Raw genomic sequence first — 57,671 nt, 5'->3', positions numbered from 1 at the left:
CTTTCGGTCGAGCTTACCGTTTCTGCTGAGCGGCATGGCGGCCAACCGCACGAATGCCGCCGGATGCATTTGTTGCGGCAGAGCACGCGACAAGGCCTCTCGGATCGTTTGGACGGGCAAGCTTTGCCCCGGATCAGCCTCTGTATAGTAGGCGACCAACTGCGGCTGCGAGGCCGGATCATCGCATACCACAACCGCTGCCTGTCCGATTCCCGGAATCCGCGTAAGGTTCAGTTCGATTTCTGGGAGTTCGATACGAACGCCGCGAATTTTTACCTGGAAGTCGTTGCGGCCGAGAAACTCGATTGCTCCATCGAAGCGCCATCGACCCAGGTCTCCGGTCTTGTAAAGTAGGGCAGGGGCCTGATCGAATGGATCAGGCACAAATCTCTCGGTGGTCAGTGCCGCATTTCGAAAATACCCTCGACCAACACCGACGCCTCCAATGTAGATCTCGCCAACGGCCCCGATAGGTACCGGCTGCATAAATCGATCGAGAATGTAGAGCCGAAGGTTCGCGATCGGATGCCCAATTGGCAGGGTCTCTGATAGATCTGAATGACGGCATTCCCAGTGGGTAACATCGATCGCCGTCTCGGTGGGACCGTACAGATTGTAAAGCCTTGCCCGGGGAAATTCCGCGAGGCATCGTTGAGCCAAGCCGGCCGAGAGCTCCTCACCGCTGCAAATGATGCGTCGCAACGACCTGCATCCCTTGACGTCGGCGCCGTCCAGAAATGCGGCCAGCATCGATGGAACAAAATGGATCGTGGTGATGGCCGTGTCGCAGATTACGCGCTTCAGATAGTCCACATCCATATGGCCGAGGGGCTTGGCCATGACAAGCCTTGCACCTGCAATCAGAGGCCAAAAGAACTCCCACACTGACACGTCAAATCCAAAAGGCGTCTTCTGCAGCACGCAGTCATCGCGAGTGAGACGATACTCGTCTTGCATCCATTTGAGCCGATTGACGACGCCTCGATGCTCGTTCATGGCCCCTTTCGGAACCCCCGTGGAGCCGGACGTGTAGATCACATATGCTAACGAGCGTTGCGTGAGTCCAATCTCTCGCGACGCAAGATCTTCCTCGGGATACTGAGCGATGTCGTCGGCGTGAACATCGAGTAGGACAACCCTCGCTGTCGAGGTGGGAAGACGCACATGCAGATCTTCGATGGTCAGCACGATCGAAGGTGCGAGATCGTTCAGCATCAAGGCGATCCGAACTTTGGGAAGCGTGGGATCTATCGGAGCATACGCCGCTCCGCACTTCAAAATGCCGAGCAGGGCGACAACCATCTCAATCGATCGTTCGAAGCAGGCGGGAATTATCGTTTCTGGGCCTGCACCGTGTGCTCTCAGATAATGAGCCAGCCTGTTAGCAAGTGCGTTCAATTGCGCGTAGGTCAACGAAACGTCGCCGACGGACAAGGCAATGGCCGCCGGAGCCGCTTTGACCTGCTCCTCGAATAGCTCGTGTATTAGACGGTCGCCGGAATAGGGGCGCTCGAAACCATTAAACTCCCGAATGATGCGTGCGCGTTCTGAAGTCGATACGATATCGACGCGGCCGCAAATTTTGTCCGGCTCCACGGCACATCGTGTCAGCAACGCGGCCCATCGTTCGCAGTGCGCTTCCAATTCCTGTTGAGAATACTTCGCAGAATTTGCGATAACGTCGAAGCGGTGACCGGAAGGTTCGTCGCCGCCATAATAAACAAACTGAATGTCGTCGACACGCCAATTGCCAAGTGGGCGACGGCGGATTCTCTGTCCCGCGAGATCCAGGCTCTGATCGAGTGGAGTATAGTTTACAAAGGTGCTGTAGATCTCGGGAGCGCCGGGGGATAGTCCAAAGTCACGTCGCAATTCTTCGGCCCGGTAGAGCTGATGGCGAAAGGCTTCGCGCATGACACGTGCCGTCCGTCGCAGCAGGGCATCGAAACTCTCATCAAGATTGACAGACAAGCGCAGGGGAACGACGTTGGTCGCCAAGCCAACGGCGCGTCTCGGGCGTTGGCCCAGCCGGGCGCTAACTTGCATCCCCAAAACGAGATCGCATTGCCCCGTCATGCGGCAAAGGTAAAGCGCCGTTGTAGCGACGATGACACAGGCTGCACTCGAACCATACTTGCGACCCAGCATCTCGAGGTCTGTAATGCGAGGAAGCCGACCCGTGGTCTGATTGACGCTTGGGCTTGATGGGGCGCGCCGAGTCGAGAGGGTCGCAAGCCCCGGACGATCCTTCAGAATGTCGAGCCAGTATTGGCGATCTCGTACGCGCTGCGGAGAGTTTTGGTAAGCCAACTCCGTTTCCAGGAGGTCGTTGTAAGAACCGACCTTCTCGGAGGGCGTATCCCGACGATCCGCGAAAGCATTGTATAATTCGATAACTCGGCGAACGACGAGGAGCCAGCCGACGCCATCGTTCGCAATATGGTGGTTAACTGCGTACCAAAGGTAGCTTGCGATCCCAATTCGAAGTAGCGCAAAGCGAAACAACGGACCCTTGGCCAGGTCGAAAGGGCGGGCCATATCGGTTCGCATCCAAGACTCGGCCACCGCGCGAGAGTCGCTCTCCGCGCTGAAGTCGAGATGGGACAGTACCCAATCGTCATCGTGAGCGGAGTACTGCCGTGGCCCTGCATCCGTCTCGATCACGCGCAAGCATAGCGCATCCGCCTCTTTCACGGTCTGTCGCAAAGCTTGTTCGAAGATATCTTTGTCAATTGCGCCAATTTCAACGCATTCACTGATGTTGAATGCGGGGTCGCTCTGATCAAGCTTTTGAGCCAGCCAGATTCCGATCTGACCTTGCGTTAGAGGATATAGTCTTGAATTGTCTAAATTAGAATTCTCGAAGTCCAAGGGGAAATCTGCTCCGGATTGCTCGAAATTAACTGTCCTCAAACTCAGTGTTTGTTTCTAAAGTATTGCAGTACCACAGATTGCATAATAGTGAAATATCTCCTGCCGACGTCGACATCCCGATCATAGGATTAACAGGCCGCCTGACCGGGAACCGGGAGTGATTTATCTGGGGCGCAAAGACCTGACTGTCGGGTGTGTCGATTTGCCGCCGGTCTTCTTGCTGCGCGCGGTCGCCTGCCATCGCAAGAGCACCTCAGGCATGACGATGCAGCCATCGGAACCGTGTTCGCGGGTTCCACGGAGGGAGCTGGATGGGCGTGAGGAAGGCGTTTCTAAGGGCAACGGCCGGACGATATCTCGTCATGCTAATCAATCTTGCGGTGGCGATCATTGTCGCAAGGCTGATTGGGCCCGCCGCCTTTGGCGTCACCGTTCTCGGCAGCTCGGCCTTTGTCATTGCGGAGGCTCTTCGCGAGATCGGCGGAGGTGCCTATCTGATTCAGCAAAAGGAACTGACTCCGAAGCAAGTCCGTACGAGCATCACGACGAGCGGTCTTGTATCGATCGCAATATCGCTTTCCTTATATTTCTCTGCGGGGTTGATCGCGGATTTTTACAGGCTGCCGGAAGTCGGCCATTACATTCAGGTCGCCGCTATTGGGTATCTCCTCGGGCCTTTTATTTTTCCCGTCTTTGCACTCATGAGCCGCGAAATGGCCTTTGGGTCCTTTGCGTTCGTCAACACAGTGATGGCCACCGTAGGTGGGATCACTAGTATTGGGCTGGCGAAGCTGGGTTTCGGCTACATGTCGCTTGCCTGGGCAACGGTTACGTCCGCTGTTGCAGGAAGTATTCTTTGCTTTCTCCTTTACTCTGATCGCTCGATCTTTCTGCCGTCATTGAGCGAATGGCGCGGCGTGATAGGCTTTGGAGCCTTTGATAGCGCGGCAGCGCTGGTCGCCGCGGTGGGCGAGTATGCCCCTTATTTGGTAATTGGAAGAGCGCTTGATTCCGCCAGTGTGGGCATCGCGCAGCGGGCGGTTTTGCTTTCCGTGTTTCCGGAGCGAGTAATACTTGCCGGCGTCGGCGCAATTGCGCTTCCAGTCTTTGCCCGGAGCATGCGCGAAAGGTCAGATACGAAGGCGGTCTATCTTAATGCGCTTGAACTGATTTCCGGGGTGCATTGGCCCTGCCTGCTCTTGCTGAGCGCGCTTTCGACGCCCTTGGTCAGCATTGTGCTTGGCCCTCAATGGCTGGAGGTCGCTCCACTTGTGAGGGTCCTATGCCTTGCTGCGGCCTTCTCTTTCCCCTGGGCGCTTCAATACCCAGTTCTCGTTGCTGTTGGCGCCGTCAGAACGTTGCCGCTTCTGGTGGCGGGACAGGCGATACTGAATACCGCAGCCGTTACCCTTGCTGCAGGACATGGTCTCTTGACGATTGCGTGGTGTCTAGTTGGCATCGTGCCTGTAAACGCGCTGATCGCCGTGGCAGTAGTTCGTCGGTATCTGAATTTTTGCTGGAGCGATTTCTTCAACGCACTTCGCAAGAGTGTTGTGCTTTCGATTTTCAGCGGCCTCGGCCCAATTTGCTTGATCCTCACGCAAGGCGGACCCGATAGCCTCTCGATTGAAGCAGGATTGCTCGGTGTGTTGCTTTCGCTAGCGGGGTGGAGCATTGGCCTAGGCTTCACACACCATCCGCTTCGTCATGAATTGATTCCTGCGGCGAGGATATTGAAAAGGGAAGGTTGATCGGCGAATGCTTTAACCTTTGCGGAAGAGAATACGCATCAACCCATAGCCGGCTCACGTCTCCTCAAGTAGATTCTGTGGAGGACAACACTCGTTGCGATGCAACAAGAGGGGGAACCGTCTCAATCTCGCCACTTTAGAAGAACAAGGCGGATCGGGGTCGGATTTGGGGGACTTAAATGCCGACGGTATTACAAATAAACATTGCCCTATGGGGAATGATAATTTGTGCGGCGGTTAAAATTGCACAATTCGCATTTTAGGCCAGCACAGCTTAGTCAAACGCCTTTCAAGGGAGCAGGCATTGCAAGCGGAGCTTGCTCACCCTTCCTGACGGACCTGCCGGTATGCTCTGGTTCGGGACACAGATCAGCACGGAGCGCCAATCTCGCCTGAGATGCGACGCCGAGCGCGAAGCCGGGCGGCTATCAAGTGGGGTGAGCAATCCGATGCAATGAATGAGATCGCTGCGAAACAGGTTCTGAGCCGCCAGGCTCATCGCCAGACAATATTGTAACCTGGTGCTTCCGCTCAGCCGCGGGGCGGGCGATCATCGCGCTTGCGTAGATTGCGAGGGCAAGACCGGCGACCGTCAGCACACACGCACACCCAAGCAAGATCCATATGACCGACATTCGGCTCCCCTAGCATCCATGCCGCGCGACAAGGCGCGGGGCAGGTCAATCACCCGAGCGACTCGCGTCGCATACCATCCACCAACGTGAATCGTGGGGTCGAAATCGGGCGACTTCTGGGCGTGGGCAATCGCGACCTGCCTGAATGATTAGCAAAGGCGGGCTCATACACATCACTACATCCAGCCGGAACCTGCTAAGCTTTGTCGTGCCGCCTGTGGGAACCGCGGGGCCACGATATACGTTTTGTTAACATGACTGGCAATCAAACTCGCGAGCTTGAACAACTGCTACACAAAGCTAGACGCGCCTTCGGCAATGGAATTAACCATGACCTGCTGAGGGAGGCTCGGATCGAGAAAGGTTGGATTTCTCAGCGAGCGGTTGTTGAGGAGTATTATCGTCTCATGGCGGTTTGCCTCAGGGAGGATCAGCTGCAGCGCCGTTCGTCGAGGCGTCTAGACATTAAGACCTGGTTTGCTTGGTTTATTGGAAGTCGGCAGCGCGGCTGAGATTGCCACCGGCCGCGGGGCGCCAATCGGACGTCGACTGAAGGTTGCGTACCTTGTTTAACGGGACACAGTCGCGTGTGTGTCTGTGCGCTCGGTACTATTTAACTAGACACCAGCGCTCAGGAAACCCGCGTGAAACTGCGCGGTAGCCCCATGAGCCGAAAGCGGTCGGTACGACTTGATTGGAGAAGGTGCTCGTCGCTACGACGGGATAGGGGAGAGAGCCTCCCTCGACCTGGCAGCCCGCATAAAGCGGGTGGTTATAATATCGGTAGTCGGGACCCCAGGAATAAGCAAACGTCGTTCCGTAATTGCTCGGGCCGGAATTGCGACGTTCTCTCGCGTCTGCGGGAGCCGATACAGCCAGTAAGATCAGTCCCAACGTGCCGGCGACACCTAGACGGGCAACAACTCTCCTCATGTAACGTCCCTTTCATGTCGGTTTGGGCCGGGCGACGCACTGCAGGCCAATAATCTTCGGTCGCAGTTTAGCAGACTCGTCGAATTATTCTCTTGATTTCTTGTCACGGGTTGCAGACGGCGGTGCGATCGACTCAATGCTGAACATACCTGCGGGCTCAGCCTTAAGGAGGTGGCCTTCCAAGCTAGGAAGCGTCCAACTTGCGAATATTGTAATCATTGAATAATCTGCGGTATTATTACTTCTCCGGACGGTTTTTAATAGATGCATATTCTGGGGGCTTTCCTCCTGATCAGCGGGTTCCTCCTATGCATTTCAGTGGCCTGGGCAGCGATCGGCTTTGTCGCGATGGGTTTCGGCCTCATCTGCCTCCTGGTTGCCGATAAGCGGAGGAAAGCTTCGATGAGTGAGCTGAAGAGGACGTTAGCCCAGCAAGCTCACTTGGATCCGTTGCTCGACCATCTTCCAACTCCGTCGAGTCATGCGGCCGGAGTTGAGCACGAACAAAGATGGAAGTTGCTCTTGGAGTCCGACCCCGACCTTGCGAGCGTGGCCGCAATTCTAGAGCGCTTCGGACCGCGATATGTAGATCAGCTAGCTCGGACGTACACCGTATTCAACAGGAAAGACTTCCTGCCCATCATACTCGAAATGATCGTCAGCGCGGCAAGGCAGTATACGGCGTCGAGCAAGGCGGCAGCGCAGCCATCGGCGCAAGCGGGCAGCTTTGACGATCGCGCCCCGGGGGCCGCGGCGGAGCCATTGTCGGATCTTCGACCGCTTTCATCCTTGCTTCCGGCCTGCACGGACGATGCGGCGGAACGAGACGCAGCTTCGTTCTACGAACAGGCGGAAGCTCACAGCGGTTATGAGCCAGCGATAGACGTGGTCCCCAGAGCGATCCCGGCGATTGACTTTGATGACCAGGACGGCTTGAAAAAGCTGTTCGACGGGTTGGCTTCACTTGAGGACGACAGAGGATCCTTCGCGAAGCTGCGCGAACGGGCGGACGGCAAGAGCAGCATTCCGAAAGATTGATGCGGCGACCGTGCACCCCGACTAGTTCCCTCGTCGGCGCAAGCCGAGAGTGAAGCAAAACCGGGCCGAGCCTTAATCACATGGCCGTGCGACTGCTGACATGAGAGCCTCGACCGCGAAGTGCTCCTCCGCCAAGCGACGTTCGACGAATTCGCTTTCCGCTGAAGTAAGCGACGTCGCCAGCAGCTCACGGTAGCGGCAGATGTTTTTGTAGTGCGTCCGCAACCGCGTGAAATCTTCGTCCATCCCGGGATCGCTGCGTGGCATACGGTTTAACTCGTTGCCAAGTCTCGTCTTCAGATGTCTCTCAATCTGCTCAAGCAACTCTCGCGCAGGTTGATGCTCCTCGCCTCGATGCTGACGGGTGGAATTAACGCTGCAGGAAAGTGCAGCGGCGTTGTCAAAATCATTCATCTGAAAGGTCCTTAAAATAACTTCGTATGAAAGTCCGATCGATCGATTGGCGCAGCAGCATCGATGTGCAAGTATCTCAGACAAGGTCGAACATCCTCGCCTTCGGCGACGAAATGATCGAGAGCGCAAGTAGCGAGTACTCACCGCACCTCTTATTTTGCGGATGCGAGCAACCTTATTTGTTGGCGACACTCAACGAGACGCTATGCCAAAACTTTGAGAGCGCCTCGCCTCCAAAGTTCAGATCTGGCAACAAGCTGACTACGCACCGATTCTGTTGACTGTACGATGTCATGGAGAACGATCTCTGTTGGCAACCAACGCAACTTTGATTGGTCCTTGCCAGTGGAGAGATTGAGCGTGGAGAAGCCGCGCTCAATCGCCCATTTGATGATCTCTACCACAAGAGTCGTCATCGCTCCGTACTTTTTCCAGCTGGGTTCGAAACCAGAGAAGTACAGATAAATGTCTTGGCCGAGGCCAAAGGCAATCCGGGATGCAACAACCTCTCCGTTCACCTCCAACTCGAAGATACGAACCTGCCCTCGTGATCCCATTGCACCGATAACGTCATCGAGGAACCTCCGACTCTGAGCTGTGTGAAAGTTGTCGCGATGTTGCCTCATATCGGCAGCTGATGATCGAGCCTGATGAAGACGAAAGAAGCGGTGCAGGGTCTCATCATCGACGTTCGGGGACTCCGTCACGCGGAGGGCGAGCCTATGCCCATCGCGCTCAAGGAACTCATACCCTTTCCTGATGCTCTTGCGGGTGTTGTTGGAAAGAGTTGACTGGAGATCCTGCCAACGATCGGGCAGATCCACGATGTAATCAGGTAACAGACGTTCGGTTCTTAGTTTGTCATGAGGCAACTGGTCGATGGCGTCGGAGCGAACGCCGCTCCATTTGAACACATCCCAACTATTGTCGTTCTCGCTGAAGTGCCTTGCAAGCGCACACAGCGCGTCACGTTGGTGTTCGGCCTTGCAAACAAGGCCTCGGACCTCGGTCAGGCTCGGATCAGTGCCGAAAAACTGTACCTTGCACATACGAATCGGGCCGAACCCGGTTCGTAGGTCCGCATTAACGGGGCGATCGCGAGGAGTTCTCCATCTTGCTTTCGAACTTCGTGGATGAAGAACTCGTCACGCCGTAACAGTCCAGACCGGGAAAAATGCTTCCACCACAGCTCGTTCCAGATGGCCGAGGTAAATGGCGTCCGAGGTGTCAAGCTGCTGTCAAGGTCCTCCCACTCACGCCGTAGCTGCAGGAAGGCGGTCGAATGCGATAGTCTATTGACAATTAACGACATTGTTTTTGCCATACAAACTTCGGCTTATACAAACTTAAATATTGCACGTGCAAATAGCTTTAATGCGTAAAATTCAAAACTGCCCCAGGTCGACTTATACCTTGCGTTTGTTCGGCGTTGCGCTGTGCGAAGATCGTTAAGGTCGGACTGAGTGAGCTCGGGCGCATGCATAAGGGAAGGGCTTCCGATGCGATATCTAAGTCCAACCCGATCGAGAAAGCACACGTCAAATTGTCGCATCGCTCTCGCATATAGATCCACATCCTCGCGAAGACGAAGTTGTGGGTCGAATCCACCGAGCTGCTCAAGACACCGTCGGCGCAAGATCCCAGCACTGCAAACCATCAGGGCCCAATGGAACATGAGGCAGGCAACGAAGGCGCGTCGTGAGCGAAGACGCTCACAAAAGTTGGCGAGTAGGGCAGCTTTCTCGAAGTAGCGCTTTTCATGCTGCAACTGAGTAGGAGAACAATTGCCGAAGGATCTATTCGACAGAAAACGACGCCCACATTCGGGTGCTTCGCGAAGGCGTGCTTAACGGCGGCATAATGCCCAGGTGGGATGACATCATCGTCATCAAGAAAGTGCACAAAGTCCCCGCGTCCCGAGGGCCAACCTAGATTTCTCACCGCACTGGGGAAGCCACCGGATGGGTTCGGGTTTGCCAGGTAGGCGACTCGCGCGTCATTGATGCTGGCGATCACCGACTCGGCGGACCGTTCCGGGCTGTCATCAACCACAATGATTTCAATCTCAACCTCGCTTTGAGCAAGTACGCTTGAGATCGCTTCACGGAGCTCGGCTGGCCGCCGGAACGTCGGAATCACGACCGTGAAATCAATCGGTTTCACCATTCATCACCAGAATTCGAAAGGTGCGACAAAAAGCAACTTGAAATGCGTAACTATTAGCATCTTGGGAATCAAATTTGTACGTTTAAATGCGAGGGTTGGTTTACCGTCCTGCGCGACTAGCGGTTGTGTGGATTGGAAAAGAAGCAAGGTGTGCCGGGTTTGGCGGCGTTAACTCTTTACCACTCGGCGCGGCCAAGTTCCGTCCGGGGACCGGGGGCCGATTAAGGTTGCCTTCGAGGCCCGAGGGCTTTCACCAGCTGCCATCCCGGAAGGTCAAGTTCGGCATCGAGAGCCGTGCAGGGCAGGACTGGCAAGTTCTGCGCAGAAGTGTAGGGTTGTGGTTCTCACTAGGAGGTAATCATGCGGATTGTTGTTGCGGTCCTGTTGATGTGGGCATCGTCGGCCCATGCTCAGAATTGCCAGTCGTCGGCTGGGCAGGCTTCTTGTGGGTCGGATGGTTTGGGCACGCGCAACGGCAGCATCACCTATTGGAGCAATGGAGACATATCGCGGCGGTTCGGCAGTACGACCTATAACAGCGACGGAACGAGCTTCCAGACCTACGGCAATAGCACGTATTTTAGCAACGGGATGACGGCGCAGACCTACGGAAACACGACCCTTTTCAGCAATGGTCGCTCCTGCCAGCGTTACGGAAATGAGCTATTCTGCAACTAGTCCGTCCGGGTTTGGTCTGAGGGATTGAGCATGGCCGCAGGGCGCGTACTCACAGTGTGTCGCGCGTCGGGAGAGCGCAAACTGCCCCTCGAGTTGCTGGCAAAGATCTTGCTGAATGCATCGAACGACGCCGGCATTTCGTGCCGAGATCTGTATCTTGAAAGCGGAAAAGGAGTCCTTGATTGACTCTGAAATGAGAAAGAGCCGTCTCGGACACAAATTGCATACGGTTGTCGGGATACCCTCGGATTTGATTCGAAATGTTCGTCTCATGGAGAGCGATATTGCGCGCGAGAATGAGCGCGACGGAAACAGTCGCCCCTCCGATAGCGACTACTTGTTGTCTGACAATATCCCCCGTCCGCGCCGCGAGACCTTGAAGGTGGCACCGAGCGCTTTGGAAGAGCGCTTTTGCCTGATCCGAAGGGAACACGAGGTCGAGGGCATATGAACGACGGCGCTTCCTGCTCCCATTTTCCTTATATCTATCGCTGGACCAACGAGGGCCGGCAGGGGCAGCGATGCCGCGTGCTCGCAGTCGGAACCATGTACGCCTGCCTTGTCGAATTTCCTGATGGTTTTAAGATGGTGAGTACGGTCAACGCCCTGAGAGAGGACACCGCTGTGGCGAGCAACACTGGTGTCATTCGCGATCGGGAGATCGGTGCCTCGTGGCGGTCGGGAGAGATCGGCAACCAATTGGACTGCCGAGACCACGACTAGGCTGAGGTTACCATCCGTTGAGGCTCCCCTGACGCTCGAGCAAGGGACCATCGCCTAGCCGCTATGCCAACTCCTTCGGTAAGCAGCTCCCTGTCAAACCTTTTTGGCTCAGGGGTACCGGCTTTCGGAAATCTTGCTTGTCGAGATCACTGGTTGGGTCGAGCTAATTAAATATTTACCATATTTCGGTAGATTAAATTATCATATTGCGAGGCGTCGATAATGGCCAGGCACTTCGTGCTTTTGCTGGCTATGGCCTTGTCTCTCTGCGGGTGTTCCAGGGAGACGAGAAGCTTCATGCCCCCCTCCATGAATCCGGCCTTGAAGTGGGACAGCCGCGGCCGCGTGCCGGCTAAGCTTTCCTCTCTGGGTAAAGATGGCAATCGCGCGAGCGCCAGCGTTCAAGCCACGCACAAGCCGCAGATGACGTCAGACGATGTGCGGATCGACGAAGATCTTTCCAAGTTTAAGCCTTACTCCAAAGAGTGGGTAGCTGCTCTGGAGGCAATAAATCGCGCGGCAGATGAAAGGCTGAACAAAAGGCTCATCATTTGCCTTGGTTGTCTACCTCCGGGGCGAGGCGATCGAGCGGAGTCTACTGGGTCGTCTGACCTGCCGAAGGGCTCCAGCCGAGTGGTTGCCGAGCCGGCCCTGTCCAGCAGCGGTGTCGTTCCCTGAGGCAGGCGGGGCCTGCATCTTCCTGAGCAATCTATGCTCGATAAATCAACGGTATTCCTGCAAACGTGACGAGTCCAACGAGCATGTACGGCGACGATAAGTCGCCGAAACGGAATCGCGTCTTGCGATACGCCTCTCGCTCTCCAGGGATCTGTTGAGCCAGGTTGAGATTGGGTTACAGTTACTCCTTGTCTGAGTGTGCACCTGCCTCGAGAGCTGCTGGCGCATGTTCGGACCGCGCGGAGCAATTTCTCATCGTAGGATGTGTACTCGTTCGGTCTTTCTGGAGATCCGGCTGACGACCTGGAAAGGCGCAACTGAATGCCTCTGTGCCGCCGCATCGCCTAATATGCATTACGTTGCTTCAGTACTTCGGAAAACGTTTTGACTAGGATTTGGGCGTCGAGCTTCAGGCTCCAGTTGTTGATATACCAAAGGTCCAGTCGAACCCTCTCAGCGATGTGGTCCACCGATGGAGTCGCGCCCCTGGCACCGTTACATTGAGCCCAACCGGTGATGCCCGGCTTCACGTGTTGGCGAACGGAATAGTCGCTTAACATTTTCTCAAACTGATCATCGTGGGCCAATGCGTGAGGGCGAGGCCCCACCAGGGACATGTCTCCCTTCAAGACATTGAACAATTGCGGTAACTCGTCGACGCTCATGGATCGCAGTATGCGTCCGATCTCCGTCACGCGTGGATCGTCCCGCGTGGCTTGCGCAACTGCCGGACCGTTCTCCTGAACGGTCATCGTTCGGAACTTGAGTATCGTAAAACGCTTCTTGTTGAAGCCTTTCCGATCCTGCCGAAAAATGATCGGGCCGGGGCTGTCCAATTTGATGGCGATAGCCGTAATGGCCATGATCGGCGAAAAGAAAAGCAGGGCCAAGGTCGCCAGGATGATATCGGCAGTGCGCTTGATCACGCATTGGGCCTCGGTGAGCGGAGCGCTCTGGACAGGAATGGCCAGGGTACGAAGGCACTCGGACGAAGCGTTGCGCGTTAGCGAGCGAATATTGGCGTCGGGCAGAAGCCAGGCGCCCGTTGGAAGAGCTCTCAAATGACTGCGGACGAAATCGAGACGCCCGGTGTCCGTCCATGGCAAAGCAAGCAGAACTTCCCGACAATCTTGACGTCTGGCGAAGTCGCTGGCCGAACTCAGAACGCTTTCGTCCGCCAGTGCGGCAACCGGGCTGTCAGCATCGCTCAGCAGAAAGATCTTGACATCTCCTGTGCCGAACTGCGTCAGCAGCCGTTGCCTTCTCAAGGCGGCAACCTCACCCGACAAGCCTATCAGTACGATAGGACGCCATCCGACGATCCTGTGAGATACTGCTGCGGCCAGGGACGCTTTCGAGAGGCTGCGTGCCGCGAACAAAAGCAATGGCGCGAGGAGGCCAAAGGCGATGAGGGCGCCGCGAGAGTAACTCGGACCAATCTTGAGCAGGAATGCAAGAAGCGCCAACAACAGTGCCGTCACGAACCAGCAAGACATGATTGCGCTGGTCTCAAGGCGCGGTTCCATCGCGTCCGGAAATCTGTAGTGACCTCTGCCGCCCATTCGGAGAACGTAGAGCAGTCCTGCAAGGATCCCGATTGCGCAATAGGGAAGCAGGTTCGGCGTGTCGTGGCGGACCAGCAATTGATAGCCGCCGCCCGCAACTGCGCTCGAAATGAGTATGACCGCCAGATCGACCGTCGACAGTAGATACGGAATTACGCTCTCCGAAATGCGAAGGGGTATTCCGAAGGACCCGCGCCCGAGCCGATTAATCTCGCTACGAATATCCGAACCGTCCGTCAAATCAGCACCGAACTAATTGAGCGCACAAGGTAATTTAATGCATATACGTGAATTTACTGAAAATTAACTAAGTGACTATAGCCAAAAATCGACGGCGCGCAAACATTAAATAATTAAACCGAGGCTCGCCCTTCGAGACGGCCGAACGGCGTCAGGTCATCAAAGGCGACTTAGGCGCCTTTCGACGGGCCTGGCGGCTGCGCCGCCGTGATCGTTCGTCTATGGCAAATTTGAAGCGCCAAGCCTGTTGGGTGGATCTGCGGCCACGGCCTCGGTCATTGGCGGCATCGCGCGATCATTCGATGCCCAACTTAACGCAATCGCCTAGGCGGGATATACTTCGGCGCATTAACTTTCAGGACGTTGCTGGAGGTGGCCGGCTTGTTGAAGAACGTGTTCTGTCTGCTTTTCATCGCTGCCATTCCAGTGGCGGGTCGTGCGCAAGCGCTTGAGGCGCGACCTCTGTCGAGTGAGGCGGCGTCGCCGATCCCGGATACATCAAAGCGATGCCGGGCGGTCATTCGCGGAGAGAGGCATGTGACCTACAGGCTTCCGCCAAGCAGCGAGCCGCCGGGTGAGGGCATCTCTTTTGCTACGAACTGGAGCGAGCTTCGATGGGGAGGTTGGTACGGTCAACAAGCTGTGGACGATTGCCGGATACGGGTGGATGGGTTTCAGACCTGGCATGGCAAGGCCGCGGTCCGCATTGAAGTGCAGCCTAACGATGACCCGCTGGCGCTACATGCTAACAGCGAGCGCGCCGAGATGTTTTCGATGCAAGACAGCGGCGGGACAGAGATCAGGGAGGGGTCCGCGAGTGGACTTCAATACTATGCGACGAGCTACTATTTCCCAACCACCTGGGAGGGCCAACAACTCCCGTGGTCGGCATTCGCCCCTGCCGATTGCTCGGCCGACGACGGAAACGCCTGCAACAGCTGGGCCTTTGTTTGGCAATTCTACGGGTGGGGAGGATTGGTCGCTGCTCAGCGGGTCATCGGCGGGCCGCAGCGATATATGTTTAACCAAATTGAGTTTTCGGATGGTGGGCTCCTGAGATTGGGTAAATGGACGGATTTCGTATTCAGAGTAGATTGGCGAAAGGGCGCCTTCGCCATCTGGCGACGTGACGAAGGTGAGAGGCAGTTTAGATTGGCGCTTGAGGGGACTTCTCCGGTCCCGCCCGGCCGACGCGTATACGTCAAGCAGGGACTCTATCGCGGCGGAAGGGTTGGCGAACGGACGGATGTCCTCTGGATTGGTCCGACAGTTCGAGGCGCAACTTTCTCCGCAGTCGAACGGCAGGCGTTCGGCACCAACGACGGTCGCCTCGATGGTCGCGATTAGACCCACTTGTGCGACTTGAGCATCGTCGCGATGACAATCAGAATCGTTTAGGATTTCGCTGGGCGGCAGCGCGTTTCGTTGGATTCAAATTGAATCTCTTGCTAGAGTATTATTTTGGCCCGGCTTCAGGGGATATAGGGCGAAAATGATTAAGATCAGCATTATTATTAAGACCCTTAACGAGGCGGCTAACATCGCAAAAGCCATCGAGAGCGCGCTCGCTGCGGTCGCGGATTACGACGGCGAAGTCATTATTGCCGACAGCGCTTCGACGGACGGGACGGTCGCGATTGCAAAGCAGTTCCCAACGTCAGTGGTCGTGCTGGAAGATGTCTTGGAGAGACGATGCGGCGTCGGGCCCCAGCTAGGTTACCAATACTGCAGGGGCGAATATATCTACATCCTCGACGGAGACATGGAGCTCGATGCCGCGTTCATACGCAAGGCAATCGAGATCCTGGATCATCAAAATGAGGTCGCCGGCGTTGGTGGATACATCCATGAGATGCGAACTGACAATCTGGAGCTCAAGGGGCGGATCAAGCGCTTCCAGCGGGCGCGCAAGAAGGACTCGCGCGACGTTGACTGCCTCAACGGAGGCGGTCTCTATCGGCGCACCGCGATCTCGCAGGTCGGGTACCTTTCTGACCGAAATCTTCATGCGTTCGAGGAGTACGATCTTGGAGCACGCCTTCGGTCGAGGGGCTGGCGGCTCGTGCTGCTCGAGGACAAGGCCGTGGACCACTATAGCTATGCCATGGGAACGTGGCGGCTGCTTTGGCATCGCATCTTCAGTGGCCGTTTTTTAAGCTCCGGTGAGCTCTTTCGCGCAGCAATGGCTGGCCGATATGTCGGACGCGTGCTGCGGGAGGTGCGAATTGTTCCACTCTCGATAGGTGTATGGGCCTACTGGGCCTGCTCCATCTTGGCGGCTCAACTGACTTTGCCAACATTGACGCTGTTGACCGCCGCGGGGATGCCGATCGCCGTAATGGCCATCCGGACAAAGTCATTAAATCTGGGGCTCTTCAGTGTCCTGACCTGGTATCTTTCAGCCGGTGGATTTGCTGTCGGCGTCCTCAGGAGACGTTGCCCTCCAGAGGCATCAATTCGGAGCAGGGTCGTTCATTCAGCTGCTCATGCCGTCGCTCGTCCCGAAGCCACCCCCGAAAGCCTGTGGGCCGGTTAGACTGGGTGCGCGGCGGCCTGGTCGAATGGGCTGGCCTCACAAGGATTGCCTTCCCAAAAGGCTGCCGCTGCGGCCGACAGTGCTAGCGCGCATTGCTGTCCCCTCGAGATCTGGATTTCCCCCCGGGGGGTGCGCAAAGTTCGAGGGTAGGGTGATTCGATCGGACTGAACGCCCGAATGGTCGGAAGGGCGACACTAGGGGACCATTTACCCAAATGGGTTAAAAATCAATGCGGAGCGCCTTAACAGCGGGCTTCGCCCGCTGGAACGCGATCTCGATCAGGGCTCTTTACGCCCTTCTCGGTTTTGCTGTGCTTTTCAGGAAACACTCGTTTGAAAATATTAAATTGTCGGCCTCTAGCTCATCCTACTCCGGAGCTCCGACGTGTTAGAGCGGAGCTGGGACGGGGGTAAGGGCATGCATTTCCGGCTAGTATTTGTGACGGCGCTGATTTCCGCGTTAGTAGGCGGATGTGGGATCATGCCGGTTGCCGGTCCACAAAGCTGGGACATCACATCTGGTCAGAGTGACTTTCCGTACGCTCTTGTTCGGCTGCGGCCAGAGACGCTCAACGTCCTTGCAGCGCACGCCCCAAGGATCGCGGGCAGAATTGCCGATGGGCGCGGGCCCCAGCGAGTTGTGGTGGAGATCGGTGACATCCTGGGCGTGACCGTGTATGAAACGGGCGCGGGCCTCTTTGTGCAGAACGATCTGGGGGTGCGTCCGGGCAATTTCTTCACCGTCCCTCCGCAGTCGGTAGGTCCGGATGGCAACATAACGGTACCGTCGGCGGGGCCGATACCTGCCAAGGGGCGGACGACGGCGGAGATAGAACGCGAGATCGTCGCAGCCCTGAAAAAGCGGTCGCTTGAGCCCAATGCTGTCGTAACCTTGCTGGAGCAGCGTTCATCCGCCTTTACCGTGTTGGGAGACGTCCGTTCAGCGGGACGGTATGCGGCAAATGCCGGCGGAGAGCACCTCCTGGAGGCGATCGGACGCGCCGGCGGCCTCTTGGGGGCGGGCAACGAATCCTGGATCGTCCTTGAGCGAAACGGGAAGAAGGCAGTTGCCCCGTTCGGCGCTCTCATCGACGAGCCCGCAAATAACATTTATGTCCGTCCGCGAGACATGATTTATGTTTACCGCGAACCCCAGACCTTCCTCGCCTTCGGAGCATCGGGGCGCCAGGGACAGTTTCCGTTCGAAGCGTGGCGCGTTTCAATGTCTGAGGCGATCGCAAAGGCGACCGGCTTGAGTGACCTGTCGGCAGACCCAGCTTGCGTGTTCCTCTACCGCGGCGAAACGCGTGAGGTCGCGGCGCAGCTTGGAGTCGACATTTCGCGCTTCGACGGACCTGTTATCCCGATCATCTACCAGGCAGACCTGCGCGACGCCGGCGGCTACTTCCTCACCTCGAGGTTCGAAATGCGCAACAAGGACGTGATTTACGTTTCGAACGCCGCAGCCGTCGAATCGACTAAATTCCTGAACTTTGTCCGAACAATCGTGGCAACGGCTCAGGACCCGGTCACACTCGCAAACTCGGTGAAAGCGCTTGGTACGGGCTCGAGCACCACTATCGTGACGCAGCCTATAAGCGTTGGAAACTGAGCTGCGGCACTCCCGCCGCTAGATCTGGCGATCCCGGTCGTTCGACCGTTCGGAAGTGAGCGGGTCTTGCGATTTGACCTACCATGCCCGTTGGGGTGGGCTCACGAGTGATTGCGTGGTCGCCGGTCGATGTAGTGACCACGCCCTCGTCCGGCCGCGAGCTGTGCGAGCGTCGGTGCTCGGTTCGTTAGGCTGGTTCTATTTGACAGGCAACGGCGTCGCTACCCTTGAGGCAAGCTCGGACGTTCCAACTTCCATGTTAGCGAATTGAATGGCAAACGGCGTGGCGATCGGGCCATAGCCACGATAGATTCCATATTTCCAATAAGCCTGATTACCGGCCGCGCCAATCATTCCTGAGAAGTCGACAGCCTTCTTGCCATCCAGCCAGATTTCGAGTTTCCCATTGGGAACACCCTCGCGCAGATGAAATACAACGTGGTGCCACTCGTTGCGGCTTAGCATCTCGTTGTAGCGAATGCTTGTTTGCGGCCCTGAGGGCGATCCCATAGCCTCGCTGTAGACGATCAAACGACCAAGTTTGAAGTGTATGTGAAAAGGCCTGATCTTGGATCCGTGCATCTGACTGATGGCCGTCCAGTCGGACTGATACTCGGCGCCTGGCTCAATGAGAAAGGAGTAAGCGCCCCAAACGTCCGAGCCGTATTCAAAACGACGCTTGTAACCATCCAGCTCGGAACGCTCCTTGTTTTCGCCCGAGGCGCGGTCTTCGCTCCAAATATCTCCTGCGCGTACCTCGAAGCGCATTATGTCGATCGCACCGGCAGCTGCCCGGCGGATGCTCCAGTCAGTACCGGAGGATTCGGGTACGTACGGAGTGCTCCGAATGGTGATGGGCGCCCTCGAGTTCGCGACGGCTGTCCAATTCGCCAAGTTCGCGTCCTGCGCTCTGGATGAACAATTCACGGGCAGCACTATCGCAAAGAATGTCGTCGCCGCCGCGGCGACGATGTTATATGCGCTCGGCATGGTTTGGCCTCTCCTTCAAAGGGGCACGAATTCGGAAGCAGACCTCCTCATTTGGGGCTCACCAACGGAAATGTCGGTCAATCCCAGATGATGAAGATCGAACAGATGCACGGGCCCCGAGATCATGGGAGCGGCGACTGCGGCCGAATAATCGTCGTCAGACAAATCGGCCATCTGGAACGTTGACGCATCGGAGCGGCGATCGGGTCGCCATTGAACACTCCACCTTTCAAGGTCGTCCATCGGCACTTTGAACTCGTCGAGCTTCGCAAGGAGGCCTACTCCAACCGCCTTCAATAGCGCCTCCTTTCGCGTCCAGCATCGAAGAAAGGAGCGAATCCTACTTTCCCGCTCTAGCGCCATGATGGCCTCAACCTCGCGCTTACTCAGGACGCCTTCAGCCAATGTGCTAACGTCGGGGTTGCTGAAGCTGGCGATGTCTTCAACATCGATTCCGACGGTCTGGCCGACAGTGACTGCAAGCAACGCTACGGAGTGGCTATGGGTCAGGTTGAACTGCAGGCCGCGTGGCGAGATCGTTTCGTCCAATTGCGGCTTGCCGTGCTGGCCCACTATGATGGGTACCTTGCGGGGATTCCGCTCTAGATATTCGCCTAACATCCGTCGAAGCAAAAGCCTGCTCTGACAAAATCGCTCTCGGTCCCGTGCGAAGCGAAACGATTCAGCGCGCGCCCGCTCCTCGACCGTCATGACGTGCCAGCCCAGTTTGGCTAGTTCGGTGGAGGAAAAACGCAGTCGCCACACATGAATTTCGCCATGTGTCGGTCGAGCCGACAAACCAACCCGCCATTGCGCGTTGGGAAGTTGCAACGCATCGGCCTCTGCTATCGAAAGGCCCGTATCGTTCGCCAGTTCGTGCAAGTGCAATGCCGCTCCTTCTGCCGGACTCAAACCGCGTCGTGTGCACGCGCGGCCAAAACGCAAAACATTTTCAGAGTTCAAACCCCTGGAGCTTTCTTGCATCGGAGCCTACTTGTCGGCGATGCAGGGTTGATCTGCGGCATTGTCGGCAATCCATCTGCCCACGTCGATGAATTCCACCGATTCATGTGATCTGAGAAAGTCCAACATTCCATCGAGGGCGTGCCAGACCGGTTCATCGTGCTCCAGATGATGTGTCAGCAATCCAATGGGAGCATCAGGCTGCACAAGGCCCAGTCTTCTGCCGCGCAACTGCTGGACAAGGAGGTCAGAGACGACATTGGTTCTTTGGGCCGTCCTTGCTTTCCAGTCTATGACATCCAGGTGAACGTCGATCCGAAGGCCATCCTTGAACTCAGGCATCCTAACTATTCCGCGCCACTGCATCCGAGAATTCAGCTGCAAGAGTTTGCGCTCGAGATAGCTCGGCATCAGGGAAACCCCTGCAAATCCGACGCGTGGCAAGGTTTTGATTAGCGCAGGTGTGATGCGATTAAAGGGCGGAACAAATATCGGCTGCGACGAGCTAAAGCATTCCTTGAACGAGTGCAGCGCAAATTCTGTGTCCGCAATCATATTGGAGATCGGTCGGTCGGGTCCAAACTCTGCTGGTTTTTTTCCCAGGTTGTAGTTGACGTGCTTCCACCCGTGGCACATCGGATAGAATTGATGAACATTCTCGGCAAGAAACTCTTGTAAGCCTGGAGTGATCTTTCCTGGGATAATCGCCAGCCCGATCCTGGTATCGAATCGAACGGAAACATCGCGAAGGCGCTCTAGGCTTGGCGATGGTTCAAAGGCATCGTCATCCCGAATCCAGAATCGAGCCTTTAGCTTGGAAGCCGCCCAGACATCCAATTCTTGGCGTGCGTCGTCCCATAGACCTATCACTTGCAGTCTCGCACTGAGCAGTCTCGCACTGTCACCAACCAGCTCCGTCAAGGGGGGCCTGGAAACGAAATAAGGCGCCGCACGCCATGCATGCCGCTCAGCGCTTCGCCATATAAAGAAGTCTCGGAGGAGCGAGCGAGACCATAAGGGGCGGGCGCTTTGTCTTGCTTGGCTTCTGAAACCACACTTTACGCGTTCTCGGCACGAGCATACGTCGCACTCTCCTCGCCGACCCGTCGTCCAGTGGCACGGTAGGCTGCGCGTGTCGCCGCGCGAGCGGCACGCGCGCCCAAATACAGCGCCCGATCAAGAATGCTCGCGCCTTGCGAAGACGGGATGTTGATGCCGATCTCCGCCAGGCGGCCTCGAACTTTGTGGGTCAAGCTGTCACGCCGGGTGCTGTCAGTATAATAGGTAAAACTAACCGTAATGGAGGGGGCGTCCTCGACCTCGACCAGATGTGGACTGGTGGACGGCATATAGGCTCCCTGTCCGGGGCTGAGCTTGAAGCAATGAGCCAACTCGCGGAACTCTTCTCGCCAAGCAATCAATCCGCGATCATGTCGGGAATGAAAACGGTCGCGAGCCCGCTCGCTGACGACTCGCAAATCGTCCGGCTCCCAAACATAGATCGTTTTTTGCCCTTTGATCTGCAGTATGAAGTTGTGCTCCTTGTCGATATGGAAGGGCGTGACCGTCTTCGGCGAACTAACGAAGATCCAGCCGCCGCGATATCCCATGCCGGGGTCCTTGAGTTCGACATTTGAGCGGATGCTGTCCAGCACCTCGTCAACTAGTTCGCGATAGACGGGGTCAGTCTGGACGTTGAGCAAGGACATCCAGGCCTTGGCAGCCTCGATATGCTCCATTGTGTGGATCAGATTGTTCTTTACCGGATGCAGATCGGGCGCATTGGCAAATGACGTTCCGGCCTCGGCTGCATTGGTATGGGCCCTGATCCGCCCCTTGCTATCGAGACGCTTGGCGAGTTCGACCAAACTCTCGATGCGAAATCGCGGATCGTCCGATAGGCGATGCGTGACCGGCGTCACCGCCCACGGGTTGAATTTGTTCCAGTCCAGATCAATGAGGGGGGTGGGATTCGAGGGCATGACGACCACTCCGCATCTTTTGTGCATTCATAAAATATGGCAGCCTTAATAAAGCAAAAGCGGTTAAATGGTATCAGAAAATAATTACTTCTTCTATTGAGTTTAATGGCTATCTTTCCGTCTGCGGCGTACGATATAGTTTGATCTTTACGAGCGGGGCGTCGGCTGATTAACCGTTGCCCAAATTGATCGTTTGCCCTCTGTCGGATTTGCCTTGCTTCGTTTCGGGCTAAAGGCGCAAGTTTATTCGCCGCAACGAGGTATTTTAAATGGTTTTTGTTCGGCCGCTCAGGGTGTTGATTGCGACCCCTTTTGGGGAGCATCAAAGAGGGGGCATAGACCGATTAACAGATTTGATCGTAGCGAAGATCAGCGGAAGCCATTCAGCGCGCGTCCAGATTTCCAGACTGGTCACGCGCGGCCCCGGTCTGCGGATATTTGCGCCGTTCGTTTTCGGCTGGGCTTTGGCTCGATTTTGGATCGCCAAACAACGAGGCGATGTCGATCTCTTGCATATCAATGTTGCTGCCGACGGAAGCGCGATCCGAAAGGCGTTCCTGGCGCGCTTTGCGCGGAGCTTGGGGATCCCCTACGTTGTCCACCTTCATGGATCGCGGTTTCAGGAATTCTGGCCGGCTGCAAGCCCTCGCGTTCGTACGTGGGTTGATCGGCTCTTCGCGGAAAGCTCGGCTGTAATCGTACTTGGAAACGTGTGGTCGGAATTGGTTCGGGCGCACGTACCTCAAGTCGAAAGCAGGGTCGTCATCCTTCCAAATGCGACAGCGCCAGCCCATTTCAAGCGCGAACCGGCGCCGAATGGGCCTGTTAGGATTTCGTTTCTTGGTGAGCTCGGGAAGCGCAAGGGCACGCCCCAGCTCGTTGAAGCGCTGGGGCGGCTGGATGACGGCCTGGACTGGACGGCTACGATCGCCGGAAATGGTCAAATTCAGGAGACCAAATCCCGTGCGGAACAGCTGGGCATTGGAGACCGCGTGAAAGTGCCCGGCTGGCTGGACTCCCAGGCGACGAACGAGGTCTTGCGAGGTTCCGACATATTCGTCCTTCCCTCCTTTGCCGAAAACCTCCCGATGTCAATTCTGGAGGCTTTTGCCTACGGTCTTGCCGTCGTTGCCACGCCAGTCGGGGCTGTCGCTGACGTCATCAATGACGGCTCGAACGGCCTGCTTGTGCCGGTGGGGAACGTGGACGCTCTCGCGTCCGCCCTTCGCAGGCTGATTGTGGATGGGCAGTTCCGTGACTCGCTTGGTGCGGCGGCCAAGGTCGAGCATGCGTCGAAGTATGAAATCGGGGTCTATGTCTTCCGATTAATCGAAATCTGGCGAAATTCGGTCGTTCTCCGGCATGGGTAAGGGTCCCTTGCCTATCTGTACATCGAGTTTGTCAGGGGAGCCGGCGGTCCAAGGCAGTAATAACTCAGTCGTCGTACCATTAAAAAGGTTCACGTATTAAACATGTTGCATTAATTGTGTGGCATGGCGTACTTTGGGTGAGATAATTGCGCGATCGGTGTATTTATTTTTCAGTGATTTGAAAACATGAGAGTCAGCGTTTTTGGGTTGGGGTACGTTGGAGCCGTTACGTCCGGATGTTTCAGCTCATTCGGTCATTCCGTCGTTGGAGTAGACCCCGCGGAAGCCAAAGTCGCCCTAATAAATCAGGGCAAGGCGCCCGTTATTGAGAAGGGGCTTGGCGAAACGATTTCCGATGCAGTCGCCAAAGGTCGACTTAGAGCGACCCGTGATGCGCGGGATGCCGTTCTCGCCACTGACCTGTCGCTCATATGCGTCGGAACGCCGAGCAAACGAAACGGCGATCTGGACACTTCCGCGCTCAAACTGGTTTGTGCAGAGATCGGCAGTGCGCTCGTCGATAAACAGTCTCGCCACTCGGTCATCGTTCGATCTACCGTACTGCCCGGCACCATCCGAAATGTCATCATCCCGGAGCTAGAGAAGGCAAGCGGGAAGAAGGCCGGTGTCGATTTCGGTGTCGGCTCGAATCCCGAATTCCTGCGCGAGGGAACTGCGCTCGAGGATTTCTTTGCACCGCCTAAGACGGTGATCGGCGTCGAAGACGACCGAACCGCCAGTGAGCTTGAAGCGCTATACGGCGCGATAAAGGCACCGCTCATCCGGACGTCGATCGAAGTCGCCGAGATGATCAAATACTCCGACAATGTTTGGCACGCGGTGAAAGTCGCATTCGCCAACGAGATCGGTGTTTTCTGCAAGAGCCTGTCCATTGACAGTCACGAGGTCATGGACGTCTTCTGCAAGGACACCAAGCTCAACTTGTCCAGCTATTACCTCAAGCCCGGCTTCTCGTTTGGAGGGTCGTGCTTGCCCAAGGACGTTCGGGCACTGGTTCACAAGGCCCGATCGCTGGACCTGGATCTTCCGCTGTTGGGGTCAGTACTGCCGTCCAATGAGCGCCAAACAAGCCGCGGCTTTGAGATGATCGCGCAGTTGGGGAAACGGCCCGTGAGCATTCTCGGCATGAGCTTTAAGGCCGGAACGGATGATCTCCGTGAAAGCCCCGTACTCGAAATAGTCGAGCGACTGATCGGAAAGGGCTACGACGTTCGAATTTTCGATCGCAATATCAGCCTGTCCAAACTCGTAGGCGCGAACAAGGATTTTCTGTTGCGTATGATTCCTCACGTGTCGTCCTTACTCGTCGAGTCTTTGGACGACGCTCTCTCTCACGGCGAAATCATCGTCGTTGGAAATGGGGATGCTGAATTTCGGACGATCGGTGATCGCGTGCGGCCGGATCAATTTGTGGTCGATCTGGTCCGCATCAAGGATCATTCTCGATTGAAGGGAAATTACAATGGTATTAGCTGGTAATCCCTCGAGGCCAAAACGGATACTGATAATCGTCGAGAATCTTCCAGTGCCGTTCGATCGGCGCGTCTGGAACGAAGCCACAACTCTGACCAAGGCCGGCTACGAAGTCAGCGTGATCTGCCCAGTGGGACACGGTGCGTCTGCTCGCCGCGAAGTCATCGACGGCATTCACATCTATCGACATCCTATTGTTGAAGCGCGCAGTGTCTACTTCTACTTTGTGGAGTATGGGGTTGCACTGTTCTGGGAATTTCTGCTGGCTTGGCGCGTGCTCTTTGAACGAGGATTCGACGCCATTCACGCATGCAACCCGCCAGATCTAATCTTCCTGGTCGGCGGGTTCTTCAAATTGCTTTTTGGAAAGAAGTTTGTCTTCGACCATCACGATATCAACCCGGAGTTGTTCGAAGCAAAGTTCGGCAAACGTAATCTGCTCTATCGAGTCGTCGTGGCCCTCGAACGTCTCACGTTCGCGATTTCCGACATTTCGATAGCGACCAATCACTCCTACCGCTCGATCGCCATTGAGCGTGGTAGGATGGATCCCGCTCGCGTTTTCGTCGTGCGTTCCGGCCCCAATCTGGAGCGGCTCCAGATCGTTCCTCCGGATCCATCCGTTCGGAAGGGGCGTGCATATTGCGTCGGCTACGTCGGAGTTATCGGCGCGCAGGAGGGGATCAATTACTTGCTTGAAGCGGTCCGGCACATCGTCCGTGATCTCGATCGCCACGACATCCAATTCTGCATCGCGGGCGGCGGGCCCGAGCTCGATCGGCTCAAAGCACTCGCGATCGAACTGGGAATCGCCGACTACGTCACGTTCGCGGGCAGGGTTTCAGACGGCGAGTTGCTCAAGATACTTAACACGGCGGACGTCTGCGTGAATTCGGACGAATGCAATCCGATGAATGACAAGTCGACCATGAATAAAATCATGGAATATATGGCGCTTGCCAAGCCGATCGTTCAGTTTGACCTTACCGAAGGCCGGTTTACCGCGCTGGACGCCTCGCTCTACGCAAGGGCCAATGATTCGGTCGATTTCGCCGCCAAGATTCTTGACTTGCTGGGCGATGCACAGCGTCGCAAGCAACTCGGAGAGTTCGGCAGGGCCAGGGTCATCGACCAACTCGCCTGGCCGCATGAGGCCCCAAAGCTCCTTAACGCGTATGAAGCCTTGTTCGAAGGCAATCGTGCCGCGCAGGTGCAGTCGAGAGGGGTGGTTGCGAAAGGGCATAGTGCCGATTTCGTGACGGGCAACCTGGTGAGGCGACTCCTGAGCCCGCTGGCATCCAGGAAATGAGCCAGGCGATGCGCTCGTTTTGGACCAAGGTCAAAGCTGACGCTTACCGGGTTAAAGGCAAGACGCTATCGATCGGCTCGGTATTGGCGCTTGCCGTCTTCAACCGCACTTTTCGGCCCGTCTTGACGCTGAGGCTCTGCCAATGGGGCGCGGAGCATTCTTCGTATTTGAGGCTAATAGCGAGAGCGCTACATCGCTACGCTTCGGCGAAGGCAGGGATCGATATGCCATCCGTCGTTCGCGCCGGTCCCGGTCTGGTGATCGTGCACGGTTGGGGGCTTGTTGTGAACCGAGAGGCCATCATCGGCTCGAACGTAACCCTGTTCAACGGTGTCGTCATTGGCCGCAAAGATAGGATCACAGAGAACGGTCGCCAGACGGAATACCCCGTTATCGGCGATGATGTTTGGATCGGACCGCAGGCCATCATTCTTGGCGGCGTCAAGATCGGAAGTGGCGCGATCGTCGGTGCGGGCAGTGTCGTTACCAGGGATGTCCCAGCACACAGCGTCGTCGCCGGAAATCCTGCAAAAGTTCTCAAGACCGACGTGCTTCCGGATGTGATGAATAGAGCGCCGATAAGCACCGAGAATTCAGGAGAAGAATACCTAATAAGGCGGGCTGAGGGTGGCAGCGTGCGCTCGACCGGCCTGGTCTTGCATGGATCCGAACCCCTCAAGTGAGGTTTTTATGCTCCGCGTGTCTGCAGACCACGTCGTACCGATGCGCAATATATCAAGGAGGTGGGCGGTTACTGATTAACCAAGGAAGTCGCCGAGCCGGTCATTATCGGCATAACAAGCTGACGGTGAAGGCTCAAGCGATTATACTGCACTTCGATTTATTGCAATTTTAAGTGTGCCGTCCGCCCGATTTTTAATTCCCAGAAGCGGCCGGCAGAGGCGATAATGCAGATGGCGTGGGCAGAAGTTAATTCGCTAGCCAGAGGAACGGAATCGCAGGCCTTTGCGCCATTTCCGTGCGAAACGTTAAGCCGGTCCTTCGAGCGGCAGGCAGCCAGTACGCCGGATGGCGTCGCAATCCAGCTCGGGCGCGAACGCTTGACGTACCGGGAGCTCGACCAGCGCTCGAGGCAGCTCGCCCGGCATCTACGCAAACTTGAACTGCGGCCCGATAGCCTGGTGGCCGTCTGCTTTGAAAGATCTTTCGACCTAATCATAGCGATGCTTGCTGTACTCAAAGCGGGCGCTGGATATCTCCCAATCGATCCGTCATACCCGGTTGAACGCATCTCGATGATCCTGGACGATGCAAACCCGTCTGCGATCTTGACGCAGGAGGCGCTCGCCCAGAGGGTGGGACGGAGAGGGAGCGGATCAGTCATCTGCGTCGACAGGGACCGACATTCCATTGCCGAGCAGGGCTCGCATGGATTGGATGAAAGCGCTTCGGCCGACAATCTCGCCTATGTGATCTACACTTCGGGATCCACCGGCAGGCCGAAGGGCGTAATGGTGACCCATCGGAACGCGGCTCGCCTTTTTACTTCGACGGCACATTGGTTCAATTTCGGTCCGAGCGATGCTTGGACTCTGTTCCACTCTTCGGCATTCGATTTCTCCGTTTGGGAGATCTGGGGGTGCCTCCTGAGCGGCGGTCGGCTCGTTTGCGTACCCCACTGGGTCACGCGCTCGCCGAGCGATTTCTACAAGCTTCTGGCCGAGGATCGGATCACAGTACTTAACCAGACACCGGCGGCATTTTATCAACTGGTCCAGCTCGAGGAGGCCGGTGTCGTTGAGGAATTGAAGCTTCGCTACGTCATTTTCGGTGGTGAAGCGCTCAATTTCGCAAATCTCCGTCCGTGGTTTGAGCGTCATGGCGATCAGACGCCGCAACTGATCAACATGTATGGGATTACGGAGACGACGGTTCACGTTACCTACAGGCCCGTGACCGCAGGGGATTCTCGAAACGAGACGAGAAGCCTCATTGGCGTGCCTATTCCCGATCTGCGCATCTACTTGCTCGACTCCGAATTGCGGCCCGTCGCCGCCGGCGATGTCGGAGAGATATTTGTAGGCGGTGCAGGAGTTGCGCGCGGATACTTGAATCGTCCCGAACTTACGGCGGAACGCTTTGTTCGAGATCCGTTCGCCGAAGGGCCTTCGATGCTGATGTACAAATCGGGTGATTTGGCGCGAGCTACTGAGAGTGGCGATCTCGAATATCTCGGACGCGGTGATCTTCAGGTAAAGATCCGCGGCTACCGCATCGAACTTGGCGAGATCGAAGCAACACTCGCAGATCACCCCTCCGTAGCGCAAGCCGTCGTTCTGGCGCGCAGAGACGGTCCGGGAGAACCAAAGCTGGTAGCCTATATCGTCGGTAAGCCGTCTGCTTCCCCGACAGCGCAGGGCCTGCGAGATTTTCTCAAAGCGCGGCTTCCCGAGCACATGGTGCCATATGCTTATGAGCAACTCGAGACGTTTCCGCTGACGATCAACGGCAAAGTCGACCGTGCCGCTCTGCCCGCCCCCCGGGAAGTGGTCCACGCCGGGCCCGAGCGCGCATCGATGCCCCTGGAAAGAGAGATCGGGGAAATCTGGCGTGAGGTTCTGGCTACAGGAGCCGTTGGTCTTGACGACAATTTCTTTGACGTCGGCGGCGATTCTCTGCTGCTCGCCAATGTTCATGGTCGCGTCCAGAGGGAGTTGAAGCTCGATATCCCTATTACGGATTTGTTCGAGTTCACCACGATACGGGGGCTCGCACGCCACCTGAGCACGAGTACCGCGACGAAGGCGTCACGCGCAGACGCGCAAGAGAGAGCACAAAGGCAGCGCGCAGCATTTGGTCGGAGGAGGGAATTCCACGGGAGAGATGCATCGTGAGCGACCAGGAGGCCGAGAGCGCAGTTGCGGAAGGCGTGGCGATCATCGGCATGGCGGGGCGCTTTCCGGGCGCGCGCAGCGTCGCGGAGTTCTGGCGCAATCAGCTTAACGGGATTGAATCGATCTCTCATTTCGGCGCAGAGTCTCTGGAGGGCGCCTGCGAGGGCGCCCCCGCGGCCGGTGTTCGTCATGTGCACGCGCGGTCGATCATCGACGACATCGAACTCTTCGACGCGGACTTTTTCGGAATCTATCCGCGCGAGGCCGAATTGATGGATCCACAGCAGCGGTTGTTTCTCGAATGCTGCTGGGAATCGCTCGAAAATGCAGGCTATGTGCCGGATTCGTATCCTGGCCTGATCGGCGTGTATGCGGGGTCTAGTCTCTCGTCATACTTTCTCTCGCGCCTTTGCGCGACGCCCGGTTTCATCGAGAAGTTCACCTCGGGTTACCAGGTGTCCAACTACGTCGAGATGATGGGAAACAGCCTGGACTTCCTGTCCACCCGCGTTTCGTACAAGTTGAACCTGCGCGGACCGAGCTTCACAATGCTGTCGGCCTGTTCGACGTCGCTGTTGTCGGTCACGCAGGCGTGCCAGTCGTTATTGACCTATCAGACCGATATGGCTTTGGCGGGCGGCGTCTCGATTACACTCCCACAGAAGCGCGGGTATCCATACCAGGAAGGGGGAATGGTCTCGCCTGACGGGCACTGTCGGGCGTTCGATGCGGCTGCGCAGGGAACGGTCTTTGGCAGTGGCGTTGGTGTCGTGGTGCTGAAGCGCCTCGACGATGCACTTCGCGACGGCGATCAAATCCACTCCGTCATTCGTGGCTTCGCCGTCAACAACGATGGATCGGCTAAAGTCGGCTACGCTGCGCCTAGCGTCGAGGGGCAGGCGAACGTCATTCTAATGGCGCACCAGGCTGCCGGGATCGATCCGGACACGATCGGCTACATCGAGGCTCACGGAACCGGGACGCCCATGGGCGATCCGATAGAGCTCACGGGATTGACTAAGGCTTTTCGCACCTCCACCGGACGGAGGCAATTCTGCACGATTGGAACAGCCAAGACAAACGTCGGGCATCTCGATATTGCGGCCGGCGTAACTGGATTGATCAATGCTTCCCACATTGTGGAGCACGGCGTGTTCCCGCCGACGCTGCATTTCAAGAGCCCAAATCCCAAGTTCGATCTGGAGAGTAGTCCATTCCGGGTCATCACCACGCGTTCGGAATGGAAGAACGATGACGGTCCCCGTCGCGCGGGGGTGAGCGCCTTCGGCGTCGGCGGAACCAACGCGCATCTCGTGCTTGAGCAAGCACCGGAGCGCCCAAAGACTCCCTCGACCAAGTCCAAGCATTTGCTCGTGCTGTCCGCGCGCTCGGCGGCGGCCCTGGAACAAGCGACCGACAACCTGGCAGAACATTTGCGCTCGCATCCCGAGCTAAACATGTCGGATGTTGCCTGGACGCTGCAGGAGGGTCGGCGCGAGTTTCATTGCCGCCGGACCGTAGTGGCCGGCGAGCTCGATGAAGCCGTTCGCATGCTGTCGAAACGCGAGCGAGTGCAGACGCGCTCGAAGCCGAACGATGCTCCCGAAGTCCATTTCATGTTTCCGGGGCAGGGGTCACAACATGTGGATATGGCGCGTGAGATCTATGCAGCCGAGCCAGTATTTCGCGCCGCCGTTGACCGCTGCGCCGAGATCCTGCGTCCGCACCTTGGCACCGATCTTCGGGCTCTCCTGTATCCCTCGGCAGGAGCGAGTGAGGAGGCAAAGCGCGCTGTAACCGAAACGATCGTCGCGCAACCGGCCATCTTCACGATCGAGTATGCCCTGGCACAGCTCTGGATGAGTTGGAATATTCGCCCAAAGGCAATGGTCGGCCACAGCATTGGGGAATTCGTCGCCGCATGCCTCGCGGACGTGCTGTCCCTGGAGGATGCGCTGAAGCTGGTTGCTTTGCGGGGACGAATGATGCAGCAGCTGCCCGCTGGCGGTATGCTCTCGGTCCGGCTCCCGGAAGCGAGTCTCCGCGGCGTTCTGCGCGAACCACTCTCCCTCGCTGCAATCAATTCTCCCTCGCTTTGTGTGGTAGCGGGGCCGCTCGACGCACTTGCCGACCTCGAGCGCGAGTTAAACGATCAGAAGGTCATCTGCCGACGATTGGTAACGTCGCACGCGTTCCATTCGGCGATGATGGAGCCCCTCATTGATCCGTTGGCTGAGGCGTTCGCCAAGACCAAACTCAGCTCACCCAAGATTCCGTATGTTTCGGGTGTCACCGGCGACTGGATCACCGACGATGACGCAACCAATCCACTTTATTGGGCGCGACATGCGCGAGAACCGGTGCGGTTCTCATCGGCAGTCCAGGCGATACGAACGGATCCCCAAGCCATTCTCTTGGAAGTTGGTCCAGGCAACGTGCTGGCGACACTCGCGCGACAGCACAACGGCTTTTCGGGTGACCAGATAATCGTGTCATCGCTCTCGGACGGCTTCTCTGGCGAACGTGACGTTGAAGCACTTCTGAACGCCGTGGGCGCTCTGTGGCTTGGCGGAGTTCGTCCGGATTGGAAGAGCCTGCACAATGGCGAGCACCGCCGGCGCATTCCATTGCCGACTTATCCATTCGAACGCAAGCGCTACTGGCTCGAAACCGTTCCGGAAGCGAATGACAAGGCGGTCCCGATCGCCTCCGCAGCTGCGGCGACGCCGTCGCAAACTACAGTGAATTCACAGTCCAGACAGGAAGCGGAAGCCGCAAACATGGCGCCGAACATTGAGTCCCAATCGGCTTTGATCTCGCAAGCAACTCGGACAGCCAAGATTCAGGCGGCTCTCGCCGAGTTGTTGCACGACTTGTCCGGGGTAGATGTTGCCTCGACCGAAGGCTCGACCACATTGCTGGAACTTGGCTTCGACTCCCTGTTTCTCACACAGGTCGCACAGGCCTTGCAGGAGAAGTTCGGGATCAAGATCACGTTCCGACAGTTGCTCAACGACCTGTCTAGCCTCGCGGCGCTGGCCGAATATGTCGAAGGCAAGCTGCCGCCTAATATGTTTGCTGAACCTGCAAACGCGCCGGCGCGTGCCGGCGAGTCGGCCTCCGCAACCGCGGTGGTGGCGCCTTCCGTCGCCACTCAAGCCGTACGAGTGGCGTCCGCAGCGCCGGGCGGGCCGGCTCCCGTCGCCGAAGACGCGCTGGCACACCTCATGCGAGAGCAAATGCAGGCGATGAACCAGCTGTTCGCAAAGCAGCTCGAGACGATGCAGGCCAGGGTCCCCGAGCCAGCCGTCTCTCCAGTTGTAAGGCCCTCGATTGTTCCACCACAGCCACCCCGACCGGCGGAGCCGGCAGGCGCCTCTCCCAAGGTCGCTTCGTCGGACGCCGTCAGGTCCCACGGTCCGTACAAGCCGCCGCAGGTCGGAGTATCGCAGGATCTGACGGATCAGCAGGAGGCCCACCTCAAGCGGCTCATCGATCGCGTCACTCGGCGGACCGCCAAGTCCAAAAGCCTTACCCAGCAATACCGCAGCGTGCTCGCTGATCCCCGCGTCGTCTCGGGCTTTCGCGACCAGTGGAAGGAGATGGTCTATCCGATCGTCACGGACCGCTCCAAGGGATCGCGCATCTGGGATATCGACGGCAACGAGTACATCGACCTTGTGAACGGCTTCGGTCCAATCATGCTCGGCCACCGACCCGACTTCGTCGAAAGGGCTATCGAAACGCAGCTTCATGCAGGGTTCGAGACAGGCCCGCAAAGTGCGCTGGCCGGCGAAGTTGCGAAGATGTTTTGCGACATGACCGGCGACGAACGCATGGCGTTCTGCAACACAGGTTCGGAAGCGGTCCTTGCGGCTCTTCGCGTAGCGCGGACCGTCACCGGCCGGAGCAAAGTTGTCATGTTCAATGGCGACTATCATGGCTTGTTCGACGAAGTGCTCTTGAAGGGCCTCAAGGATAAAGCCGGTGAACCGGTTGCCCTCCCGATCGCCCCCGGCATTCCGCGACAAAGCACGTCGAACATAGTCGTGCTGGACTACGGCACGGAGGAATCCCTCGAATGGATCAGCAAAAATGCGGACAATCTTGCCGCGGTTCTCGTCGAACCCGTTCAAAGCCGTCATCCTGCGCTGCAGCCCCTCAACTTCCTGAGGGAAATCCGGAAGATTACGGCGGCTTCCGGTACGGCGTTGATCTTCGATGAGGTCGTTACTGGATTCCGGGTTCATCCCGGCGGTTGCCAAGCGCTATTCGGCATCCGCGCGGACCTCGCAACTTATGGGAAAGTCATAGCGGGTGGCATGCCTGTGGGTGTTCTTGCCGGCACCCGCCGGTTCATGGATGCCCTCGACGGCGGCGCGTGGCAGTTCGGAGACGATTCCTATCCCGAAGTTGGCGTCACGTTCTTTGCAGGCACGTTCGTGCGTCATCCGCTCGTCCTTGCGGCAATGCACGCCGTGTTGCTGCATTTCAAGGATCAAGGTCCCGCTCTCCAAGAGCGGCTGAACAAGCGGACCGCAGAGCTCGTCCAGCGGCTCAACGAAGTGCTGCGGTCGGAAAAGGTGCCGACCCACATAGAGACCTTTGGTAGCTTCTTCTACTTTAATTTCCAGGCCTCGGAGCGGCTTTCGAGCCTTTACTACTTCTATCTTCGCGACAAGGGTATCCATATCCGCGAGGGTTTCCCGTGCTTTCTGACGACATCGCATAGCGACTCGGATTTGGAAAGCATCGTGCGCGCGTTTAGAGACAGCGCCATCGAGATGCGGCAGGGCGGCTTCTTCTCCGACACGACAGGTCTGGCACTGCCCGACGTAGCTCCGGCAAAATCGGGCAATCTGGAGTCGAAAGAGCAAGAGCCGATCCAACTGACGGAAGCGCAGCGTGAGATCTTTCTTGCGACCGTTCTGGGGAGCGACGCATCCTGCGCCTTCAACGAGTCGTTCAGCATTAGCCTGAGGGGCGAGTTGCGAATGGAGTCGTTGCGCGAAGCAGTGAACGAACTGATCGCACGACACGAAGCCCTTCGTGCTAGCGTCGACGCAGATGGTCACTTCATGCATGTCAGGCCGGAGCTTCGGCTCGACATCCCGATTCGCGATCTGACAGGTTTCGAGCCATCCGCGCGCGAGGCGGAGTACGAGCGCGTTCTGGCCGCGGATGCGCGAGTTCCATTCGACCTCGTCAACGGCCCGCTCATCCGCGCGGAAGTTGTACGTTTCGAGCCAGATTATCATCAATTGACGGTCACATCGCACCATCTCGTTTGTGATGGATGGTCGACTAACGTGCTTGTCGATGAGCTGGCGACGCTCTATTCCGCGAAGGTCGAGAGAAGGACGCCGGATCTTTCGGCACCAGCCCGCTTCAGCCAGTATGCGCGCGCTCAGTTCGAACTCCAGAACTCCGGCAAGAATGCCGACGTCGAGGCATATTGGCTGGGCCAGTTCCGGGACTTGCCTGAACAGCTGGCTCTGCCGACTGATCGCCCGAGAACTTCGGTGAAGACGCATGCAGGCGCGACGGTGCGGTCGTACATTGATGCCGAATCTTATCGCAAGATAAAGCAGCTGGGCGCGAAGAGCGGCTGCACTCTCTTTGCGACGCTACTTACGGGGTTTTACGTGCTCCTTCATCGGCTCAGCAACCAGAATGACATCGTCGTTGGCATTCCGGCGGCGGGGCAGAGCCTGGTCGACGATGGCAATCTCGTCGGGCATTGCGTCAATTTCCTGCCTCTGCGAACTCAAATCGATCCGAACGCCTCGTTTACAGTGGCCTTGAGGGATACCAAGCGGGTATTGCTCGATGCGTATGACCATCAAGCCTATACGTACGGAACGCTTGTACGAAAGCTTGGCGTCCCCCGCGATCCGGCGCGGATGCCGCTCATGGAGGTTCAATTCAATCTCGAGCGTCTTGGAGCAGGCGCTCGCTTCGCGGGACTCGAGACGATGGTCGAGCCGAATCCCAAGGCTTCGGTCATCCTCGATCTCTTCTTCAATGTGATCGAGTCCGATCGAGGTCTGGTAATCGATTGCGACTACAATTCGGATCTCTTCGACGAGGAAACGATATCGCTGTGGATGCGATACTACGAAGCGCTTTTGCTCGACGCGGTCTCCGGCTCGGAGAAGGTGCTCGATGACCTGGCGCTGATGACCAAGGAGCAGATTTCGTCGGTCCTCGCCAAGCTAAATCCGAATCCAATCGAAGCGCCTTCCACGCAATCAATCGTCGAGATGTTCGAGCAGCGCGCAGCTCAGCCGCCTGACAGGGTAGCGGTTCAGATCGGCGAGAGCCGCCTCACGTACCGCGAACTCAACGTGCGGGCAAATCAGCTGGCGCGGTATCTGCAGCGATCGGGGGTGCGGCCGTCATCGATGGTGGCGACGAGTTTTGAGCGTTCGCTCGACATGGTCGTGGCGATGTTGGCGACCCTGAAGGCTGGGGCCGCCTATGTGCCTCTCGACTCCTCTTATCCGCTCGAACGCCTGACTATGCTTGTTGAGGACGCCAAGCCCACCGTTCTGCTCACTCAGGAAGCGCTCGCGGACGGACTTCCAAAGGGCGCGGCAAAGGTCATTTGCGTTGACAAGGACCGGCCAAGTATTAGCCGGGAAGACCCGGAGAATTTGCCCTCCCTCTGCGGGCCAGATGCTCCCGCCTACGTGATCTATACCTCCGGGTCCACCGGAAAGCCGAAGGGTGTTCTCGTCAGCCATCACAACGTGACGAGACTGCTCGAGTCGACAAGTGATTGGTTTAATTTCGATGAAACCGATGTGTGGACGTTGTTCCATTCCTCGTCGTTCGATTTCTCGGTCTGGGAGATTTGGGGGTGTCTGCTGACTGGCGGACGTCTCGTCATCGTGCCGTACCTGGTCACTCGTTCTCCTCAGGATTTCTACCATCTGTTGGCAGACGAGCGAGTAACGGTTCTCAATCAGACGCCGGCTGCATTCTATCAGCTGATCCAGGTCGAAGAGGCGGGCCTTATCAAGCCATTATCCCTCAGATATGTGATCTTTGGTGGAGAAGCGCTGAATTTTGCCAGCTTGCGGCCCTGGGTCAAACGCCACGGAGATCGCAGTCCGCAGCTGGTCAACATGTACGGCATCACGGAGACGACGGTACACGTCACCTACCGGCCGTTGGCCGCGGACGATATTTCATCGGAAGCCCGCAGCTTGATCGGAACGCCGATCCCGGACCTGCGCCTCTACGTGCTGGACGCGAAGCGGCGCCCGGTGCCGCCCGGTGTGACTGGCGAGATCTATGTCGGAGGGGCCGGTGTTGCGGGCGGGTATCTGAATCGGCCTGAACTGAGCGCAGAGCGGTTCGTTCCCGATCCCTTCGCCGCAACTGCCAACGCTCGGATGTATAGATCGGGAGACCTTGCCCGTGTCCTCTCGACAGGCGACGTCGAGTACCTCGGCAGGGCCGATGCCCAGCTCAAGATACGAGGCTTCCGGATCGAGCCGGGTGAGATAGAGGCGGCCCTGGTCGAACACCCCGCAGTGCAGCAGGCCGCGGCTGTCGTGCGCAAGGATGACGGCGGAAATCCCAAGCTCATTGCCTACTACGTGGCCAAGGAAGGCAGCCCAGTCACTCCTGCTGACTTGCGGCAGCATCTTCAGAACAAGCTGCCGGCGCACATGATCCCGCACGCCTGCGTCGCCATCGATGCCGTGCCTCTAACGATAAACGGCAAGGTGGATCAGAAGAGGCTGCCTGAACCGGATCTTGGCTCCGCAATTCAATCCCGCGAATATGTTGCGCCGGCGACCTCGCAAGAGCAGAGCTTGGCCAAGATTGTCTGCGAAATATTGAAGCTCGAGAGAATCGGTATCATGGATAACCTGTTCGAGCTGGGTGCCGACTCGCTTCATGTATTCCAGATTACGTCACGCGCGGCCAAGGCAGGCCTGCCGATTACACCAAAGCTGGTGCTTCAGCAGCGCACGATCGGCGGTGTACTGGCCGAACTCGGTCAAAATCAGCCCATTGCGCAATCCCAGGTGATCACCCCGGTGGAGCGGAACATGTACCGTGTGAGACGCGAGGTGTCTCGCGGCAGGAAGGCTCACGACTGAGAACAAGATGGCTGTTTTGAGTCCCATGCAAGGAGGTCTTGGTACTCCGGGTGCGCCTGCGAGACCCGATGACGATGTACTTGCGTTTCCGCTTTCTCCCGCGCAGAGGCGCATCTGGCTCGACAATGAGGAACGACCGGGAAACCCAGCATATAACGCGTCATTCCGCTGGAGTCTCCAGGGACCTCTCGACCCCTCTGCTCTGCAGCGTTGCTTCAACGAGATTGTCGCACGGCACGAAGTGCTTCGAGCCACGTTCGCTTTCACTGATGGAGACGTCCACCAGCTGATTGCGCCGTCGCTGAGCTTGCTGATTCCGGTAACCGACCTTCGGAATCTTCCCAGCTCACAACGAGAGGCTGAGATAGAGCGAATGAGCGCGGCCGAGGCCACGCGACTCTTCAATCTCGAAAAGGGGCCGCTGATCCGTGTCGCCCTGCTTCGAATCGATCAGTTTCAATACGTTCTGATGCTGACGCTCCATCACATCATCTGTGATGGATGGTCGATCGGTGTCGTCATGCGCGAATTGCAGAGGCTTTACACGGCTATCTCCGCGGAGAGGACGCCGGATCTACTTCCGCTTCCGATTCAATTTCCGGATTATATCGTCTGGAGCGCCGAGCGAGCCGAGGAAGCGCGCGAGAAGGAACTCAGCTACTGGACGCGTAAGTTTCGGGGCTACCGACCATTCAGATTGTCCCCGGATCTGCAGGAGCATGGCCAGCGCACGACGAATGGCGCGATAATTTCACGTCTGTTGCCGAAAAGTGCGACAAACGCGTTGAAGTCGTTCAGCGAACAGTACGGCGGCACGATGTTCAGTACGACGTTCGCAGCTTGTCTTGCGATGCTGCATCGGTGTACCGGCTCGACTGACATCGCGATGTGGACGCCGCTCGCGAGCCGGAGTCAACCTGAGCTCGAGAGTCTGGTTGGGCTATTTGTCAACCAAGTTGCAGTTCGGGTCGATTTGTCTGGTGATCCGAGCTTAACCCAGTTGGCAGCCCGCGTCCGTGACGATGTCTGGGACGCGCTTGCCCATCAGGTCGTCCCGTTTGAGAGCGTAATCGAGGCGTTGGCTGATGATGACAAGCCACGAGACGGGCAGTTCTGTTCCGTAAATTTCGTCTGTCAGCGAGCGTTCGGCGGAGCCGTGAACTCCGAGTTTGATTTTCCGGACGTTCGGGTCTCGCCGATTCCGTCAAAATCACCGGGAGCGCTCTACGATCTCAACTTTTTCCTGGTCGAGCGGGCAGAAGGTTGGCGGTTGTCGCTCGAGTACAACACAGATCTTTACACCGCAGCGACAGGCGATTTGCTGATCGAAGGTTTCGACCGTATCCTTCAAGCGATCGTTGCGGACCCCGACGTGAAACTATCGGGACTGCCGTCGATCGGTTCCGCCCCCCAGGACGTATCCTCGCCCGTTGCGAGCGACGCGACGAGTGCATCCGAGCCGCCGCCCACGAGCGTACCGGTGCCGGATGACGGTTGCGAATTCCCGGCCAGCGTTAGTCAGCTTCGATTTTGGCACCTTTCGCGCCTCAGGCCGGATAGTGCCGCCTTCAACATGCCGGCTTCGGTTCGCATTGCAGGCCCTCTCTCGGTCGAGCTTCTCCAAAAAAGTCTGACCGCTCTCGTAGAGCGGCACGAAAGTCTTCGCACGACCTTCAGAGAGCTCGATGGCGAGCTCAAGCAGATTATATCGAGCCGTGCAAATTGCGAGCTCCATTTCTCCGACTTGTGCGAGGCGTCGCAGCAAGCTGGTTTTGATCTGGATGCTCTGCTGCGCGAAGAGGCGCAAGAGCTGTTTGATCTCGAACGTGGACCTCTCACAAGGTGTCGGCTGCTCCGTCTCGGCCTTGAGGACCATGTTCTCGTCGTTACCGTGCACCATATCATCTCTGATGGGTGGTCCCAAAGCATCCTGCAGCGAGAGCTCTGGGCGAGGTATGATGGGTTTGTGGCAGACCAATCTCCCGCCCTTGCGTCGCTACCCATTCAGTACGCCGATTTTGCAGTCTGGCAGGCCGAATGGCTCAAGTCCGACGAGGCTAGCCAGCATCTGGCCTATTGGATGAAGTCGCTCGCGGGGCCGCTTCCCGTACTGGAGTTTCCGACTGACCATGCACCGGGCCAGCGCCAGCAGGTGCGTGGTGCGATCGAGAGACTACGCTTGTCAGGAGATTTGATCGAGCGACTCAGGGAGCGGAGCCGGTCAGCGAATGTCACGATGTACATGCTGACTTTGGCGGCTTTCGCCGTATTGTTGGAACGTTACACCGATCAGCAGGACTTGACGATCGGATCTCCAAGCGCAAATCGAAGCTCGCAGACAGAGCCTGTGATCGGACCATTCTCTGGACCAATTGCAATCCGGCTCAGCCTGGCCGGGCAGCCGAGGTTGAGCGACGTTCTTAGGCACGCCAGCCGGATGACGATGGATGCGCTCGACCACGCGGTGTTTCCGTTCGAGAGCATCATGGCGCAGCTCAAAATGCGGTCGATCCGGGGCAGAAATCCGCTGTTTCAGTTCTACTTTCTCTATCAGTCGGCATTTCTGCAGCGGCGCGAGGCGGGAGGCCTCGTGATTACGCCGGTTCCATCGATCAGTGTTGGAAATCCGTTTGAGCTACAACTCGCGATCATCGAGCGTGGGGGCGAGGTGTGGTTGAACGTTGAGTATGATCGCGGTTTGTTTGAGCCGACGTCGATACGCAATATTCTTTCATACTATCAATCCATCCTTGAGGAAATTGCGACAAATCCGGACAAGCAGATTTCCGATCTTACGCCGCCGTTCGTTTCGCAGGCGCTTGCCCCGACTGCGATGATCCCGGCACGGGCGGAGGAATTTCTAGCACCCCGCAATCTGGCTGAGGCGAAGCTTGTGTCCGTGTGGGAGAGGCTTTTCGATCTGCCGAAGGTCGGTGTCCGCGACGACTTCTTCGAGTTGGGCGGGCACTCGCTGTTGGCAGCATCGTTGAGTGCCGAGATAGAAAAGGAATTCGGCGTAAAGCTGGATCTGTCAAAGCTGCTGGTTGATCGGACCATCGAGCAGATCGCTGCGGTGATTACGGGTGGCGACGATAGTCCGCATTCGTCGTTGATCTCTCTTCGTGCATCCGGGACAAAGACGCCACTTTTCTGCGTACATGGTGGCGGCGGCCATGTACTCGCTTATGAGGAACTGGCCAAGGCATTACCTCACGACCAGCCGGTGTACGGACTAGCATCACCCGAGCTTGATGGTGCTCGGAAAGTGATGACAGTCGCCGAGCTTGCCAGACTGTACAACAGCGAAATACGCCGTGTGCAGGCGCACGGTCCATATCGGATCTGCGGATATTCGTTCGGCGGTGTTGTTGCACTTGAGATGGCAAGGCAACTGATCGCCGAAGGAGAGGCCGTGCCTGTCCTTGTGATGCTGGATACCAGCAACTGGGGGTACTATCGACACCTTCCGTTTGCGGAGTGGAGCCGCTTCTGGAGCGTTCGAATGATTGATCGTGCGAAACGATACTATCGCAGGATCGTGGACCATAAGATGGATGTGGCCATTTCGAGCGCATTCTTTTTTGTAAGAAAGAACGTGCGTTTGCGGCTATGGACGCTCGTTCAGAGGTTGTCGCGTATTGCGGACCGTCCGATGCCGGTTCAACTTCGGGACAATATGACCATGTTCAAGGCAATCGCGCGGTCGTATGAAGCGATGCCTCTCCCGGCGCGGATTATTCTCTTCAGAGTTGAGGAGCGTGATCCTGAGTACAGCCTCAATAAATCTCTAGGGTGGGAGCTGGTCGCCTCAAAAGGCGTCGACGTCCACTATGTACCCGGTGATCACCTGTCGTTCATGCGCGAACCGCACGTTTCCAGGGTCGCAGAGCAACTGAGAAAGTACCTTAGCTAACGATCATGATCGCTGTTGCTATGTAGTCTGGAGCGGGACGCGGGGCAGCGAAGGGGCGCGGTCGGCGAGGAGACAGGTGGATGCGCATTCTGGAGCTTACGACCGCCGTTGGCCTGATTGCCTATCTTGCCTGCCAGCTTTCGCCGCATCGCGATGGCTATCCATGGCTGGCCTATCTGCCGTTCCTCTGCGTTGCGATCATTGTGCTGCATCTGATGCTTGAGGGCGCCCGATGGGAGATGCTTCCCATCTACTTCGTGGCTATGGCCAGCATATATCAAGAGGTCGCCCCGCAATGGACGACGGATGTTCAGGCACAGTACGTCGTCGGTTTGATCGGATTGTGCTGCATCGGTATTGGAATTCTCCTGAGTACTGTCTTTCCCGTATTCGAGCTTCTTCCGCCCACCGGACCCTACTTAGTCGGGACCAGCATTCGACACTTCGTTGACCGAAGTCGAACAGATCCAGAAAACCCCAGCAATCCGCGAGAACTGATGGTGCAGATCTGGTATCCGGCGGACCGGTCCTTCAAGGGGAGGGTGGCCGCATATCAGCAGAGAGCAACTACGACAGTTTGGGACGCGCGCTTCTCATTGGCAAAAACTCATTCCATCGTCGACGCGACGCTGGCAGCTTCTCAAACACGCTATCCTCTCCTGCTATATGCGCCTTCCTGGAACGGTATGCGAACCGAGAACACCCATCTAGCGGAGCAACTGGCTAGCCACGGCTATGTCGTCGTGGGAATCGACCACCCTTACAGCTCATTTGCGACTGTTTTCCCTGATGGCCGTATCATCAAGAGCAAGTTGCTGGATGAAGACTTTTACTCGACGGAACAGTCATTCAGTAGGTTCCTGGTGACCGCCGAGACGGAGATACGAACCAGGGCCGACGACGCGCGATTTGTGCTGAATGCTTTGGAGAAGATCGATGTGGCGGATCAAGGTGAACCGTTCGCGGATCGCCTAGACCTAGATCACGTAGGAATCTTCGGCTTCTCGCTTGGAGGAGGTGTTGCCGCGCAGGCCTGTTGGCTCGATCGGAGGTTCAAGGCATGTCTCAATATGGACGGTCTGATGGCTGGTGAATCGCTGAAGCATGGGGCGATCGCCCCGTTGTTCTTTATGAGCGAGGTCGATCCGAGCCCACCGGACAGCGTTGCAGAGATCAGTCCATCAAGACGACGCGAGAAGGCACTGGATTGGGAGCAGTTCGTGCAGGCGCGGAAACTATTTTCGACATTCGGCGGATATTGGCTGACGATAAAACCGGCAAAGCACTTCAATTTTTCAGACTACGCCTTCTCGTCTCCGTTACACTTCTTCAGCCGTTCCGGTGCGATTAATCCCGCCAGGGCTGCTCGGACCATCGACCAATATGCACTTGCGTTCTTCGAATCGTATCTCAAGGGGGATTTCCAACCATTGCTGGAGGAGCCGACCCGCGATTTGGCGGAAATCCGCTTTGAAAAATCGGCCATTGATCCCGAGGGTAAGCAGTAGCCTCTCGCAAGTCATGGCTTGCAAGATGACGGTCCGGACCGATGAGCTCAGTTCGCCGTTCCCAAACGGCAGCAGTGACGTGAATTAACCAAGATAGAGCGAAAAGTCCCCCGGAGACGCAGAACGATCTATATCCTGCATAAGGAAAGTCGGATATCGCATTGGGATCCTATCTCGCCATTGCAAAGCGCTCTCGACGTCATGACGCGCTCTTACGCTGCTATCCTTGGCTCGGACCGGCTATCTTCAAACATACCGACGTCAATAGGAGCGGGACAGCTTTGCTACTCTCGCCTGGACGACCGGGCTTGAGAAACGGTTGAAAAATCATTGTCGACATGTCCAAGTTACCCGTAACGCTACAGCATATTGTTTCCGCGCGCCCGGTCCTATTTGCTCGAGCGGCGATGGGTCACCTGCTTGCCCTGCTTAGGTCCTCTTACCTGAGGCACCGAGGAGCTTATGCGTCTTTTAGCGAAGCCGTCGCGGCTGTCCGGCCCGGCGCGCTCGTTGGCTATGACAATGACGAAGTAGTCATGCATTCCTTCGAGTATATGTCAGAATTTAAGCTTGAGGACTACCCAGTTCTATTCTGGCTAAATCGTCTCGCGCCTGCTGCGAACGTAATTCTGGATGCTGGTGGTCATCTCGGCACCAAGTACCGGGCTTTCGGCCCGTACTTGGAGTTGAATGCGAAGGTCAACTGGATCATCTATGACTTGCCAGCGATCGTCCGTGTTGGGCGCCAGTACGTAGACGAAGGCAAGTTACGCGGGCCTACATTCATCGATGACTTGTCGCACGCTCCGGTCCCAGATGTTCTGCTCGCGTCCGGCTTGCTGCAATATCTCGATGTTCCGTTTGATGTCTTCCTTAAGAAGCTGCCTGCATTACCGCGCCACTTGCTTCTAAACAAGGTTCAGACGCGCGAAGGTCCCACTGTCGTGACACTCGAGAACTTCGGATGTGCGGAAATTCCTTACCAGATTCGCAACAGGACGGAGTTTCTTGCGACCCTTGGAAAGCTCGGTTACGACGTCATAGACGAGTGGTCGATTCCGAGCCTGTCCCGGACTATTCAGACCCACCCACATTTGGGGCGTTCAGCGAGTTGCGGTTACTATGCAAGGTTGCGCGCAATCTAGACCTTTGTTTTGCAAGATAGCCTTGGAAGAAGGATGACTTGTTAGAAACAATCCGAAGCGAAAGCCGTGTTGCCCGATAAATTCTGACAGATTAATGTGGAAGTGGGTGCGGAGCTTGGGCTGATGAGCCGGGACGGGCCTGACCGGGGCCGGCCAGCCTGCGTATTAATTGTAATTTTGTGCGTCGTTTCGGGGCTTCATCGCGGTGAACAAATGAACGGTCACGCGATAAAATTGATGGTACCAGAAAATATTGGGCATGTCTCAGATTGCAGAGTTCTTCCGACCAAAGCTACCAATGCTCCGGCTTTTTGCTGGATCGATCAGTAGCCTAGCTGTTGGTGTCGTTGCTCAGGCTGTAGCTTTTGTACTTCTTGCCCGTTCTCTGGGCGCCGCTCAATTCGGCGAATTGACGACGATCAGTGCTGTGACGGCGCTGGCGAATACCTGGTGTGGGTTTGGTCCAGGCGAAGCGTTACGCCGAATCGTCAGCCGCGACTCTGCGCGATACGCCGAGGCGCTTGGTCACACCGTACTCATGATCCTGATCACAGGTGCAGTACTGACCGTGTTGGTCGTCGCGGGCATGCTTTTCGCTCCAACTATCGACAGGGGTAACCCGACGATTTGGTTGCAAATTCTGCTACTTTTGGTGCCGGTTAACGTGGCATTTCCTTCATTTTTTAACTTGGTCGAAAATATCTTTTTGGCGCGCGGGGATTTCAAAACCGCCAATCTCGTCAACGGTGGAACTGGGGTGGCGCGCGCGCTGGCCGCGCTCGTCGCATGTGGATTCTTTGGCGTAACCTCGCTGCAAAGCTGGGCTGTGTGGTGGACGGGTATCCACGTAGCCATCGGCCTTATCTGTCTTGCCATGATCTGGCGTTTTGGGCCTCCGCGCTGGCGCGTGCTTCGCCGGGAGGTATCGTTGGGGGGAAGTCTCGCCCTTTCCAGCTTCCTCATCACGCTTCGGCACAGCGTGGACGTTCTTGTACTGAGTGCTATCACGACGCCCGATTTCGTCGGCGTCTATGGCGCGGGCCGGAGATTGATCGGCGCGGCACTTGTTGTACCGGGCGCGTTTGACCGCGTCATTTATGGGAAACTCGCAGTTGCCGGCCGGGACGGGCCACTTGCCAGCCTGGCGCTTGCAACAAAGTATCTCCCTTACTCGATCGGGATTAGCGCGGCGACTAGTGTCTGCCTCTTCTTGATCGCGCCTTACATGTCATTTGTTTTCGGACACGCCTTCGTAGCGGCATCGGACGTCGTTAGAGCTCTCGCATGGACGGTGATTCCGACCGCCATCCAGTTTCTCGCGTTCGACGCCCTTAACGCCGCCGAGCATCACAAGATATCGACGATCGTTAGTGGTGCGACAAATGCCGTCGGTGCAATGATGGTTGTCCTGCTGGGCACGACCTATGGCACTTCCGGCATCTACGCCGCGCTCTACTTCTCGGACGTCTCACGCGGTGGAGGGCTGTGGCTCGCCCTCAGCCTGTCAGCGCGCCGCCAACGGCACGTGGCAGCGTATTAGGTCGCTGTTGGCCAATCATGAGGGGATGAAGGCCGGCAAGACCGGGGCCAGTCGTTGCGTGAGGTCGCATCTTGCATAGCTTGACCGCACCAATCGGCGGGGTGGGGTGGCCGCAAGGTTTAAGCATTCATCACGTTGCAAGTGCCTCAAACGCCAGGACCGCCGATCCCCAACCAGGCTGGAGTTGACTCAAGCTATCTGCCTGGAACGGAGGCTGGCTGGGCATGTTCAAACCGCTTTCGCTAGATCCTCAAGATCGCGTTGTGACCGCTGTTGCGGCGGCGCGCAGGCGGGGAGCGATCTGGGGTTGGGGCGGTCAGTATGAGCCGCTGCGCATGGCAACAAGGCGATGCTCACAAGGCGGCGCCCGACCGCGCAAAACTACCTAGCGATCGGTCGACGGGTTCGGCGCCGCATCGCCGTGCGCTTCAAGCAAATCGCCAGCAAAAATTAGGTCGATGACGCTGGATAGGCTGCAACCTGATCGGCGATTTCTCTAGTGGGTATAGCCATACTGTGAATAGTGCTTGTTGACGTAGTAGGTCCGGTTCTCGCCGTCGTACTTGTGAAGTCTGTCCATGTCGACTTTGTTCAGGACGACCCCGAGGGTATTCTCCGAAATGCCGGGCGCTCTGCCAAGCGCGTGCTCGACAACGTCGATTTTTGTGACGCCCCATTCGACAACGAACAGATATGCGTCGATCAGATGAGTTGTTGCCTTTGCATCGATAACGGGCGCAAGGGGCGGCAAGTCCACGATGATGTAAGCATACTCATCGCGCAGTTTGTCGATGAACATCTTCGTAAGTTGCGCGCCCATAATCTCGTTGCTTTGGACGAAAAGACCGTTGGTGATCGTAGGCAAGAACGAGAGATATTTCGACTGGTCGGACCAAATGGCATCCGCGAGCGGCGTCCTTCCCGAGATAACGTCGAGGAAGCCAACTTTTGCATTGGACGCCAATGTCCGAGTGAGCGCCGGATTTCGAAGATCGAAATCCAGAAGCATAACCTTTGCCCCGGCAGCCGCTATCGTAAGCGCGAGGGAGGCTGCGACTGTGGATTTACCCTCCCTGGGAAGCGACGAGGTCATGCCAATCACCTTGGCGCCTTTAACCGGGCAGTTGAGATCTATCGCCAATTTTATAGAGCGCATTGCCTCCGCATGGCTCGAAAGAGGGGCGTCAATGCTCGCCCAAGCGGGCCCTTTCGACCGTACAAGGCAGCGTTCTCCCTCCGGTGGAAGCGGGCGTGCTGGACTATTCTCGGTCTCCTCCTTCCAAAGCGGCACCGGTGTAATACAATCCATGTGCAGTTGCCGCTCAATTTGGCCAACACTGCGGAACACGTTGTCGGTAAACTCGCGAATAAAGGCTAGTCCAAACCCCAGGGATATAACTACACCGAGAATCACGCCGACGATCTTCAGCGTGGTTTTGTACTCGCGATCCAGGGCAGGGGCCGCGCGGGTGATAACCCTCGCCTCCGTGACCGGAAAGGACTTTTGCTCAACTGATTCCAGATATCGCTTGTTCAGATTGTCATACAGCTCCTTCGTGCTCGTTGCCGCACTCTCGAGCTCGCGCAATTTGACCTGATTGCGGTTGGACGATTCTGATTGCGAAACTGCCTGAGCCACCTCGGTCTCGAGACCCTTTTCCTTGCGGACGGCGAGATCGTAGTCGCTCTTGAAGGCCTCACCGACCCGGCGAAGCTCGTCAATCATGGCAGAGCGAACCTGCCTCGCCTGGTTGTGCAGATTGATCACTGCGAGGTGATCACTTCCAAATTTAGCCGACCATTCCCTCTCCTTGGTGGTGAGGTCGAGCAGCTGGGCTCGCAACTTCGCGATGGTGTCGTTGATGGGGACATCGGTGACCAACGCATTGGAATTATCGGCGGAGAGAGCGGATTGAACCACTGCGTTTACGCGATCGAGCCGCGCTTTCGCCTCAGATGTCTGTCCGCGGGCGGTCAACAACTGGCCATTGAGCTCGGCGAGCTGTTGCTCGCTCATTAGCCGCCCGCCGGTGTCGACAATGTTGTTCTTGACCTTGAACTCAACAACGGCGCGTTGAGCAGCTAAGGTCTGCTCTCGCGTTTCCTTGACACGGCCCTCCAGCCAGGTGCTTGCTTGCCGCGTTGCCTGGTACTTTGAATCCAGCTGATCCGCGATATACGCGTCTGCAAACGCATTGGCGAACCGCGCCGCTTGTTCGGGATCGCGGCTTTCGTAATTGATCTCGATGATCCATGCGATTCCGAGACGCTTGACGGTGAGATGCTTCTGAAGGACGGCGACCAGTTGCCGGGTATACTCAAATTCGGTTAGCGGCTTCGACGATCCAAACAGTCCGCCGTGCGGAGGCGGAATGTTGTCCGTCAGATGAAGCTGCTTGATGACCTCGAGCGCTAGTTTTTCGGACTTCAGGATCTCGAGTTGGCTTTCAACTGCCGATGATGAGTCGATGATCAACTCGCCGGCGGGCTGAAACAGCTGGAACTTGGCCGTGTCGATGCCTACAGTGGCGGTGGCCTTGTAGGATGGAGTTCCGAGGAGAATATAGAGGCCAGCTGAGCTCGTGGCCAATAGCCCTGCGAGACCAAGCACCCAAGCCTGACGGCGCAGAAATCCGAGCACCATCTGGATGTATTGGGCCGGTGAGCCTGAACCTGAAGATAAATTGGTCGTTTCCGGTTCGAATGAAGAAAGCTGATGACCTTTGCTTACGTGAAGCATAAAAAATCCAGATTAATTGCTGCATGGCCGATATAGATTTAAATCTAGCACGCTTGCCGGCCTTCTTCCATTGGGAACCCGGACCGTGCGCGATTAAAGATTGGATACTTCGGTTAAAGTTAAGATATTGAAATACAGTAGCAATTTTGGTGAGTGATTGAATTCGAGTGCGGTGCGGCCTAAAGCTGCATAAGTTTGGTCCCTACCGAGAGCGGGGCGACACTCCGAGATTTGGCGGTTGGAACCAAGGGGTTTCGGGAAAGTCATAATGCCTGAATTGTTAACGCGTCAGATGGACATTATCGCCGACCGGATATTCTCGCCGTCAAGCCCTGGTAAAGGTCCCGGTCTAATGCAGGCCGCCGCACAAGCGGCGCCGATTCCGGTACGATTATTGCTTGGCATTTTGGTTATTTTCTATTTTCCGGCGTTCACCATTCAACTGGCCATGGATGCGACCGGCCGCTGGGTCGGCTCGCCCCTACTTCAAATGATAACGATTGGTTCGGAGCTGTTCGTATTCGCGACCATTCTTGTGTCCCGACACACAAGAGCGCTTATCTCTCAATCTTGGCCGGTCTGGGTCCCGGTCATAGCTGCGTTCGCGTCTGCGCTCTGGTCGTACAATCGCGTTGGCACAATTCAGGCCGCCAATACCTACATGACGACGGCGCTGCTCGGCTTGATCATCGTCGGACAGCTACCGGGCTTTCAATCCATCAGATTCGTTGTCAGGACCATGGCGGTGGGATGTCTATTGAGCATCCTGTGGGTCTTCTTGTTTCCAGAGACAGCCGTCCACCAACTGACTGACCCGTACCAAACCGTTCACGCAGGCTTGTGGCGAGGAGTGTTCAGCCACAAGCAAGGCCTCGGTTACTTTTCCGGAGTGACGCTCGGGCTTCTGTTGTACTATCGAACTTCGATCTTTCCGGCGCCAGTATGGGCGTTCTTTCTAGCTTGCAGTGGCGCATGCTTGGTGGGTACGCAATCAGCCACTGGAATAATCGCCGCCGCGATTGCGCCCGCTTTTTTGTCAATGGCGTATTTCGTTGCCCGTCTGCCAGTTCCGCTGCGCCAGCCGATGTTCGTCAAATTCGCGATTGCTATCGGTGTCCTGGGTGCTGCGTTCAAACTCGGTATCCTCGATTATTTAATTGTAGGGACTCTCGGGAAGTCTACGGATCTCTCCGGTCGAGCCGAGTTCTGGCCGATCATTCTGCGGAATTTCTATAGCTCTGGTTACAGCTTATTTGGCGGGGGCTTCGGCGCCAGGATCGCGGCAGAAATGTCGGAGTGGAGTGTCGACAACGGTTACGTCGATAAATTTCTTGAGTTCGGCTACGTGTTCTCTCCTCTAATTTTTGGGACGTTCGTTGCGATCTTGTGGGGTGGGATCCGTTTGGTGATCGCGAATCCTGCCGAGCAGACGCGTACTAACATCTTCCCATTCGCGATTTGGTCAGTGACCCTCATCCTTAATATCACCGAAAGCAATTTCATGACGAAATGCCTGAGCACGGTGCTGACGTCGATCGCCGTTGGGCTGGTGATCCAGCAGACGCAATTGATTTCGTCCATTTCATTTTCTCGAAAGTCACCGGTCGAATATCGTCGAGTTGACTGACTTCAAGCAGTCGGACCGTTGCTCAAGCTTTGCGTAGCTTACCATCGAAGGAGTTCGTGATGATTCGACGGATTGCCGTGCTTCGGAAGGCCGACACGGCTTGCGGTGTGGCCGTGAGCAGTCTCGGCAGTGTATCAAGCCCTGAAAGCTCTTCCAGCAGCGGCTTTTCGTTGCATTTGGGGGCGCGACTATCATGAGCACCGTAGTAGAGCCCACGGCAGACGAGAAGCGTGAGGAGGGGGCCCGTGCTCACCGTCGTAAGCCGTCGATCATGGCGGATGTTCGTCCGGAGGTCGTCGCCGGTGGCATCATCAGGGATGATGGTGAAATCGATTTCTTTCTTCGGGCAAATGCGTTGCTGCAGCCGGGCATGACCGTGCTTGATTTCGGCGCGGGCCGGGGGGCGGTTTTTCTGAGCGGAAAGTGGGAACTGAGGGAGCGCCTTGCCAAGCTGCAAGGCAAAGTCCGGAAGGTCATAGGAGTGGACCCCGATGATGGTGTTCTCGAGCATCCTTTCCTAGACGAAAAGTACGTTGTCCGGGTTGATGAGTCGCTCCCCTTGGCGGACGAGTCGATTGATTTGATCGTCGCACATTGGGTCTTCGAGCACGTTCAGGATCCCTCGCAGCTAGCCGCCGACTTTCTTAGAGTTCTGAAACCTGGTGGCTGGATCTGTGCGCGCACGCCCCACCGCTGGAGCTATGTTGGGATCGCGGCTGGACTGCTCCCCGAAGGGCTCCAGCGTATGGCGCTGAGGTGGATCAAGCCACAGTTCGAGGCGCAGGATAAATTTCCAACCGCTTATAAGTTGAATTCATTTGGCGCACTGAGAAGGCACTTCCCGGTATCGAAATGGCTCGATTGCTCCTATGGCGTGAATTCTGCTCCGCGGTATCACTTCGAAAGTCGTTGGATGTTCAGGGTGCTGTCAGCATATCAAACTCTGGCTTGGCCCAAGACGGATATCATCGTGCTTATTCAAAAGCGGGCATAAGATAGTTGCTGCGGCCGTTCAGATCCTCAAGCAGCGCAGCTGAACGTTTATGGAATCGGCTCGGAAGAGGCGTTTAAGCAGGAATTGAGTTGAGACCGTGTCAGAACGTACCCACATGTTTGTCTCAGGCAGGCAACCGCATGCGCATGAAGGCTCGTATGAATTCGAGAGCGCGATCATTCGCATTGGGGCACTGCTGTGTCTTTCTTTTATCATTATCCACGCCTTCCTCCTCCTGTTTGACATGGCTAGTCCAGCCGCCTTCATTCGAGGAGATCGAGCGATTGATCGTCTCGATCATGTCAATCAACTTCTAGGGGCAGGTCCGTCGACAATTTTGAGCGTAGCTCTAAATTCGGGCGTTCCGGGGGATTTTCTGCAGCACGCAGCCCTGTACGCGGTTGGCGGTCGCCAACTCGTCATTCTCTGTCAAATTGCCCTCGGGTTGTTCACTCTTATCTTAGTCTATCGCTTTGTCGCGCGCGCATCCGGTAGCGTGAAGACCGGCGCTGCGACGGCTGCGCTCATCATCGTGATGCCCGGGGGGCTGTTGAACCCACATCTGTTGGTAACCGAAACCTGGTTTGCGGCGTTTCTGGTGACCGGCACGGTCTGTATTTGCTTGGCGGTTATCCGATCGTCCTATGCATATCTTTATCTCGGTTTCGCTAGCTTGGGACTAGCATCTTCCGTCCGTCCTCAGGGGCTTCTCGTCCCGTTGGCATTGGCCGCATACATCGCAGCCTCGATTCCGAAAGCGCGGAGGGCTTCAGTGATAGCCGCTCTGCTGGCTTATGGTATTTTTCCTATTTCATGGATGATGTTGAGATTGCTCCTGGTAGGAGACTTCGGCCTTGGTCCGTCGAATGCGGATCTTCAGACGAATTTGGCTCTTCGCGCTGATCGCATTCTGTCGCTGCCGCTGGACACCACGGGACGTCTTGGATTGTTGCCGTTCATCGAATTGGCCGCTGCTCATCCGCTGGCACTTCTGAATACACTTTATACCGACGCGTTCAATTTGGTCCTGAACCCGGGCGCCAATCACCTCTTCGGTTACTATTTGGGTTTGGGTGAAACGCCAGACGGCTTTTCGTGGCTCAAAACGAGAGATCAACTCGGGATGACCGGCGTTATTGCCGAACTACTGAGGCGGAACGGTGCGCTGGTGGCGCTGTTTGCGGTCTGGGCGGCCATCCACGCGACCTTACTTTTCGGGGTTGGCAGGGCCGGTGTGACGGTCTTTCGCGCAGGCCGCAGGACGCCCACGTGGATTTGGATCGTGCTGATAGTGATAGTGACCACGCTCTTGTCGGGGTTTGCTGCGGGCCTCGTAAGGTGGAATCTTCGATCCGGTGTGGAGCCGCTGCTCGCCATTCTGGCCGCCTATGGCCTTCTCGGAACCAAGGTGCAGACGTAATCGCGAGGGTACGATCTTCGGGTCGGATTATTCCGGCTTTCGAAATACGAAGATCTTGTCCAGCGCGTATTTCGCGGCATAGCCGGCTGCCAGGCCCAAGATTGCGCCGCCGAACTTCGCAGCGTCGGATTGCCACATATGCCAGAATGATAGTTCAGTTGCCCAAAACAAGGCGGTGGTAGCCACGCCGGAAGTCCCGTAAAGGAGGATCTTCTTCAGCTCCGTAGCGGATGAGGCGTACTGGTCGTCGAATATCCAGCGCTTGTCCAGAACGTATTTGATCGCAAAGCCTGCTGCGGTTCCAGCGAGCATCGATGCTGTGAGGGCCGTTCCAGACGCCCACGCTCGAATGACGAGCTCCTGCACAGCAACGTTGGCAAGCGTCGACAGGATCGCAAACAACACATATCGCGTAGCGACTGTCATTTCTCGTGATGCTGTCAAATGGCGGCAAAAAGAAGTGCCCCGACAATCAGGCCTGCCACGATGCTGTTCTTGTCGCGCAGCGCGAATGCGATCGGGTCGTCGTCCATGTGCCGTCGATGGGCCATCATCAGGGCTCGGCTAATCCAATACAGCAGCACCGGGCAAATGAGCCAAAGCAATTCTGGACGTCGATATAGCGAATGGACCGCATCGGACGAAATATAGAGCGCGAAGACCGTGATCGCATTGAATCCGGCGGCTGCGGCGAGGCCCGCGACAACATCGAGATCAGCGAGCTTGTAATTGCGGTTCTCCGGCTCGGGCAAGCCCGAATCGGTCCGTACGGCCAGCTCGACGTACCGCTTGATTAACGCCAGTGCCATGAAGAAAAACATCGAGAATGCCAGGAGCCACTCCGAAAACGTGACCTGGACAGCCACTGCGCCGGCCACGAGGCGGACGACATAGAGCATTGCCAACGCAATCACGTCGACCAGCATCTTTCGCTTGAGGACGAACGAGTATGCCGTTGTCAGCGCAAAGTAGCCGAGCAGGACAGCCAAGAACTGTAGCGACACGAACGTTCCAACCAGCGCGGATGACAGCAACAGTATCGGAATGGCTAAGACCCCTTCCGAGGGAGAAATCGCGCCGCTCGCCAGGGGACGATTCCGCTTCGTTGGATGCCGCCGATCTGCCTGCAAATCGGCAAGATCGTTCAGGACATAAACGCTTGACGCACACAGAGAGAAGGCGACGAAAGCAAGGAAAGCCTCTGTGATCACGCCAGGCGAAAATTTGTGAGCTAAAAACAGAGGAACGAAGATCAAGACGTTCTTGGCGTATTGGTGCACGCGTAGCAACTTCGCCCACGTGCGCAAGGTCGGCCGCTCAGCCGGCAGATGCTCGACCCCTTCACCACGCTGCGCAAGGATCCGTCTCACCGAAGCGGGAGCTCGAATTGCAATCGCTTCGGCAGCCTTGGCCCAGACCGGAAGATCTGCTCTGTCGTTTCCGATATAATCGTAACCGCGCTCCTCGAATTCCATAACGAGGCGTTCTGCCTTTGCGTTCGCGGCCAAGTTTACCGTCTGGTTCGACGCGAACCAGCCGGAAAAGAGGCCGAGGTGATCTGCGACCGCTTTCACCAAGCGTTCGTTGCTTGCGGACGCGAGGTAAACCGGGCGTCCCTCATCTCGTGCGCCCTCGATTCGTGCCAGTACAGCCTCGTCATAGGGGAGGGTCGCCGGATCGAACGCGGCCGACTCGGCCAGTTGGTGCTTTAGCGCGGCTTTGCCTTGCAGAAGAGCAGTGCAGAGACCTAGAAGTGACCGGGGGTTCCTTCCAAATTCGGAAAATCCTGTCTCGATGAGAAGGTCTGATCTCACCAGGGTGCCGTCGAGGTCGACCACCAAAGGTCTAGCGGGGATGCGGGAAGCGGCCTTGGTTGGATTCGGCGCAGTCGTCAACATCGTATCTGAACCTTCATAAAACAACGCAATGCAAATGATCTGAAATAGCAGCTTCCAAATCTAGACCGAACCGCTGGGATAAACGAGTCCGCCGCAGATGTTTCGTAAACGCGGCAAAGTAAACTGATTGCGATATCCTGGAGGAGGCAGTTGCAAGTTGCGGCTCCACAGGGGCATCCCCGGCGATTTAACCGAAGCCGGCGTATGATTGAAGGAATGGGGTCGCCAATACCCGATTAAACCGAGCGTGGCAGTCTCTTTTACTCCCAGGCGCTCCGGCAGTTGATTCTCAATGAGCCAACTTCCGCATTCAATTGCCGAATCTCGGCAGCCCGCCAACCCGGGGGAATTGAGGCTGCTCGATACCGCAAGGCAAATAATGGGGTAACCGGATACGGCCTGTGATGAAAATGAGCCCAAAAGTGTCACACTTTGAACAATCCCGGTTCCTAGCGATGCCTCAATGGGTAATTAACCATATTTTGTTGCGTTGAGGCGCAAGGTAGAGTGCGCACGGGGCATTGAAACTGCTGTCACTGGGCGATTGACTTAAAGGGGGCGACGTTTGCGGAATCCAATCAAAATTGGGGCATTTGCGCGCTTTGGGTCGAGTAACGCTCGAATAATTCAGTGGATGCAAATTAATAAAATTAAATGGCGCGTCCAATTAAATGGCGCGAAAGTTTCTTCAAACTCTACGATTATAAAAAGCCCGATCTTTATAGGTGTTCCTTAGTTTGAACCAGTATTTCGATCGCATCATCGCAGTTGCTGGCCATTCAAGGGGACTATCTAAATGGTTGCGCAGACTAATCCGCCCGTCATTTTGACGGCCTCTCCGGATAATATTGCCTTCGACACGGATCCTGGTGCGAGCTATTCCGATGAGCTTACGCTGGTCGGCACGGCCACACCCAACAGTACGATTACCGTCTATGACGGCAGCACCGTGCTCGGCACGGCAACGGCTAACAGCGCCGGCGTCTGGTCTTATGCGACGTCTTCACTGACGGATGGGACTCACAGTTTCACGGCAACCGCAACAGTCGCCGGCGTCACGAGTGCGGCGTCCTCGGCTCTGGTGCAAACGATCGCGGGAGAAATAGCCAATTTCTCGCCGCTGACCGACCAGTGGTCGGCTCCCATCTCAGTCGGCGGCATGCCGTATTATGTCGAAAACGCCAACATTAACGGCAACGCGCCCTGGGCAATCACACAGCTCGACAGCCACACGCTTCGATTTGAGGTGCGCCCCAACGATGTCTGGGCGGACAATGACAGTCATCGTAGCGAAATCAGCGGTGGCACGGTCTTTTCCGCGACTTCGACGATAGATCTATCCTATCAATTTACGGTTCAGCCGGGGTTCAATGACACGAGCAATAACCTGGCTTGGCAAATTCTCGGGCAGTTCCACGGGGACGACAATGATCCGACGTACCAATCAATACAAGGTGGCAGTCCGCCGTTCGCGTTCCACCTGACGGGCGCGAATGGATATGGCGAGGGCGACTATCTTGCCATCCAGGCATTCTATGCCCTTCCTGGCCAAACCCAGTGGACCGCTGCGACACTGCCGGGCGATCCCCTGAACGGCTATCTGTGGGTTTCTCAGACGCCGATCGTTCGCGGTCAACCCATTGACGTCCATGTCGAAGTCAACTTCCAGAACAATTCGAGCGGATTCCTGGAGGTCTGGATCAACGGTCAGCAGGTCGTCGACTATCACGGTGCGATCGGATATGGCGGCGGCGTCTATTGGAAAGAGGGGGTTTACGAGGGCTGGTCCAGCAATCAGACCATCACAGTAGACTACGCGAACACGGTCATCACGTCGAAGCCCGGTGCGCCGCTCATCCTCGGAAACGTGGTGAACGGCAATCAGGTCATGCTGAATGGCACGGCTCAGGCGAACAGCATCATCTCGATTTATGATGGCACAACCAAGCTTGGTACGGTGACTACATCATCCAGCGGCTCATGGTTTTATGAAACCAATGCGCTGTCGGTGGGCGGTCATAGCCTTACCGCAACCGCAACCGACGGTGCCGGGAATGTTGGAGCGGCATCCACCGCGGCAAGTGCGACGATCGCCGCGTTTACGGGTCCGATTATCACGAAGGTCACAACATCCGCTCCAACCGGGGAGACCGTGACCGGAAGCGCCATCACGTTCACGCTGAAGATGAGCTCGGCGGTATCGGTGACGGGAACTCCGACGTTGACGCTGAATGATGGTGGCACGGCGGTCTATAGCGGCGGATCCGGCACCAATTCCCTGACCTTCACGTACACTGTTGGAGCGAACGACAGCATCGCTAAGGGACTTGCGATCAGCGGCGCTAACCTGCCGAACGGCGCATCGATCACGGATAGCAGCGGAAACGCGGCGATTCTGACCGGTGCGGCCGTCCAATTTCCCGGGGTCATTATCGACACGCAGCCGGTCAAGACGCCGGTTTTCGGGGACCCCGTGGACAATGGCAACGGGACCTTTACATTCACGGGGACGGCGGGCGCAAATACGACCGTTTATTTTTCGACGCCCTACGGCACCGTCTTGGGAAACGCGCCGGTCGACAGCACCGGTCACTGGTCCTTTACCACCCCCACATTCGCCGGCAATACTTGGAATAGCATCCAGGCTTACGACGTTAATTCGCTCGGAGATATCAGCGCGATTGGCAGCGAAAATGGAGTTGGGTTCGGAAACAATTCAAACCTGCCTCCTTCTCCGGCCATTACGGGCAACGCCTTGGTCGGAAACGTTGTTACTCTCTATGGCTCAGTGACGGCTGGCTACTCGATCACCAAAGTCACCATTTTCGACGGCACGACGCAAATCGGTACGGCCACGATAAATAGCGACAACACATGGTCGTTTACGACAACTGCCTTGCCGAACGGTGTCCATAATTTCTCCGCCAAGGTAACGAATGCGACGGGTACCAGCGCTGGTTCCGTGCCGGATTCGATTACTGTCGGAACGGTTACGTCCCCCGTCGATACGACCGCGCCGACAGTATCGTCGGTGGCGGCCTCGGGCACCGGGATTACCTCGGGGAACGGCACCATTGGTGTCGGTAGCGTGGTGACGCTGACGGTGAACCTGAGCGAGGCGGTGACGGTGGCCGGCGGCACGCCGACGCTCACGCTGAACGACGGCGGTACGGCGACCTATGCGGGCGGCTCGGGCACCAGCGCCCTGACTTTCAGCTACACGGTGGCAGCCGGCCAGAACACCTCCGACCTGGCGGTGACGGCGGTCAACCTGAACGCGGCGACGGTGAAGGACAGCGCCGGCAACGCTGCCAACCTGGCCGGCGTGGTGACCAACCCCTCTGGGACGTTGCAGATCGACACCACGACGCCGACGGTATCGTCGGTGGCGGCCTCGGGCAGCGGGATCACCTCGGGGAATGGCAATCTGAATGCCGGCGACGTGGTGACGCTGACGGTGAACCTGAGTTCTGCGGTGACGGTGGCTGGCGGCACGCCGACGCTGACGCTGAACGACGGCGGCACAGCGACCTATACCGGCGGCTCGGGCACCAATGCCCTGATCTTCAGCTACACGGTGGCGGCCGGCCAGAACACCTCCGACCTGGCGGTCACGGCGGTCAACCTGAACGCGGCGACGGTGAAGGACAGTGCCGGTAATGCCGCCAACCTGGCCGGCGCGGTGACCAACCCGTCCGGCACGCTGCAGATCGACACCACGGCGCCGACGGTATCGTCGGTGGCGGCCTCGGGCACCGGGATCACCTCGGGGAACGGCACCATTGGTGTCGGCAGCGTGGTGACGCTGACGGTGAACCTGAGTGAGGCAGTGACGGTGGCCGGCGGCACGCCGACGCTGGCACTGAACAACGGCGGCACGGCAACCTATACCGGCGGCTCGGGCACCAGCGCCCTGACTTTCAGCTACACGGTGGCAGCCGGCCAGAACACCTCCGACCTGGC

Annotated in this window: 35 protein-coding genes (1 of these 35 running past the window's edge); 23 read left to right on the top strand and 12 right to left on the bottom strand. The window is 56.9% G+C overall.

The window, feature by feature from the left end:
* On the bottom strand, positions 1–2,871 hold the start of the coding sequence (locus AYJ54_RS07110; RefSeq protein WP_063697799.1) for a non-ribosomal peptide synthetase. The gene continues 3,444 nt to the left of window position 1, outside the view; 2,871 of the gene's 6,315 nt are visible here — the first part of the coding sequence; its start codon is at positions 2,869–2,871; the stop codon falls past the left edge of the window.
* Positions 2,872–3,185: 314 nt separating this feature from the next.
* Here AYJ54_RS07110 and AYJ54_RS07105 point away from each other — a divergent pair, with 314 nt between their 5' ends.
* Together AYJ54_RS07105 and AYJ54_RS07100 are read left to right on the top strand one after the other, a co-directional pair.
* Complete coding sequence (locus AYJ54_RS07105; protein WP_063697796.1) at positions 3,186–4,625, top strand: oligosaccharide flippase family protein; 1,440 nt, start codon at positions 3,186–3,188, stop codon at positions 4,623–4,625.
* A 1,970-nt stretch (positions 4,626–6,595) separates the two neighbouring features.
* Entirely contained in the window at positions 6,596–7,231 is a 636-nt protein-coding gene (locus AYJ54_RS07100) for a hypothetical protein (RefSeq protein WP_136623508.1), read from the top strand.
* A gap of 72 nt (positions 7,232–7,303) precedes the next feature.
* Here AYJ54_RS07100 and AYJ54_RS07095 read toward each other — a convergent pair whose 3' ends face one another.
* The 3 genes from AYJ54_RS07095 to AYJ54_RS07085 all read right to left on the bottom strand — a co-directional run bounded on the left by AYJ54_RS07095 (position 7,304) and on the right by AYJ54_RS07085 (position 9,808).
* Entirely contained in the window at positions 7,304–7,645 is a 342-nt protein-coding gene (locus tag AYJ54_RS07095; protein WP_063697790.1) for a hypothetical protein, read from the bottom strand.
* Positions 7,646–7,848: 203 nt separating this feature from the next.
* Positions 7,849–8,694, bottom strand: coding sequence for a GNAT family N-acetyltransferase (locus tag AYJ54_RS07090; RefSeq protein WP_063697788.1), 846 nt, complete (start codon positions 8,692–8,694; stop codon positions 7,849–7,851).
* A gap of 607 nt (positions 8,695–9,301) precedes the next feature.
* Complete coding sequence (locus AYJ54_RS07085; protein WP_161491817.1) at positions 9,302–9,808, bottom strand: glycosyltransferase family A protein; 507 nt, start codon at positions 9,806–9,808, stop codon at positions 9,302–9,304.
* A gap of 363 nt (positions 9,809–10,171) precedes the next feature.
* On the opposite strand from AYJ54_RS07085, the gene AYJ54_RS07080 reads away from it, so the two are divergent.
* From AYJ54_RS07080 to AYJ54_RS07065, 4 genes are all read left to right on the top strand, one after another.
* Positions 10,172–10,489, top strand: a complete 318-nt coding sequence (locus AYJ54_RS07080) for a hypothetical protein (protein WP_063697784.1) — start codon at positions 10,172–10,174, stop codon at positions 10,487–10,489.
* 115 nt (positions 10,490–10,604) lie between these two features.
* A complete protein-coding gene (locus tag AYJ54_RS07075) occupies positions 10,605–10,940 on the top strand; it encodes a hypothetical protein (protein WP_063697781.1) in 336 nt (111 codons plus the stop codon).
* Positions 10,937–11,212 carry a hypothetical protein gene (locus AYJ54_RS07070; RefSeq protein ID WP_063697779.1) on the top strand — a complete coding sequence of 92 codons (276 nt, stop codon included), beginning with the start codon at positions 10,937–10,939 and terminating at the stop codon, positions 11,210–11,212. The genes AYJ54_RS07075 and AYJ54_RS07070 overlap by 4 nt, the downstream gene beginning before the upstream one ends.
* Before the next feature lie 297 nt (positions 11,213–11,509).
* Complete coding sequence (locus AYJ54_RS07065; RefSeq protein WP_136623507.1) at positions 11,510–11,890, top strand: hypothetical protein; 381 nt, start codon at positions 11,510–11,512, stop codon at positions 11,888–11,890.
* A 344-nt stretch (positions 11,891–12,234) separates the two neighbouring features.
* Here AYJ54_RS07065 and AYJ54_RS07060 read toward each other — a convergent pair whose 3' ends face one another.
* Positions 12,235–13,695, bottom strand: a complete 1,461-nt coding sequence (locus tag AYJ54_RS07060; protein ID WP_245328925.1) for an undecaprenyl-phosphate glucose phosphotransferase — start codon at positions 13,693–13,695, stop codon at positions 12,235–12,237.
* Positions 13,696–14,076: 381 nt separating this feature from the next.
* Here AYJ54_RS07060 and AYJ54_RS07055 point away from each other — a divergent pair, with 381 nt between their 5' ends.
* The 3 genes from AYJ54_RS07055 to AYJ54_RS07045 all read left to right on the top strand — a co-directional run bounded on the left by AYJ54_RS07055 (position 14,077) and on the right by AYJ54_RS07045 (position 17,843).
* On the top strand, positions 14,077–15,042 hold the full coding sequence (locus tag AYJ54_RS07055; RefSeq protein ID WP_161491816.1) for a heparin lyase I family protein: 966 nt from the start codon (positions 14,077–14,079) through the stop codon (positions 15,040–15,042).
* A gap of 145 nt (positions 15,043–15,187) precedes the next feature.
* Positions 15,188–16,231 carry a glycosyltransferase family 2 protein gene (locus AYJ54_RS07050; protein ID WP_082905525.1) on the top strand — a complete coding sequence of 348 codons (1,044 nt, stop codon included), beginning with the start codon at positions 15,188–15,190 and terminating at the stop codon, positions 16,229–16,231.
* A gap of 418 nt (positions 16,232–16,649) precedes the next feature.
* A complete protein-coding gene (locus AYJ54_RS07045) occupies positions 16,650–17,843 on the top strand; it encodes a polysaccharide biosynthesis/export family protein (protein WP_063697978.1) in 1,194 nt (397 codons plus the stop codon).
* Between the two features lie 198 nt (positions 17,844–18,041).
* Here the strand turns inward: AYJ54_RS07045 and AYJ54_RS07040 are convergent, their stop codons facing one another.
* From AYJ54_RS07040 to AYJ54_RS07025, 4 genes are all read right to left on the bottom strand, one after another.
* The gene (locus AYJ54_RS07040) at positions 18,042–18,833 is read right to left on the bottom strand and encodes a heparin lyase I family protein (protein ID WP_063697768.1); all 792 of its coding nucleotides are present in this window, start codon (positions 18,831–18,833) and stop codon (positions 18,042–18,044) included.
* A 15-nt stretch (positions 18,834–18,848) separates the two neighbouring features.
* Positions 18,849–19,715, bottom strand: a complete 867-nt coding sequence (locus AYJ54_RS46860; protein WP_161491815.1) for a 4'-phosphopantetheinyl transferase family protein — start codon at positions 19,713–19,715, stop codon at positions 18,849–18,851.
* Positions 19,716–19,823: 108 nt separating this feature from the next.
* Positions 19,824–20,717 carry a polysaccharide deacetylase family protein gene (locus tag AYJ54_RS07030; protein WP_063697763.1) on the bottom strand — a complete coding sequence of 298 codons (894 nt, stop codon included), beginning with the start codon at positions 20,715–20,717 and terminating at the stop codon, positions 19,824–19,826.
* 137 nt (positions 20,718–20,854) lie between these two features.
* Positions 20,855–21,778, bottom strand: coding sequence for a cupin-like domain-containing protein (locus tag AYJ54_RS07025; protein WP_063697761.1), 924 nt, complete (start codon positions 21,776–21,778; stop codon positions 20,855–20,857).
* A 269-nt stretch (positions 21,779–22,047) separates the two neighbouring features.
* On the opposite strand from AYJ54_RS07025, the gene AYJ54_RS07020 reads away from it, so the two are divergent.
* The 10 genes from AYJ54_RS07020 (at position 22,048) to AYJ54_RS06975 (ending at position 45,029) form a co-directional block, all read left to right on the top strand.
* Positions 22,048–23,148 (top strand): glycosyltransferase family 4 protein, encoded by a 1,101-nt coding sequence (locus AYJ54_RS07020; protein WP_082905522.1) that lies wholly within the window; start codon positions 22,048–22,050, stop codon positions 23,146–23,148.
* Positions 23,149–23,334: 186 nt separating this feature from the next.
* Positions 23,335–24,648, top strand: coding sequence for a nucleotide sugar dehydrogenase (locus AYJ54_RS07015; protein WP_063697758.1), 1,314 nt, complete (start codon positions 23,335–23,337; stop codon positions 24,646–24,648).
* 46 nt (positions 24,649–24,694) lie between these two features.
* Positions 24,695–25,951: a glycosyltransferase family 4 protein gene (locus AYJ54_RS07010; RefSeq protein ID WP_347337207.1), complete on the top strand. Its 1,257-nt coding sequence runs from the start codon at positions 24,695–24,697 to the stop codon at positions 25,949–25,951.
* A complete protein-coding gene (locus AYJ54_RS53435; protein ID WP_063697753.1) occupies positions 25,948–26,634 on the top strand; it encodes a serine O-acetyltransferase in 687 nt (228 codons plus the stop codon). The genes AYJ54_RS07010 and AYJ54_RS53435 overlap by 4 nt, the downstream gene beginning before the upstream one ends.
* A 225-nt stretch (positions 26,635–26,859) precedes the next feature.
* On the top strand, positions 26,860–28,806 hold the full coding sequence (locus AYJ54_RS07000; protein WP_063697750.1) for an amino acid adenylation domain-containing protein: 1,947 nt from the start codon (positions 26,860–26,862) through the stop codon (positions 28,804–28,806).
* Positions 28,803–36,923, top strand: a complete 8,121-nt coding sequence (locus AYJ54_RS06995) for a hybrid non-ribosomal peptide synthetase/type I polyketide synthase (protein WP_063697747.1) — start codon at positions 28,803–28,805, stop codon at positions 36,921–36,923. Before AYJ54_RS07000 ends, AYJ54_RS06995 begins: the two co-directional genes overlap by 4 nt.
* Before the next feature lie 7 nt (positions 36,924–36,930).
* The gene (locus AYJ54_RS06990; RefSeq protein ID WP_082905521.1) at positions 36,931–40,836 is read left to right on the top strand and encodes a condensation domain-containing protein; all 3,906 of its coding nucleotides are present in this window, start codon (positions 36,931–36,933) and stop codon (positions 40,834–40,836) included.
* 80 nt (positions 40,837–40,916) lie between these two features.
* Positions 40,917–42,344 carry an alpha/beta hydrolase family protein gene (locus AYJ54_RS06985; protein ID WP_063697742.1) on the top strand — a complete coding sequence of 476 codons (1,428 nt, stop codon included), beginning with the start codon at positions 40,917–40,919 and terminating at the stop codon, positions 42,342–42,344.
* Positions 42,345–42,751: 407 nt separating this feature from the next.
* Entirely contained in the window at positions 42,752–43,489 is a 738-nt protein-coding gene (locus AYJ54_RS06980; RefSeq protein ID WP_063697739.1) for a TIGR04325 family methyltransferase, read from the top strand.
* A gap of 259 nt (positions 43,490–43,748) precedes the next feature.
* Positions 43,749–45,029: a lipopolysaccharide biosynthesis protein gene (locus AYJ54_RS06975; protein WP_063697737.1), complete on the top strand. Its 1,281-nt coding sequence runs from the start codon at positions 43,749–43,751 to the stop codon at positions 45,027–45,029.
* A 496-nt stretch (positions 45,030–45,525) separates the two neighbouring features.
* On the opposite strand, the gene AYJ54_RS06970 is transcribed toward AYJ54_RS06975, so the two are convergent.
* Positions 45,526–47,769 (bottom strand): polysaccharide biosynthesis tyrosine autokinase, encoded by a 2,244-nt coding sequence (locus AYJ54_RS06970; RefSeq protein ID WP_063697734.1) that lies wholly within the window; start codon positions 47,767–47,769, stop codon positions 45,526–45,528.
* Between the two features lie 268 nt (positions 47,770–48,037).
* Between AYJ54_RS06970 and AYJ54_RS06965 the strand changes: the two genes are divergently transcribed.
* The 3 genes from AYJ54_RS06965 to AYJ54_RS06955 all read left to right on the top strand — a co-directional run bounded on the left by AYJ54_RS06965 (position 48,038) and on the right by AYJ54_RS06955 (position 51,810).
* Positions 48,038–49,396 (top strand): hypothetical protein, encoded by a 1,359-nt coding sequence (locus tag AYJ54_RS06965; protein ID WP_136623506.1) that lies wholly within the window; start codon positions 48,038–48,040, stop codon positions 49,394–49,396.
* A 193-nt stretch (positions 49,397–49,589) separates the two neighbouring features.
* Complete coding sequence (locus AYJ54_RS06960) at positions 49,590–50,390, top strand: class I SAM-dependent methyltransferase (RefSeq protein ID WP_082905520.1); 801 nt, start codon at positions 49,590–49,592, stop codon at positions 50,388–50,390.
* A 97-nt stretch (positions 50,391–50,487) separates the two neighbouring features.
* Positions 50,488–51,810: a glycosyltransferase family protein gene (locus tag AYJ54_RS06955; protein WP_136623505.1), complete on the top strand. Its 1,323-nt coding sequence runs from the start codon at positions 50,488–50,490 to the stop codon at positions 51,808–51,810.
* 27 nt (positions 51,811–51,837) lie between these two features.
* Here the strand turns inward: AYJ54_RS06955 and AYJ54_RS06950 are convergent, their stop codons facing one another.
* On the bottom strand, positions 51,838–52,236 hold the full coding sequence (locus tag AYJ54_RS06950) for a GtrA family protein (protein WP_063697725.1): 399 nt from the start codon (positions 52,234–52,236) through the stop codon (positions 51,838–51,840).
* Positions 52,237–52,250: 14 nt separating this feature from the next.
* Complete coding sequence (locus AYJ54_RS06945) at positions 52,251–53,708, bottom strand: UbiA family prenyltransferase (protein WP_063697722.1); 1,458 nt, start codon at positions 53,706–53,708, stop codon at positions 52,251–52,253.
* Positions 53,709–54,504: 796 nt separating this feature from the next.
* Between AYJ54_RS06945 and AYJ54_RS06940 the strand changes: the two genes are divergently transcribed.
* A partial coding sequence (locus tag AYJ54_RS06940) for a heparin lyase I family protein (protein ID WP_136623504.1) occupies positions 54,505–57,671 on the top strand: 3,167 nt, incomplete at its 3' end.

The organism is Bradyrhizobium centrolobii (assembly GCF_001641635.1).
Lineage (GTDB): Bacteria > Pseudomonadota > Alphaproteobacteria > Rhizobiales > Xanthobacteraceae > Bradyrhizobium > Bradyrhizobium centrolobii.
This window is presented reverse-complemented; position numbering and strand designations above follow the sequence as displayed.

Coding starts and splice junctions, on each gene's coding strand:
- AYJ54_RS07075 (WP_063697781.1), top strand. CDS start 10,605: ATGCATCGAACGACGCCGGCATTTCGTGCCGAGATCTGTATCTTGAAA.
- AYJ54_RS07015 (WP_063697758.1), top strand. CDS start 23,335: ATGAGAGTCAGCGTTTTTGGGTTGGGGTACGTTGGAGCCGTTACGTCC.
- AYJ54_RS06985 (WP_063697742.1), top strand. CDS start 40,917: ATGCGCATTCTGGAGCTTACGACCGCCGTTGGCCTGATTGCCTATCTT.
- AYJ54_RS07100 (WP_136623508.1), top strand. CDS start 6,596: ATGAGTGAGCTGAAGAGGACGTTAGCCCAGCAAGCTCACTTGGATCCG.
- AYJ54_RS07050 (WP_082905525.1), top strand. CDS start 15,188: ATGATTAAGATCAGCATTATTATTAAGACCCTTAACGAGGCGGCTAAC.
- AYJ54_RS53435 (WP_063697753.1), top strand. CDS start 25,948: ATGAGCCAGGCGATGCGCTCGTTTTGGACCAAGGTCAAAGCTGACGCT.
- AYJ54_RS07080 (WP_063697784.1), top strand. CDS start 10,172: ATGCGGATTGTTGTTGCGGTCCTGTTGATGTGGGCATCGTCGGCCCAT.
- AYJ54_RS06975 (WP_063697737.1), top strand. CDS start 43,749: ATGTCTCAGATTGCAGAGTTCTTCCGACCAAAGCTACCAATGCTCCGG.
- AYJ54_RS07070 (WP_063697779.1), top strand. CDS start 10,937: ATGAACGACGGCGCTTCCTGCTCCCATTTTCCTTATATCTATCGCTGG.
- AYJ54_RS07000 (WP_063697750.1), top strand. CDS start 26,860: ATGCAGATGGCGTGGGCAGAAGTTAATTCGCTAGCCAGAGGAACGGAA.
- AYJ54_RS07105 (WP_063697796.1), top strand. CDS start 3,186: ATGGGCGTGAGGAAGGCGTTTCTAAGGGCAACGGCCGGACGATATCTC.
- AYJ54_RS06970 (WP_063697734.1), bottom strand. CDS start 47,769: ATGCTTCACGTAAGCAAAGGTCATCAGCTTTCTTCATTCGAACCGGAA.
- AYJ54_RS07065 (WP_136623507.1), top strand. CDS start 11,510: ATGCCCCCCTCCATGAATCCGGCCTTGAAGTGGGACAGCCGCGGCCGC.
- AYJ54_RS06980 (WP_063697739.1), top strand. CDS start 42,752: ATGGGTCACCTGCTTGCCCTGCTTAGGTCCTCTTACCTGAGGCACCGA.
- AYJ54_RS06950 (WP_063697725.1), bottom strand. CDS start 52,236: ATGACAGTCGCTACGCGATATGTGTTGTTTGCGATCCTGTCGACGCTT.
- AYJ54_RS06960 (WP_082905520.1), top strand. CDS start 49,590: ATGAGCACCGTAGTAGAGCCCACGGCAGACGAGAAGCGTGAGGAGGGG.
- AYJ54_RS07040 (WP_063697768.1), bottom strand. CDS start 18,833: ATGCCGAGCGCATATAACATCGTCGCCGCGGCGGCGACGACATTCTTT.
- AYJ54_RS06965 (WP_136623506.1), top strand. CDS start 48,038: ATGCCTGAATTGTTAACGCGTCAGATGGACATTATCGCCGACCGGATA.
- AYJ54_RS07090 (WP_063697788.1), bottom strand. CDS start 8,694: ATGTGCAAGGTACAGTTTTTCGGCACTGATCCGAGCCTGACCGAGGTC.
- AYJ54_RS06945 (WP_063697722.1), bottom strand. CDS start 53,708: ATGTTGACGACTGCGCCGAATCCAACCAAGGCCGCTTCCCGCATCCCC.
- AYJ54_RS07025 (WP_063697761.1), bottom strand. CDS start 21,778: ATGCCCTCGAATCCCACCCCCCTCATTGATCTGGACTGGAACAAATTC.
- AYJ54_RS07095 (WP_063697790.1), bottom strand. CDS start 7,645: ATGAATGATTTTGACAACGCCGCTGCACTTTCCTGCAGCGTTAATTCC.
- AYJ54_RS07045 (WP_063697978.1), top strand. CDS start 16,650: ATGCATTTCCGGCTAGTATTTGTGACGGCGCTGATTTCCGCGTTAGTA.
- AYJ54_RS06990 (WP_082905521.1), top strand. CDS start 36,931: ATGGCTGTTTTGAGTCCCATGCAAGGAGGTCTTGGTACTCCGGGTGCG.
- AYJ54_RS07020 (WP_082905522.1), top strand. CDS start 22,048: ATGGTTTTTGTTCGGCCGCTCAGGGTGTTGATTGCGACCCCTTTTGGG.